At 59.2% G+C, this 54,836-nt stretch carries 56 protein-coding genes and 1 pseudogene (1 of these 57 running past the window's edge); 27 read left to right on the plus strand and 30 right to left on the minus strand.

Annotation, left to right across the window (positions count from 1 at the left end):
• The 3 genes and pseudogenes from TK42_RS20990 to TK42_RS21000 form a co-directional block, all read right to left on the minus strand.
• Nucleotides 1–473: pseudogene (locus TK42_RS20990) on the minus strand (type IV secretion protein Rhs); the annotation flags it as partial.
• Between the two features lie 198 nt (nucleotides 474–671).
• Nucleotides 672–2,153, minus strand: a complete 1,482-nt coding sequence (locus TK42_RS20995; protein ID WP_103735049.1) for a methyl-accepting chemotaxis protein — start codon at nucleotides 2,151–2,153, stop codon at nucleotides 672–674.
• Nucleotides 2,154–2,249: 96 nt separating this feature from the next.
• Nucleotides 2,250–3,056, minus strand: coding sequence for a TatD family hydrolase (locus tag TK42_RS21000; protein WP_032877148.1), 807 nt, complete (start codon nucleotides 3,054–3,056; stop codon nucleotides 2,250–2,252).
• Nucleotides 3,057–3,292: 236 nt separating this feature from the next.
• Between TK42_RS21000 and TK42_RS21005 the strand changes: the two genes are divergently transcribed.
• From TK42_RS21005 to TK42_RS21015, 3 genes are all read left to right on the plus strand, one after another.
• On the plus strand, nucleotides 3,293–4,714 hold the full coding sequence (locus tag TK42_RS21005) for a transglycosylase SLT domain-containing protein (RefSeq protein ID WP_103735050.1): 1,422 nt from the start codon (nucleotides 3,293–3,295) through the stop codon (nucleotides 4,712–4,714).
• A 104-nt stretch (nucleotides 4,715–4,818) separates the two neighbouring features.
• Entirely contained in the window at nucleotides 4,819–5,253 is a 435-nt protein-coding gene (locus tag TK42_RS21010) for a DoxX family protein (RefSeq protein ID WP_032877146.1), read from the plus strand.
• Between the two features lie 259 nt (nucleotides 5,254–5,512).
• A complete protein-coding gene (locus TK42_RS21015) occupies nucleotides 5,513–5,821 on the plus strand; it encodes a hypothetical protein (RefSeq protein ID WP_032877145.1) in 309 nt (102 codons plus the stop codon).
• Between the two features lie 4 nt (nucleotides 5,822–5,825).
• Here TK42_RS21015 and TK42_RS21020 read toward each other — a convergent pair whose 3' ends face one another.
• From TK42_RS21020 to TK42_RS21030, 3 genes are read right to left on the minus strand one after another with little or no spacing between them, the layout of a single operon-like run.
• Nucleotides 5,826–7,568: a Gldg family protein gene (locus tag TK42_RS21020; RefSeq protein ID WP_103735051.1), complete on the minus strand. Its 1,743-nt coding sequence runs from the start codon at nucleotides 7,566–7,568 to the stop codon at nucleotides 5,826–5,828.
• A gap of 15 nt (nucleotides 7,569–7,583) precedes the next feature.
• Nucleotides 7,584–8,309, minus strand: coding sequence for an ABC transporter permease (locus tag TK42_RS21025; protein WP_103735052.1), 726 nt, complete (start codon nucleotides 8,307–8,309; stop codon nucleotides 7,584–7,586).
• Nucleotides 8,306–9,232: an ABC transporter ATP-binding protein gene (locus TK42_RS21030; RefSeq protein WP_032877142.1), complete on the minus strand. Its 927-nt coding sequence runs from the start codon at nucleotides 9,230–9,232 to the stop codon at nucleotides 8,306–8,308. The genes TK42_RS21025 and TK42_RS21030 overlap by 4 nt, the downstream gene beginning before the upstream one ends.
• A gap of 238 nt (nucleotides 9,233–9,470) precedes the next feature.
• Here TK42_RS21030 and TK42_RS21035 point away from each other — a divergent pair, with 238 nt between their 5' ends.
• Both TK42_RS21035 and greB read left to right on the plus strand, forming a co-directional pair.
• Complete coding sequence (locus TK42_RS21035) at nucleotides 9,471–10,469, plus strand: hypothetical protein (RefSeq protein WP_032877141.1); 999 nt, start codon at nucleotides 9,471–9,473, stop codon at nucleotides 10,467–10,469.
• 112 nt (nucleotides 10,470–10,581) lie between these two features.
• Complete coding sequence (gene greB / locus TK42_RS21040) at nucleotides 10,582–11,061, plus strand: transcription elongation factor GreB (RefSeq protein WP_103735053.1); 480 nt, start codon at nucleotides 10,582–10,584, stop codon at nucleotides 11,059–11,061.
• 38 nt (nucleotides 11,062–11,099) lie between these two features.
• On the opposite strand, the gene TK42_RS21045 is transcribed toward greB, so the two are convergent.
• Both TK42_RS21045 and TK42_RS21050 read right to left on the minus strand, forming a co-directional pair.
• Nucleotides 11,100–13,610, minus strand: a complete 2,511-nt coding sequence (locus TK42_RS21045) for an ABC transporter permease (protein WP_032877140.1) — start codon at nucleotides 13,608–13,610, stop codon at nucleotides 11,100–11,102.
• Nucleotides 13,610–14,293: an ABC transporter ATP-binding protein gene (locus TK42_RS21050; protein WP_005786391.1), complete on the minus strand. Its 684-nt coding sequence runs from the start codon at nucleotides 14,291–14,293 to the stop codon at nucleotides 13,610–13,612. The genes TK42_RS21045 and TK42_RS21050 overlap by 1 nt, the downstream gene beginning before the upstream one ends.
• A gap of 10 nt (nucleotides 14,294–14,303) precedes the next feature.
• On the opposite strand from TK42_RS21050, the gene TK42_RS21055 reads away from it, so the two are divergent.
• From TK42_RS21055 to TK42_RS21065, 3 genes are all read left to right on the plus strand, one after another.
• On the plus strand, nucleotides 14,304–14,909 hold the full coding sequence (locus tag TK42_RS21055) for an arylesterase (protein WP_032877139.1): 606 nt from the start codon (nucleotides 14,304–14,306) through the stop codon (nucleotides 14,907–14,909).
• Between the two features lie 58 nt (nucleotides 14,910–14,967).
• Nucleotides 14,968–15,261 (plus strand): hypothetical protein, encoded by a 294-nt coding sequence (locus TK42_RS21060; RefSeq protein WP_003189866.1) that lies wholly within the window; start codon nucleotides 14,968–14,970, stop codon nucleotides 15,259–15,261.
• 78 nt (nucleotides 15,262–15,339) lie between these two features.
• Nucleotides 15,340–16,302 (plus strand): L,D-transpeptidase family protein, encoded by a 963-nt coding sequence (locus tag TK42_RS21065; RefSeq protein ID WP_078820695.1) that lies wholly within the window; start codon nucleotides 15,340–15,342, stop codon nucleotides 16,300–16,302.
• A gap of 71 nt (nucleotides 16,303–16,373) precedes the next feature.
• Here the strand turns inward: TK42_RS21065 and oprI are convergent, their stop codons facing one another.
• Entirely contained in the window at nucleotides 16,374–16,625 is a 252-nt protein-coding gene (oprI, locus tag TK42_RS21070) for an outer membrane lipoprotei OprI (RefSeq protein WP_003172710.1), read from the minus strand.
• A gap of 613 nt (nucleotides 16,626–17,238) precedes the next feature.
• Here oprI and TK42_RS21075 point away from each other — a divergent pair.
• Complete coding sequence (locus tag TK42_RS21075) at nucleotides 17,239–17,520, plus strand: GNAT family N-acetyltransferase (RefSeq protein WP_003189869.1); 282 nt, start codon at nucleotides 17,239–17,241, stop codon at nucleotides 17,518–17,520.
• A 75-nt stretch (nucleotides 17,521–17,595) separates the two neighbouring features.
• On the opposite strand, the gene TK42_RS21080 is transcribed toward TK42_RS21075, so the two are convergent.
• Entirely contained in the window at nucleotides 17,596–18,672 is a 1,077-nt protein-coding gene (locus TK42_RS21080) for a 3-deoxy-7-phosphoheptulonate synthase (RefSeq protein ID WP_032877137.1), read from the minus strand.
• 130 nt (nucleotides 18,673–18,802) lie between these two features.
• Entirely contained in the window at nucleotides 18,803–19,237 is a 435-nt protein-coding gene (locus TK42_RS21085; protein WP_005786415.1) for a PilZ domain-containing protein, read from the minus strand.
• On the opposite strand from TK42_RS21085, the gene TK42_RS21090 reads away from it, so the two are divergent.
• The 5 genes from TK42_RS21090 (at nucleotide 19,236) to cysB (ending at nucleotide 23,141) form a co-directional block, all read left to right on the plus strand.
• Complete coding sequence (locus TK42_RS21090; RefSeq protein WP_103735054.1) at nucleotides 19,236–19,622, plus strand: thioredoxin; 387 nt, start codon at nucleotides 19,236–19,238, stop codon at nucleotides 19,620–19,622. The two genes, TK42_RS21085 and TK42_RS21090, sit on opposite strands and share 2 nt — an antisense overlap.
• Nucleotides 19,619–20,581 (plus strand): putative 2-dehydropantoate 2-reductase, encoded by a 963-nt coding sequence (locus tag TK42_RS21095; RefSeq protein ID WP_103735055.1) that lies wholly within the window; start codon nucleotides 19,619–19,621, stop codon nucleotides 20,579–20,581. The genes TK42_RS21090 and TK42_RS21095 overlap by 4 nt, the downstream gene beginning before the upstream one ends.
• Before the next feature lie 15 nt (nucleotides 20,582–20,596).
• Nucleotides 20,597–21,514 (plus strand): 5'-nucleotidase, encoded by a 918-nt coding sequence (locus TK42_RS21100; protein ID WP_005786420.1) that lies wholly within the window; start codon nucleotides 20,597–20,599, stop codon nucleotides 21,512–21,514.
• A gap of 48 nt (nucleotides 21,515–21,562) precedes the next feature.
• Nucleotides 21,563–22,063 (plus strand): universal stress protein, encoded by a 501-nt coding sequence (locus tag TK42_RS21105; RefSeq protein ID WP_032877135.1) that lies wholly within the window; start codon nucleotides 21,563–21,565, stop codon nucleotides 22,061–22,063.
• Between the two features lie 103 nt (nucleotides 22,064–22,166).
• Nucleotides 22,167–23,141 (plus strand): HTH-type transcriptional regulator CysB, encoded by a 975-nt coding sequence (gene cysB, locus TK42_RS21110; RefSeq protein WP_005786423.1) that lies wholly within the window; start codon nucleotides 22,167–22,169, stop codon nucleotides 23,139–23,141.
• Between the two features lie 5 nt (nucleotides 23,142–23,146).
• Here the strand turns inward: cysB and TK42_RS21115 are convergent, their stop codons facing one another.
• Both TK42_RS21115 and TK42_RS21120 read right to left on the minus strand, forming a co-directional pair.
• Nucleotides 23,147–23,629 (minus strand): GreA/GreB family elongation factor, encoded by a 483-nt coding sequence (locus tag TK42_RS21115; protein WP_078820699.1) that lies wholly within the window; start codon nucleotides 23,627–23,629, stop codon nucleotides 23,147–23,149.
• A gap of 5 nt (nucleotides 23,630–23,634) precedes the next feature.
• Nucleotides 23,635–24,003, minus strand: a complete 369-nt coding sequence (locus tag TK42_RS21120; protein ID WP_005786426.1) for a hypothetical protein — start codon at nucleotides 24,001–24,003, stop codon at nucleotides 23,635–23,637.
• A 132-nt stretch (nucleotides 24,004–24,135) separates the two neighbouring features.
• Between TK42_RS21120 and earP the strand changes: the two genes are divergently transcribed.
• Complete coding sequence (earP, locus tag TK42_RS21125; RefSeq protein WP_103735056.1) at nucleotides 24,136–25,269, plus strand: elongation factor P maturation arginine rhamnosyltransferase EarP; 1,134 nt, start codon at nucleotides 24,136–24,138, stop codon at nucleotides 25,267–25,269.
• Between the two features lie 49 nt (nucleotides 25,270–25,318).
• Nucleotides 25,319–25,891, plus strand: a complete 573-nt coding sequence (locus TK42_RS21130; protein ID WP_003172723.1) for an elongation factor P — start codon at nucleotides 25,319–25,321, stop codon at nucleotides 25,889–25,891.
• 65 nt (nucleotides 25,892–25,956) lie between these two features.
• Here TK42_RS21130 and TK42_RS21135 read toward each other — a convergent pair whose 3' ends face one another.
• From TK42_RS21135 to TK42_RS21145, 3 genes are all read right to left on the minus strand, one after another.
• The gene (locus TK42_RS21135) at nucleotides 25,957–26,376 is read right to left on the minus strand and encodes an organic hydroperoxide resistance protein (RefSeq protein ID WP_005786430.1); all 420 of its coding nucleotides are present in this window, start codon (nucleotides 26,374–26,376) and stop codon (nucleotides 25,957–25,959) included.
• A gap of 167 nt (nucleotides 26,377–26,543) precedes the next feature.
• On the minus strand, nucleotides 26,544–26,996 hold the full coding sequence (locus TK42_RS21140; protein WP_005786431.1) for a MarR family winged helix-turn-helix transcriptional regulator: 453 nt from the start codon (nucleotides 26,994–26,996) through the stop codon (nucleotides 26,544–26,546).
• A gap of 80 nt (nucleotides 26,997–27,076) precedes the next feature.
• Complete coding sequence (locus TK42_RS21145) at nucleotides 27,077–28,027, minus strand: LysR family transcriptional regulator (protein WP_005786433.1); 951 nt, start codon at nucleotides 28,025–28,027, stop codon at nucleotides 27,077–27,079.
• A 106-nt stretch (nucleotides 28,028–28,133) separates the two neighbouring features.
• Here TK42_RS21145 and TK42_RS21150 point away from each other — a divergent pair, with 106 nt between their 5' ends.
• Complete coding sequence (locus tag TK42_RS21150; RefSeq protein WP_103735057.1) at nucleotides 28,134–28,883, plus strand: sulfite exporter TauE/SafE family protein; 750 nt, start codon at nucleotides 28,134–28,136, stop codon at nucleotides 28,881–28,883.
• On the opposite strand, the gene TK42_RS21155 is transcribed toward TK42_RS21150, so the two are convergent.
• On the minus strand, nucleotides 28,873–29,754 hold the full coding sequence (locus TK42_RS21155) for a LysR family transcriptional regulator (protein WP_005786436.1): 882 nt from the start codon (nucleotides 29,752–29,754) through the stop codon (nucleotides 28,873–28,875). The two genes, TK42_RS21150 and TK42_RS21155, sit on opposite strands and share 11 nt — an antisense overlap.
• Before the next feature lie 70 nt (nucleotides 29,755–29,824).
• Between TK42_RS21155 and TK42_RS21160 the strand changes: the two genes are divergently transcribed.
• Together TK42_RS21160 and TK42_RS21165 are read left to right on the plus strand one after the other, a co-directional pair.
• Nucleotides 29,825–30,031 (plus strand): DUF1127 domain-containing protein, encoded by a 207-nt coding sequence (locus TK42_RS21160; protein ID WP_032877129.1) that lies wholly within the window; start codon nucleotides 29,825–29,827, stop codon nucleotides 30,029–30,031.
• A gap of 45 nt (nucleotides 30,032–30,076) precedes the next feature.
• The gene (locus TK42_RS21165) at nucleotides 30,077–31,297 is read left to right on the plus strand and encodes a winged helix-turn-helix domain-containing protein (RefSeq protein WP_103735120.1); all 1,221 of its coding nucleotides are present in this window, start codon (nucleotides 30,077–30,079) and stop codon (nucleotides 31,295–31,297) included.
• Here TK42_RS21165 and TK42_RS21170 read toward each other — a convergent pair.
• Nucleotides 31,287–32,633: a class II 3-deoxy-7-phosphoheptulonate synthase gene (locus tag TK42_RS21170; RefSeq protein WP_103735058.1), complete on the minus strand. Its 1,347-nt coding sequence runs from the start codon at nucleotides 32,631–32,633 to the stop codon at nucleotides 31,287–31,289. The two genes, TK42_RS21165 and TK42_RS21170, sit on opposite strands and share 11 nt — an antisense overlap.
• A 122-nt stretch (nucleotides 32,634–32,755) precedes the next feature.
• On the opposite strand from TK42_RS21170, the gene TK42_RS21175 reads away from it, so the two are divergent.
• Entirely contained in the window at nucleotides 32,756–33,511 is a 756-nt protein-coding gene (locus tag TK42_RS21175; protein ID WP_005786442.1) for a spermidine synthase, read from the plus strand.
• Between the two features lie 118 nt (nucleotides 33,512–33,629).
• On the opposite strand, the gene TK42_RS21180 is transcribed toward TK42_RS21175, so the two are convergent.
• Nucleotides 33,630–34,421 (minus strand): crotonase/enoyl-CoA hydratase family protein, encoded by a 792-nt coding sequence (locus TK42_RS21180; protein WP_005786443.1) that lies wholly within the window; start codon nucleotides 34,419–34,421, stop codon nucleotides 33,630–33,632.
• A 422-nt stretch (nucleotides 34,422–34,843) separates the two neighbouring features.
• Here TK42_RS21180 and TK42_RS21185 point away from each other — a divergent pair, with 422 nt between their 5' ends.
• A complete protein-coding gene (locus TK42_RS21185; protein ID WP_005786445.1) occupies nucleotides 34,844–36,517 on the plus strand; it encodes a DEAD/DEAH box helicase in 1,674 nt (557 codons plus the stop codon).
• Between the two features lie 89 nt (nucleotides 36,518–36,606).
• Here TK42_RS21185 and TK42_RS21190 read toward each other — a convergent pair whose 3' ends face one another.
• Nucleotides 36,607–37,374 carry a class III extradiol ring-cleavage dioxygenase gene (locus tag TK42_RS21190; RefSeq protein ID WP_103735059.1) on the minus strand — a complete coding sequence of 256 codons (768 nt, stop codon included), beginning with the start codon at nucleotides 37,372–37,374 and terminating at the stop codon, nucleotides 36,607–36,609.
• 104 nt (nucleotides 37,375–37,478) lie between these two features.
• Between TK42_RS21190 and TK42_RS21195 the strand changes: the two genes are divergently transcribed.
• Entirely contained in the window at nucleotides 37,479–38,135 is a 657-nt protein-coding gene (locus TK42_RS21195) for a thiopurine S-methyltransferase (RefSeq protein WP_103735060.1), read from the plus strand.
• 57 nt (nucleotides 38,136–38,192) lie between these two features.
• Here the strand turns inward: TK42_RS21195 and htpX are convergent, their stop codons facing one another.
• Nucleotides 38,193–39,080 carry a protease HtpX gene (gene htpX / locus TK42_RS21200; RefSeq protein WP_005786451.1) on the minus strand — a complete coding sequence of 296 codons (888 nt, stop codon included), beginning with the start codon at nucleotides 39,078–39,080 and terminating at the stop codon, nucleotides 38,193–38,195.
• 304 nt (nucleotides 39,081–39,384) lie between these two features.
• On the minus strand, nucleotides 39,385–40,596 hold the full coding sequence (locus TK42_RS21205; protein WP_003189906.1) for a pyridoxal phosphate-dependent aminotransferase: 1,212 nt from the start codon (nucleotides 40,594–40,596) through the stop codon (nucleotides 39,385–39,387).
• 202 nt (nucleotides 40,597–40,798) lie between these two features.
• Here TK42_RS21205 and msrB point away from each other — a divergent pair, with 202 nt between their 5' ends.
• Both msrB and TK42_RS21215 read left to right on the plus strand, forming a co-directional pair.
• Entirely contained in the window at nucleotides 40,799–41,197 is a 399-nt protein-coding gene (gene msrB / locus TK42_RS21210; RefSeq protein ID WP_103735061.1) for a peptide-methionine (R)-S-oxide reductase MsrB, read from the plus strand.
• 74 nt (nucleotides 41,198–41,271) lie between these two features.
• Nucleotides 41,272–41,757, plus strand: coding sequence for a glutathione peroxidase (locus TK42_RS21215; RefSeq protein WP_005786456.1), 486 nt, complete (start codon nucleotides 41,272–41,274; stop codon nucleotides 41,755–41,757).
• Nucleotides 41,758–41,779: 22 nt separating this feature from the next.
• Here the strand turns inward: TK42_RS21215 and TK42_RS21220 are convergent, their stop codons facing one another.
• A complete protein-coding gene (locus TK42_RS21220) occupies nucleotides 41,780–44,089 on the minus strand; it encodes a response regulator (protein ID WP_032877124.1) in 2,310 nt (769 codons plus the stop codon).
• A 164-nt stretch (nucleotides 44,090–44,253) separates the two neighbouring features.
• On the opposite strand from TK42_RS21220, the gene TK42_RS21225 reads away from it, so the two are divergent.
• On the plus strand, nucleotides 44,254–45,144 hold the full coding sequence (locus TK42_RS21225; protein ID WP_032877123.1) for an ATP-binding protein: 891 nt from the start codon (nucleotides 44,254–44,256) through the stop codon (nucleotides 45,142–45,144).
• Nucleotides 45,141–45,623, plus strand: a complete 483-nt coding sequence (locus TK42_RS21230; RefSeq protein WP_032877122.1) for a GAF domain-containing protein — start codon at nucleotides 45,141–45,143, stop codon at nucleotides 45,621–45,623. Before TK42_RS21225 ends, TK42_RS21230 begins: the two co-directional genes overlap by 4 nt.
• A gap of 67 nt (nucleotides 45,624–45,690) precedes the next feature.
• Here the strand turns inward: TK42_RS21230 and TK42_RS21235 are convergent, their stop codons facing one another.
• The 7 genes from TK42_RS21235 to TK42_RS21265 all read right to left on the minus strand — a co-directional run bounded on the left by TK42_RS21235 (nucleotide 45,691) and on the right by TK42_RS21265 (nucleotide 53,332).
• Nucleotides 45,691–49,326, minus strand: coding sequence for a transporter substrate-binding domain-containing protein (locus TK42_RS21235; RefSeq protein WP_103735062.1), 3,636 nt, complete (start codon nucleotides 49,324–49,326; stop codon nucleotides 45,691–45,693).
• 8 nt (nucleotides 49,327–49,334) lie between these two features.
• Nucleotides 49,335–49,961 carry a response regulator transcription factor gene (locus tag TK42_RS21240; RefSeq protein WP_005786466.1) on the minus strand — a complete coding sequence of 209 codons (627 nt, stop codon included), beginning with the start codon at nucleotides 49,959–49,961 and terminating at the stop codon, nucleotides 49,335–49,337.
• A gap of 269 nt (nucleotides 49,962–50,230) precedes the next feature.
• Entirely contained in the window at nucleotides 50,231–50,611 is a 381-nt protein-coding gene (locus TK42_RS21245) for a response regulator (RefSeq protein ID WP_032877121.1), read from the minus strand.
• Nucleotides 50,612–50,780: 169 nt separating this feature from the next.
• Nucleotides 50,781–52,112, minus strand: coding sequence for a deoxyguanosinetriphosphate triphosphohydrolase (locus tag TK42_RS21250; RefSeq protein WP_005786469.1), 1,332 nt, complete (start codon nucleotides 52,110–52,112; stop codon nucleotides 50,781–50,783).
• Nucleotides 52,113–52,275: 163 nt separating this feature from the next.
• On the minus strand, nucleotides 52,276–52,614 hold the full coding sequence (locus TK42_RS21255; protein ID WP_032877120.1) for a hypothetical protein: 339 nt from the start codon (nucleotides 52,612–52,614) through the stop codon (nucleotides 52,276–52,278).
• Nucleotides 52,611–53,015 carry a phage holin family protein gene (locus tag TK42_RS21260; RefSeq protein WP_005786473.1) on the minus strand — a complete coding sequence of 135 codons (405 nt, stop codon included), beginning with the start codon at nucleotides 53,013–53,015 and terminating at the stop codon, nucleotides 52,611–52,613. Before TK42_RS21260 ends, TK42_RS21255 begins: the two co-directional genes overlap by 4 nt.
• A gap of 2 nt (nucleotides 53,016–53,017) precedes the next feature.
• Entirely contained in the window at nucleotides 53,018–53,332 is a 315-nt protein-coding gene (locus TK42_RS21265) for a YqjD family protein (RefSeq protein ID WP_005786475.1), read from the minus strand.
• A 345-nt stretch (nucleotides 53,333–53,677) separates the two neighbouring features.
• Between TK42_RS21265 and TK42_RS21270 the strand changes: the two genes are divergently transcribed.
• Nucleotides 53,678–54,836, plus strand: the 5' portion of a protein-coding gene (locus tag TK42_RS21270) for an ammonium transporter (protein WP_032877119.1). Its footprint extends 50 nt past the window's final position; only the first 1,159 of its 1,209 coding nucleotides appear in the window; its start codon is at nucleotides 53,678–53,680; the stop codon falls past the right edge of the window.

Below are 54,836 nucleotides of genomic sequence, written 5' to 3' on the forward strand. Positions count from 1 at the left end.
GAGGCATACAGCGCCTTGACGTGATCCCTGGAGACATTGGGGTAAAAGGTGATTTGGTACTGCTGATCGCGGGTACAGTCGTTGACTTCGAGAATGCCGCTGGGGCCGATGGTCCGATGAAGCGGCGCGCCGACTGGGCTGCCATCCCGAGCCAGGGCTTGCAGTGCCACCTGGGTGTTGCCGATGGGTACAAACCGGGTACTTTCAAACAGATGCACCAGAGTCAACCCACCCTGGGCTTTGCATTGAGCGACGGTACGGCTGGGTTTATCGGAAGAAGCCGGCGCGACCAGTGCGACGTCTTCCCCAACCTTGAACACCTGCTCCACGGCAAGTGCCGAACCACCCAACAGGCTGTCGGCCCACGCGTCGAACGTGTTCAGGCAGGTACGAAAATCCGCTAAAACGCGAGTGACATCCGGCGCCTTGGGATCCATGGGGGCCAACACAAAGCCAGCGATCACCGGAATCAAGAGCCAGCCCCGTCAACCAGGGCTCTAACGAAAACAACCATCTGCAATCCCTCGCACTGTTTGATCAGGCGAGGGACTTTGCAGAGGTTCTTGGGTAAAAGAAGTCGGCGTTATTCGCGGAGATGGCGAGGAAGTTTCGCCTAAACTTCAGGTAAACCGAGGCTTGGTGGTAGGAATCGGATTACAGGTGGAACAGTCTTACAGCTTCAACTGCCCAATCGCCTTGCTCAACTCACCCGCCAACGTCGCCAGTTCATTGCTGGTGGTCGCCGACGACACGGTCTGCTGTACAGTGTTTTCGGTGACATCGCGAATACTCACCACGGCGCGGTTCATCTCTTCGGCCACATGGCTTTGCTGTTCGGCGGCGACGGCGATCTGAGTATTGCTTTCGCGCATCTGCGCCACGGCACCGGTGATTTGCGCCAGTGCGGCGCCAGCTTCCTGGGCTTGTTGTACGCAGTCGTCGGCCTTGAATGAGCTTTCCTGCATAAAGTCCACCGCATCGCGAGTACCGGCTTGCAATGCCGAGACCATGCGGGTGATTTCGTCGGTAGAGCTTTGCACGCGCTTGGCCAGGTTGCGAACTTCGTCGGCAACCACCGCGAAACCTCGGCCCATTTCCCCGGCGCGGGCGGCTTCGATGGCGGCGTTGAGGGCGAGCAGGTTGGTCTGTTCGGCGATGCTGTGGATCACCCCGACCACGCCGTTGATCTGTTGGCTGTCCTGGGCCAGTTTCTGGATCATTTCGGCGGTCTGTTGTACGCCGTTGGACAGCCCGGCGATTGAACGCTGTACGCGGATGACCACCTCCTGGCCGCTGCCGGCGAGGGTGTCGGCGGTCTGGGACAGGTCGCGGGTAGCGCCGGCGTGCTGGGCGATATGGTTGACGGTGGCGGTCATCTCATTGATGGCGGTGGCGGCCTGGTCGGTTTCGCTCTGCTGGCCGAGCATACCGTGCTGCACCTCGTTCATGCTGCTGGCCAGGCGTGCGGCGCCGTCATCCAGTTGCCGGGCGGTGCGTGCCACGGTGTTGACCACGCGCTGGTAGCCGGCCTGCATGGCGTTGAATGCACTGGCCATCTGGCCGACTTCGTCCTTGCAGGCCAAGGGCACGCGTGCCGACAGGTCGCCGGTTTTCTCGACGTGCAGCATCACGTCCTTGAGGGTGTTGAGTTGGCTGAGCAGGAAGCGGATCAACAGTTGTGAGGCGCCGAGCATGGCCAGCATCAGGATTGCCACGGCGACGGCATAGTTGGCGAAGCGCTCGCTGAACACTTGGCCAAGGCTGGGTGCGTAGGCGAGGACGGCGACGTGTTGACCGTCAACGCGATCGATCACCTCGGCGCCTATCAGTGGGTTTTTGCCCAACAGCGGTATGTGATTGAGTTCGACCCAGCCGCTGGCAGTACTCAAGGCTGGAAGAGGCTGGTCGCCCAATTGTGGGATTTGCCCCTGGGCATAGGCCAGCCATTGCTCGCCGGTGGGCAGGGCTTTGTCGGCTGGCCAGGCGCTGAGCAACCGCCCCTGAGCCTGGGCCGAAGCCTGGGATGCCTGGCTGCGTGCCTGTTGCTCAAGCTGTACCGCGTACAGCACCAGCAGCAGGGTGGTAATGAAGGCGACCGCATTGACGGCCCAGAATTTGTACTTAAGCGAGATATTGCTAAGCCAGGCACCCATGGAAGGTTTTCTCTGATAGCGGAAACAGTATTGGCAAGGTGCCATTATTGTGCCGCTACTCAGAAAAGCGTTTTTGACATGCGTCAATGCACGGCATCAATCCACATCAGGTAAGCCGAAAAAACGGCGGGCGCAGGCGGTGCTGTGCAATGCCAGGTCTTCGAGGGTTTCATGACGGTGCAAGGCCACTTCGCGCAGGACTTCGGGCAAGTACGCCGGTTCATTGCGACCGTTTTTTGGCTTGGGGCGCAGGGTGCGCGGCAGCAGGTACGGCGCGTCGCTTTCCAGCATCAGGCGGCCCCTGGGAATTTCCCTGACCAGCGGATGCAGGTGCGTCCCACGGCGTTCATCGCAGATCCAGCCGGTGATGCCGATATGCAAGTCCAGGTCCAGGTAGCTGAACAGCGCCGCTTGTTCACCGGTGAAGCAGTGCACCACGGCGGCGGGCAGGTGGTCGCGGTAGTCTTTGAGGATCTCCAGCAGGCGCTGGTTGGCGTCGCGCTCGTGGAGAAACACCGGCAGTTTCAGCTCGACGGCCAGGGCCAGGTGGTGTTCGAGGACTTTTTCCTGCTGGGGGCGAGGGGAGAAGTCGCGGTTGAAATCCAGCCCGCACTCGCCCACGGCACGCACCCGACTTTCTCCCAACAGGCTACGCAGGCGCTGTGCACTGTCGCCGTTCCAGTCGCTGGCGGAGTGAGGGTGGATGCCAGCGGTACTGAACAAGCGCTGGCCGCTTTCATCAAGTTTTGCACACAGCTCCAGGGCCTGTTCACTGCCCTCGATGCTGGTGCCGGTGAGCACCAATTGCTGCACGCCAGCGGCGTAGGCGCGTTCGAGGACAGCCTGGTGCCTCTCGTCGAAACTGGGGTTGGTCAGGTTGACGCCGATATCAATGAGTTGCATGGTGCTATCTCCGCCTGCGGCCGGAAAGCATATCAGAGCTGTAGATTTATAAGAAAAACCAAGAACTACAACGCGTTATCGCTGTCTTTGAACGTCGCAAGCGACATTGTGGTTGGCCAGTTGCCTGTCACTGTGTCGCCGTTGCGCGCCTTGCCAGCGCATAGAGCGCTCTGTTTCTGACCTCCAGCACTTTGTTATTCGCGAAGGCGCTGGCCAGTATTCTTTCCGGAGAGCGGATGATCCGACCCTCGGCGATGCTTGTGTTGTGCCTGACGTTACTGCTGCCCATGGCGGCGGTCGCACGTCTGGACGGGCCGTTGGAAGTCACCAAGCCTGGCAAGGTGCGTGACCTGGCGCAAATTCGTTCCAGTCGCACCCTGCGCGTACTGGTCAACCAGAGCCGCAACAGCTCCGGTGAAGTGCAGGGCCAGGCCATCGGCGTCGAATACCATCGGTTGCGTGCCTTCGAACAGTACCTCAACGGTCACGCCCGCGATGGCCAGGAAATCAACCTCAAGATCATCCCCAAGGCCAAGGACCAGTTACTCGGCGCGTTGGCCCGTGGCGAAGGCGACCTGGTGGCGCCCGGCGAGTTGCTGGATGTGAAGGCCATACACAAAATCAGCGCCAGCGAGCCGATTGTCAGCGATGTGCCGTTGTGGCTGGTCGGCGTCAAGGGAGAGCGACGATTTACCAAGTTGGAGCAATTATCTGGTCGCACGTTGACGCTGACCACCGGCAGTGCGGCGGCGGATGCCATCAGTCAGGTCAATCAGAAACTGGCGCTGCACAAACGAGCACCGGTGAAGGTGGAGTGGGTTGACCCTAGCCTGGCGGTAGAGGATGTACTGGAGATGGTGCAGGCCGGGATTTTTCACCTGACGATCGTTGAAAAACCGATTGCCGAGCGCTGGTCGAAAATCCTGCCCAAGCTGCGCTTTGACAAGCAGGTGGTAATCAGCGAACCGGGTGACGAGTTCTGGTTCGTGCGCCAGGACGCTTCGATGCTGCGCGCCAGCATTGACCGATTTCTCAAGACCTATCGAACCCCTGCCGATCAGGATGTGGCGTTCCAGCGTATCTACCGACGCCTCTATCAGGTGCGCAACCCGCTGGCGCGCGCCGACCGCCAGCGTCTGGAAAAACTGCGCCCGGTCTTGCAAAAACATGCGCGCGAGCAAGGGATGGACTGGCTGAACCTGGCGGCGTTGGCGTTCAAGGAGTCCTCCCTGGACCCAGGCGCACGCAATAGCGGCGGCCCGACCGGCCTGATGCAAATCACGCCTTCGGCGGCGCAGCGGGTAGGGGTCAACAACATCGAGAGTCTCGATAGCAATGTGCAAGCTGGCGCACGTTACCTGGCGTTGATCCGGCGTAAATTTTTCTCCAGCCCCAAGCTCAACGAGCGCGAGCGCATGGCTTTTGTGCTGGCGGCCTACAACATGGGCCCGGAGCGGGTCCAGGGGATGCGCACCGAGGCCAGGCGCCGCGGGCTGAACCCCAATCAATGGTTCTTCCAGGTTGAACGCATCGCCATGGAGCAGGTGGGGATGGGCGGCGTCAGCTATGTTAATAGCGTCAACAAGTATTACTTGGCGTTCGACCGGGAGCGAGAGTCCCTGGAGCCGCCTGCAGCAAAAATGGCCTTACGCAAATAATCAAATTTATCGATATTAATTAGGCAATATTTGCGCTTTTGTCATTGCTTAAACTGATTAATATAGCGGCCAACCAACCCCTACCTGGAAAAGGATTTACTTAAATGAGCCCAATGATTACACGCGTCCTGTCCACCCGCGCCGGTTACGGCCTGACTATCCTGCGCATCTTCGTCGGCATCATCTTTGCCGCTCACGGTTCGCAAAAACTGTTCGGCTGGTTTGGCGGCGGCGGCCTGGCGGGTACTGCCCAATTCATGGAAAGCCTCGGCCTGACGCCGGGTACCCTGATGGCAGTGTTGTCGGGCGGTACCGAGTTTTTCGCCGGCCTGGCCCTGATCATTGGTTTGCTCGCTCGCCCGGCAGCATTGGGCCTGACCTTCCTCACGCTGGTTGCGATCTTCTCGGTGCATATCCATAACGGCTTGTTCATGGCCAACAACGGGTATGAATTTGCTTTGGCTTTGCTCGGCGGGGCGCTGGCGGTATTGCTCGAAGGTGCGGGCAAACTGTCGGTTGATCGCGCCATCACTGACTGATCTGTTTGCATGTCCCGGAAAAGGCCCGCATCTGCGGGCCTTTTCGTTGCTCGGGATTCTTGACACTGCCCCACCGGCTTCTCTAGGATGCTGTTCATGCGCCGATTTAAACAGCTAATTGCGGGGCGCCACTGGGACTCAATGCAGCCCGATAGAAGTCCGTATCCTCACCCAGGGCGCTCTTCGAAATACCGCTAAAGCGCTGGTTCGGTGTTGCCTCTCACCTGCCCGCAGACTTTTGAGGCAGAGACACGACACGATGAATGCACCACGCCCTCTCATACGCCTGGCCCCGATTACCGCGGACCTGACTCAACGCAATCCGAAAATCCTCCTGGGTGGTAAACACCAGCCGACGCTCCTGCGTTATCTGGACGGCTGGCCACGCCGTAGCGGTCGGCCCTCGGCGTTCCTGATCCAGTTTGTCGAGGACGGCGAATCCCTGGCTCGTTTTGCCAGCAATAGTTTCGACCTTGCAGTGATCCAGGCGCCCAATGCCGGCGACGCCCATGAAGTGATTCACCAACTGACGCGTATTGCCCGCCAGGGGTTGATTGCGCGGCGTTGAGCCGTCAGTCATAGGCCGCTGGCGCGGCTGATCGGCGTCGACGTTGGTGGAGGGAAAGTCCCCAGGCAATCAGGCATAACAGTAACGGCATCGTGGCGATCATCAGCCCTTTAAGGTATCGCTCGAAACGCTGCAAGGGCGCGTATGCCTGGGCTTTGAGTGCATGCAACTCGATGGGCAATTGCAGGCGTTCCTTGTTGAGTGCCTGCAACTGGGTGTTGGTATCCACGGCCTGTGTGACCAGGCTTGCGTGCCCTGGATTCAGCCTTTGCCATGCTTGCTCTGTGAGCTCTTGTCGTCGCTCCAGTTCAACCGCACTTTTGCGATAAGCCTGTGCGGCTTCTTCGCGCATGTGTTCGAGCCTGTGCAGTGGCTGGGTGATGACGCGCGGTCGGATGCGCCTGAGTATCTCCGGAACTGCCAGGTTATCCAGGGTATTCAATACAAATTGCGCATTACCGTTGGGCTGAGCGTTGCTGACAGCGTCCGCGAGCACGTCAGTGTCGGCCACGACCACCACCTGGATCTGCTCGGCGTGTTGCATCCCCGGTGGCTGGCCCTTGAGGCCGTCGGGAAATACCGAATAAGCGGGGCCCTCGACACGGGCGGCAATCACGTGGCGCTCTCCTGTCGTGGCGGTTTCATCGATGAGTGAGTCGAACGTGGTCGCAGAAGCAAAGCGCCCTGCATCCAGCAGTGCGGACTGCCGGGAGCTCTGTAGCAAGGGGGTCAGCAGCGTACGATTTTTGTTGGACAGGGAGAGGGCGCCGCTGCTGGACACGGTCACGGCATCCAGGTTCCAGGTGCTCAGGTCTGTCGGGTTCATTGCCTGCCGTGGAAGTTCCAGCCTGGCTGGGTGCAGTACCTTTGGCATTCCGGGGCCGGGCGTAGCCGATGAGGCGTAAATATTATCGACCAACAGCTTGTCCGCAGGCATTTGTATACCCCATGCAGTGAGCAGCGCATCCAGCCTGGCGTTGGTCGTTATGGCTTGCGCAGCTATCTCGCTCACCGGGTCGATAAAGGCCATCAGCGTTGCGCCTCTCATTACCGCTTGCTCAATGGCATACAGAGCCTGCTCGGGCAGGGCACCGGGCTGTACGACCATCAATGTACTTATCGATGACGGCACTTGAGCGATGGTCGATGCCAGTTCCACCACGTTGAATTGTTCGCGCATCTGTTCCAGTAGTTCGCCGGCAGGTTCATGTAGCGCCAGTCCCGACAGCAGGCCGATAGTGGGACGTTCAGGGTGCATGAGTTTGTGGAGCAGGTGGCTGATTTCATGTTCAAGCAATGACTCATGCTCGGGATTGAACAGGTCAATGCGTTGCGCGCTATGTCCGGCACGGGTGCCAATAAGGCCTAGGAATCCTTGCGTGTCATCCAGGCCAAACAAACCGGCTTTGTAAGCGTCTTCTGAAAAAGGCGTTGGGTTGATGACATGTAGATTGATCATGCCGTTGGCCGCTTTTTCGACTTCCTTGAGCATGTCTTCAACGCGACGGCCGTAACGACTCACTGCCTGGCTCCGTTGAGGGGCATTGATAGCATTGAAGTAATACAGGTCCAGTGGGGTTTCAAATGTTGTCAGCAGTTGGCGCGTTGATGACGATAAGGTATGGATTTGTGTGTGTGAAAAGTCCCAGCGGATATTGGGTAGTTTCGGTACCCAGACCAGATTGAAGGCCAGAAACAGTAGCGATATGACAAGTAAGGTCATACCCGCACGAAGAGCGGATCCCATCAGTGGCTTTCCTTCTCAGCTGTTCTTGTAGTTGAGTGTGATGGTCGTCGCAAAGAGAAAAGCCAGGATCATACTTATAAAGTAAAAGCCGTCATGCAGTGTCAGTTTGCCGTTATCCATCGTGCTAAAGCGAGCAATAGGGTCAAGGGACATCAGGCTGTCGATAATCCAAATGGGTGTCTGGCTATCAAGTGCATCCAGCATTGAGGAAAGCGCGCTGGCAATCAGCAATAAGCCCAGTGTGAGCAGGAAAATAATGATGCGTTGCTTGGCAAGTACACAGATGAAGCAGCCCACCGAGAGATAACTTCCGGCCAACAACCAACTGGCCAGGAATTGTGACGCGATAACGGCATTATCCGGTGTGCCCAAATAGTTGACCGCGATCACCAAAGGGAAATTAAACATTAAGGCAATGGCGCAGACGGTCCAGGCTGCCATGAATTTTCCGACCACCTGTTCAGTGGCGGTGACAGGCAAGGATTTCAGCGTGTCGCAAAAGCTGCTGTTGTATTCATCCGACCACAACTGCGTCGATAAAATGGGGACCAACAATAGATAAAGCCAGGGGTGCAGTTCGAAGAAAGCCTGCAAATCGCTGCTGTTTCGCTCCATCCATTGCTGGGTGTCCAATCCCAATGTCGCACACAGCACGAGGAAAACCGCCACACTCAGGTAAGTGCTTGGTGAGCAGGCATAACTGGCGAGTTGACGCTTGAAAATAACAGGTAGCAGTCTCAAGCAGGTATCTCCTGGCTCAGATGGTGAACGACATCGCCCAGGCGACCCGGCTCCAGGCTCAAAGACGTTATGTTCCAGCCGCGATGTGCGATAAGCGCGTTAATCGAGGGGAAGATGGAGTGCCCGGGCATGGCCAGGACAGTCACCTTGCCCTGTGCATGTCGGTCCTCCTCGATGCCCGCGACACCGGGTAATACGGCAAGTGCGAGTAAATCCAAGGGGCTGTCTGATGCCAGGGTCACCGCCTGGAAATGCCGGGAACTGCGCTGCAGATCCGCAAGCGAAGCATCGGCGGCCAGGCGGCCACCGGCGATGACCAGGGCACGGGTGCACATGTCCGTCAGTTCGTGGTAGTGGCGGGAGGCGATAATGACCGTCATGTCCTCGGTCAGGGACTTGATGAGTGCGCTGAACTTGAGCCGTTGATCAGGGCATAGCCCTTGCGTGGGTTCATCGAGCAGGAGCAGGCTTGGGGAGTGGACTAAAGCCTGGGCCAATGCAACCCTGCGCTTCAAATCAGGGGGCAGTATGTCGGCGGGGCAGTCGAGCACGGGCATCAGGTCCAGCCGTGCGGCTACCTGCTCTACCTGGCTGCGCTTTTCCAGGCCCCTCAAACCACGAATGGCCGCAATAAAATTAAGCATGTTTTTGACGGACATTCTATGGTGGGTGAGTCCGCCTTGAAGTTGATAGCCAATGGCTTTTTTGGCTTGAAGTGAATGAGTTTGGGTATTGAACCCCAGAATATTGATTTGCCCAGAAGTCGGTTTGATCGTACCGGCGATCAAGTTCAATAAGGTCGTTTTCCCTGCGCCACTTTCTCCCAGCAGGCCCACGCATTCCTGATGCTGCGCACTGAAGGAGATGTTGGTAATTGCGCTTGTTCTGCCCAGCTGTTTTGTTAAGTTGCTTATCTCGATCATGTCGTTACCGAATAAGTGTTCGGGGCGTGTGCGAAGCGGCGCTGTATAGGGAAGGGCCTTAAAAAGAGTACGTTCATTAGTTGTGGTTGGGAACGCACGGCGCGACTTATAAGAAGAATCCTACGTTCGGCTCGATAATTCGCTGAAACAATTGTTTTGTTTGGAGGGCTTATTAATGTTCGGATGTTTATCTGATGTTTATATAAGGTTTTCTCTTTTGTAACGAGGCCTGATCGCCATGATGCTTCTACGTACTCTTGTTCTTGAGCGCAGCGATGCGCAGGCACCTGTAAACGGTGCGTTGCTCTGTGGGTTTGCTGTCGCCCAAACGGCGTCGAACTTTCTTGTGTATAGCCTCGATGAAGAAGCCGAACCTGGTCATTCCAGGGTCTACATCGCGGTTCTGCGTAAAAAGCTTGAACGCTACTTCCTGGGCGGCGTTGATTCGAAGGAGGATTTGCAGGTGGCGATGCAGGTCTTCAAGCAGGTTCTGACGCAGGCGGCTGCACCTGGCTCCAAGGCGATTCCGGCTGCCGAGCCCCAGGTTCCGTTCCATTTCATTGACCTGAAGGGGTGCAGGTTGCCGCCTGCCCGACCCGAGGATCACCACTCGGTGATCATCAAGAAAGCATTGGTGATGAAGGTGATTACCTTGGGCATGTCAGCCCCTGCGTTGCCTGCCATCGAAAGTAGTACGGTGATCGTGCCGTCGATCCGCTTCTCATCGCAAATGGTTGCACCGCCACGCAACCCAACCCCACCCAGGATTGCGCCACAGCCTGTGGTTGAAGATATCGTGGAAGAACCGGTGCCATCGTTTGTGCAGATGCCGCAGGCGCCCGCTGAGGCAGTTAAGGTGCCTTTTCAGGTTGAACAGCCTGAAGTCCCACCGTTTGAGGAGCCTGCGCCGCTGGAGCAAGAGTCTTTGCTTGAGATGGATAGCACCCTGAGCAATCTCGCCAAGGTCGCTCAGGAGCTGACGCAAAAAAAACGCGCTGTCCTCGAAAAGGAAGAGCAACTTGAGCAGTGGCAGATGCGGCTGCAAGAGCAGCAAAGCCTATTGGACGAAAAACACCGAGAGCTGGAGCAGCGTCATACTCAATTGCAGGATCAGCAATCAGAGGTCAACCAAAAGGCGGAAAAGCTGGCGATGATGATGTCGCAGCTGTCAGGAGTGCGCCAGCATCTGCACGGGACGCTCTTTGGCCTGGATCAGGTCCTGGATGGCCAGGGATAAGCCGATGGGCTCGCCGCCCAGGTTCATTTATCATCACCCCCAGCCAGCCAACGCCTGGGCATGATGCCTGGCGTATTTGGCACCATTGGACACTGCCTGGGGATGCAAGCGTTTGAGTACCAAGCTGATTACCAAAGAAGGCCATGAAGCGCTTAAAAAAGAGTTGGACTACCTGTGGCGGGAAAAGCGTCCGGACACCACGCGCAAAGTGACTTGGGCGGCCTCCCTGGGCGATCGCAGTGAAAACGCGGACTACCAGTACAACAAGAAACTGTTGCGGGAGATTGACCGGCGGGTGCGCTACCTGCGTAAACGCCTGGAAGATATGCGCGTGGTGGAATACATGCCCGAGCAGGAGGGCAAGGTGTTTTTCGGCGCATGGGTCGAAATCGAAAACGAACAGGGTGACACCAAGCGTTTTCGTATCGTGGGTTATGACGAGATTTATGACCGAATGGATTACATCTCCATCGACTCGCCCATGGCACGGGCTCTGCTGCGCAAGGAGGTGGACGATGAGGCAATCGTGCACACCCCAGGCGGCGAGGTGTGCTGGTGGATCACCAGGATTGAATATGTGAAGCAGGCATAATGGCCCGTGCTCTGAACCGAGCACGGGCCAGCCAGGTCTCAGCCTTCGCGCAATACGGTCAGCGGGCTGGCATTCAGTGCGCGACGCGTGCCGAATACCCCGGCAGCGCCGATCAGCACGGCCCCGATCACGGGTAGCAGTAGCAGCCACGGGTGGGGGTGCCACGCCAGGTCAAAGGCGTAGCGGTACAGCACCCACGTCACCAGTTCGGTGCCCAATGCCGCCAGCAGGCCACTGACGGCACCCAGCAGGCCGAACTCAATGCGTCGCGCCTTGATCAGCAATTTGCGCTCGGCACCCAGGGCTCGCAGCAAGGCTCCCTGGCGGATGCGTTCGTCCAGAGTGGCCTGCAAGCCGGAGAACAACACCGCCATGCCCGCCGCCAACACAAACAACAGCACGTACTCCACCGCCAGTGTCACTTGGGCAAGGATGCTGCGCAACTGCTCCAGCAACGCTTCGACCTGCAGGATAGTGACAGCCGGGAAGGCCCGTGCAAGATCGACGATCTGTTGGTCGTGACCGGGTGCCAGGTAGAAACTGGTCAGGTAGGTCGCGGGTAAGTCTTTCAAGGTGCCGGGCTGGAAGATCATGAAGAAGTTGGGTTGGAAATTATCCCAGTTGATGGTCCGCAGGCTGGTGACCCGTGCCTCGCGGTTTTCCCCGCCGATGGTGAACAGCAAATGGTCGTTGAGCTTGAGTTTCAGGCTCTCGGCCACCTTGGCTTCCACCGACACGCCAGGAATCTCATCGCTTGGTTGCGCCGACCACCAGGCGCCCGCCGTCAGGGCGTTACCCGGAGGTAAATCGGCAGCCCAGGTCAGGCTCAGATCGCGTTGAATCGCACGGTCGCCACTGGAGTCCTTGCTGACAATCTCTTGCACGGGTTCGCCGTTGATGCTGATCAATCGCCCCGGCACTACCGGATACAACGGTGCCGCTTGCGCCTGTACTTCCAGCAGGCGGGCGCCAAAGGTGTCCTTGTCGGCCGGCAGGATATTCAATGCGAAGTAGTTGGGCGCGTCTTTGGGCAGTTGATTTTGCCAGGTGTCGAGCAATTCGCCCCGCAACAGTGCGATCAATCCCATGGACAGCAGAATCAGGCCAAAGGCCAGGGATTGGCCTGCCGCCGCCAGCGGGTGGCGCAGCAATTGGCCCAGGCCCAGGCGCCAGGGCAAGGAGGCGCGAGCCAATAGGCGTCGCAGGCTTTGCAACATCAGCAGCAACAAGCCGCCAAGGATCAATGCCGCGACCACGCCGCCGCCCAGCAGAGCGAAGGTCAATACCAGGTCCAGGCTCAGGCGCCACATGATCAGGCCCAAGGCAAACAGCGCCGCGCCGTAGACCATCCAGGTGCTTGAGGGGATGGGCAGCAAATCGCGGCGCAATACCCGCAGCGGCGGTACGCGCCCCAGTGCCGCCAGTGGTGGGAGGGCGAAGCCTGCGAGGGCGACCAGCCCGGTGCCGATCCCCGCGACGGCCGGCAGCAATCCGCCCGGCGGCACATCGGCGGGCAGCAGGTCGTGGAGGAAATAGAACAAACCAAATTGCGCCAGCCAGCCGAGCAGGGCGCCGACCAGGCTTGCCAGCAAGCCCAGTACGCTCAGTTGCAGGCTGAACAGCAACATGGCTTCACGTCGTGACAATCCCAGGCAGCGCAACAACGCGCTGGCATCGAAACGACGACTGGCGAATCGGTTGGCCGACAGTGCCACGGCTACGCCGGCCAGCAGCACGGCCACCAGGCTGGCCATGTTCAGGTAGCGCTCGGCCTTGCCCAGGGCGCCGCCGATCTGCTGGTTGCCATCGCGCGAGTCCTGCAGTCGCTGGTTGGCGGCAAGGCCAGGCTTGATCAAGTCGCGATAGGTTTGCAGCGCCGTGCTGCCTTGCGGGGCGCGCCACAGTTCGCGGTAACTCACACGGCTACCTGGCTGGACTACTCCGGTGGCGTCCAAGTCGGTCAGGTTGATCATCACCCTGGGCGTGAGGCTGTAGAAGTTGCCGGCCCGGTCGGGCTCATACGTCAGGATACGCGCCAGGCGCAGGGTCTTCATGCCGACATCGATGCTGTCGCCGACTTTCAGGTCCAGCGCGGTCAGCAGCCTTGCTTCCACCCAGGCTTCACCGGGTTTGGGGCCGCCGCCCTGCGTTTGCGTACCGAAGGGCTCGGCGCTGCTTTTCAACTCGCCGCGCAAGGGGTACTGCTCGTTGACGGCCTTGATACTGGAAAGCTGAATGCCATTGTCCGTGGCGATAACGCTGGAGAACTCCACGATGCGGGCGTGATCCAGGCCCAGTTCGGCCCCGGACCTGATTTGCTCGGGGCGGGCAGGTGAGCTGCCTTCGAGCACCAGGTCGGCGCCGAGGAACTCGGTGGCACGCAACAGCATGGCGCCGTTGAGGCGCGCGCCGAAGTAGCCGATGGCGGTGCTGGCCGCCACGGCCACCAGCAGGGCAAAGAACAGCACGCGCAGTTCACCTGCGCGGGCGTCGCGCAGTAACTGGCGCATGGCAAGGCTGAACAGGCGCAACAGCGGCAAACGTGCCATCAAGGCTCCAGGGGCGCGACCATCAGGCCGGCTTCAAGGCGGATCAGGCGTCGGCAACGGTGGGCCAGGCGCTCGTCATGGGTGACCAGTACCAGGGTCGTGCCGCTCTCTTTATTGAGCTCGAACAGCAGGTCGCTGATGCGCTCGCCGGTATGGCTGTCGAGGTTGCCGGTGGGTTCGTCGGCAAACAGCACGTCCGGTTCGGCGGCAAACGCGCGGGCAATGGCGACCCGTTGCTGCTCGCCACCGGACAGTTGGCGCGGCGAGTGGGTCAGGCGCTGGCCCAGACCCACACGTTCCAACAGATGCCGGGCACGCTCGCGGGCGTCCTTGCGGCCGTCCAGCTCCAGCGGCAGCATCACGTTTTCCAGTGCGTTGAGGCTGTCGAGCAGTTGGAAGGATTGAAAGACGAAACCCACATGTTCGGCACGGATGCGTGCACGCTGGTCTTCGTCAAGCGTGCTCAAGGCTTGCCCCGCCAGAGTGACTTCGCCGCTGCTGGGCAGGTCGAGGCCGGCCAGCAGGCCCAGCAGGGTGGATTTACCGGAACCGGAGCTGCCGACGATAGCCAGGCTATCGCCCTTGTTCAGTTCCAGGCTCAGTTCGTGCAGGATAGTCAGTTCACCTTCCGCGCTGGGAACCACTTTGCTAAGGTTTCGCGCGGTGAGAATGCTTGCGCCCATGGAGAATCCGATGCGAATGTGGTTTTTGAGTGCTGGCCTGGCCTTGATGTGCATGGCCCAGAACGCAGCGGCGGGTACAGTCCTGATCGTTGGCGATAGTATCAGTGCCGGTTTCGGCCTGGATACCCGCAAAGGGTGGGTTGCGCTGCTGGAGCAACGGCTCAAGCAGGAGGGTTTTGACGACAAAGTGGTCAACGCATCCCTCAGTGGCGACACCAGTGCGGGTGGCCTCGCACGCCTGCCTGCGGCGCTTGCAGAGCATAAGCCTGACGTAGTGGTTATCGAACTTGGGGGCAATGATGGCTTGCGCGGGCAGCCGCCGGCGCAATTGAAACAAAATCTTGCGTCGATGATTGACCAGTCCAAGGCTGGCGGTGCCAAGGTGCTGCTGCTGGGTATGCAGTTGCCACCCAATTACGGGCCTCGATACACCACCGCATTTGCACAAGTCTATGGTGAGTTGGCCAAGGAAAATGACATTCCCCTGGTGCCGTTTTTCCTTGAGGGGGTGGGCGGTCATCCAGAGCTGATGCAGGCTGATCAATTGCACCCGGCGGTCGCGGCCCAAGGCAAGTTGCTGGAAAATGTCTGGCCGGCGCTAAAACCGCTGTTATGACGCTTTTCTACCGGCAGGCTTTCGGCTAAGGTGGCGCCCCCCTGATTTGGAGCCCTCGATGTCGCGCCCTGCCTGGTCCCTGTTTAACTACCAACTGATCGAGCCGGACGAGCAGCTGGATCTGTTCGCCTGTCAGGAAGTTCGGGTGCATCTGGTGGCGCGTCAACTGGAGTTGGGTGGCTCGATCGACCGCACGCTCTGTGGCACTTTATTGCCGGCGCAGCCACGCTGGTCGTCGGTGAATCGCTCGATCTTCCAGGATCAGCGCCTGTGCCCGTTGTGCCGGGCGATTCTGGAATCGCAAAAGCGCGGCACGCCGCCGATCTGGCCGGAGCTGCGTTTCGAGCTATAAAACAGCTTGAAGCCTGGCGCTGCGAAGCCGTATACAATCAATTTTTCCCTACCCGTCGTCTTGCGAAGGATTTTCCGGATGTTGTCGCGCCTTTCCGTCGTCACCTGCTGCCTGTCTCTCGCTGCGCTTTGTGCGGCCGGTTCGGCGGCAGCCTTGCAGTTGCCCCTGCCGCCGCCAGGCGAGGACATTGTCGGTCAGGTCCAGGTCATCAAGGCCAAGTACGAAGATACCTTTGCCGACCTGGGCACCACCTACGACCTGGGTTACTCGGAAATGGTCGCGGCCAACCCCGGCGTCGATGCCTGGCTGCCGGGCGCGGGCACCGATATTGTGCTGCCGACACGTTTTATCCTGCCGCCGGGGCCACGGGAAGGCATTGTGATCAATTTGGCCGAGTACCGGCTCTACTACTATCCAAAGGGCCAGGACGTCGTCTACACCTTCCCGCTGGGCATCGGCCGTGAAGGCTGGGGCTCGCCGATCGCCCACACCAGTATCATCGCCAAGACGCCGAACCCGACCTGGACGCCACCGGCCTCGATCAAGGCCGAGCACGCCGCCAACGGTGACCCGCTGCCCAACGTGGTGCCTGCCGGTCCGGATAACCCGCTGGGGCCGTTCAAGTTCACGCTGGGCACGCCGGGTTACCTGATCCATGGCTCCAACATGAAATTTGGTATCGGCACGCGTACCAGCCACGGCTGTTTCCGCATGTTCAATAACAACGTACTGGAAATGGCCGGCATGGTGCCGGTGGGCACCTCGGTGCGCATTATCAACGATGCCTACAAGTTCGGCAGCAGTGGTGGCAAGGTCTACCTTGAAGCTCATACCCCGTTGAACGATGACGGCACGCCTTCGGTGGTCGACAAGCACACGGCGGTCATCAACGCGTTGCTCAAGCGTGAAGACCTGTCCAACAACCTGCGCGTGAACTGGGACCAGGTGCGTGATGTGGTCGCGGCCGAGGATGGTTTGCCGACCGAGATTGGCGTGCCGGGCGCGGCGCCGGTGGCCTCCAGCACGCCGGCCGACCTGTAGGCGCGTCAAGCGCGAGGCAAAAAAAAGCCGACCCATAAATGGATCGGCTTGATAACAACCCCGAAGGATTATTACTTGCGGCTTGCTTTCTCAAGCATGCGCAGAGCGCGCTCGTTAGCTTCGTCAGCAGTCTGTTGTGCTTTTTGAGCAGCAGCCAGAGCTTCATCAGCTTTACGGTAGGCTTCGTCTGCACGAGCCTGGGAGCGAGCTGCTGCGTCTTCAGTTGCAGTCAGACGAGCTTCGGTTTCTTTGGAGACGCTGCTGCAACCGGTAGCCAGAACTGCGGCCAGAGCCAGAGCAGAGAATTTCAGAACGTTGTTCATCGTGTTCCCCTTCAAGGACTTTCAATTAGATGGCTACTTGCTCAGAGTGAGCTAATAGCCGGCGTACATACTACCCATTACTTGTAGTAAGTAAACTGACGTTGCGCAAGAAGCAAAAAAAATTCCTGTGCCGAATCTATTTTGGCTAACCTTTTGAAGGTTTGTATGAAAACTGTCCAATTTTTTTCATCTCGATCGACATTGGATCCAGGCTGAAAGGGCCGGCCCGCATGTGTTAAGCCTTGTAAACAGATGAAAATTTATATATCGAAGCGGGCACTTTCGTTGCCATCGGCTTTACTCCGGCTGGCATCTTTTGCGCATCTAGAGGTGACTTTAAGAGCGGCAGTTCGTCTCAAGCTTCAACTGCCGGCAATGTTCAGGCTATCGGTCAACGGTTGATCGAGGCCCTTTCTATATATCCAGCCGGGGCAGGGAATGATGAGTGCGCCTTGAGCAATTGCAGGATTGGTGCCTACTATTCCCTACGTGCTGGCTGTGAGCGCTCAGGGTTTTCTCGTTGTCGAAACCGGCACGGGGTGGCGTAGATGTTCCTTCGCCGGAAAAACATCGGTAAGGTAGGGTCAATATTCAAGACCCGCGAGGAGTAGTGATGAGCGAGGCGTTGTCCATCCACCATGACCAGGCTGGTCATCAGTTCGAGACCAATGTGGACGGTCATCGTGCCTATCTGACCTATATGGACCTCGGGAAGCAGACGCTGGATATCTATCGCACGTTCGTGCCCAACGCGCTGCGCGGACGAGGCATTGCCGCCGCGTTGACAGAAGAAGCCTTGAAGTTTGCCGAAGAGGCCGGCTACACGGTGATCCCGTCGTGCTCGTATGTCGAACGCTACATGGAGCGCCACCAGCGCCATGCCGCAAAGCTGTAACTGACCAGTTGCCAATAAAAACGCCGGGCTTAGCCCGGCGTTTTTGTGTGCGTCTGATCCAGAAAAATGCGTGGTTCAGCTGCGTTTGCGCTTGGGCAACACGTCCTTGAGCTTGGCGTGCATGCTGCGCAGGGTGTTTTCGGTAGCCGCCCAGTCGATGCAGGCATCGGTAATCGACACGCCGTACTGCAAATCGGCCAGATCCTTTGGAATTGCCTGGCAACCCCAGTTCAAATGGCTTTCGACCATCAAGCCGATGATCGACTGGTTGCCTTCCAGGATCTGGTTGGCGACGTTTTCCATCACCAGTGGCTGCAAGGCCGGGTCCTTGTTGGAGTTGGCGTGGCTGCAGTCAACCATGATGTTTGGCTTGATCTTGGCTTTGTTCAGCGCCTGTTCGCACAGTGCGACACTGACCGAATCGTAGTTGGGCTTGCCGTTGCCACCGCGCAGCACTACGTGACCGTAGGCGTTGCCCTTGGTGGTGACGATGGAGACGCCACCTTCCTGGTTGATACCCAGGAAACGGTGAGGGCTGGAGACCGATTGCAAGGCATTGATCGCCACGGTCAGACCGCCGTCGGTACCATTCTTGAAGCCTACGGCCGAAGACAGGCCGGACGCCATTTCGCGGTGGGTCTGGGATTCGGTGGTGCGTGCGCCAATGGCCGACCAGCTGATCAGGTCCTGCAGATACTGCGGGGAGATCGGGTCCAGCGCTTCGGTGGCAGTGGGCAGGCCCATTTCAGCCAGGTCCAGCAACAGTTTGCGCCCGATGTGCAAGCCGTCCTGGATCTTGAACGAGTCGTCCAGGTACGGGTCGTTGATCAAGCCTTTCCAGCCGACGGTGGTACGCGGTTTCTCGAAATAGACGCGCATCACCAGATACAGGGTGTCGGACACTTCCGCGGCCAGCACCTTGAGACGCTCGGCGTATTCGTGGGCAGCCTTGAGGTCGTGGATCGAGCAAGGCCCGATCACCACGAAAAGACGGTGGTCGGTGCCATCGAGAATGTCACGGATGACTTCGCGACCCTTGGTGACGGTCTGCAGGGCAGCGTCGCTCAGGGGGATTTCGCGCTTGAGCTGATCGGGTGTGATCAGGGTCTCGTTGGATTCGACGTTAAGGTCATTGATCGGTAAATCAGCCATCGTGTTACTCGCCAGGGTCACGGGTGCCGGCCGCCAGCCATCCCCGTGCGGCGGGCACAGCATGATTTGAATACAGGGGGGAGGAACCTTAGCGCGTAACACGGGCCCGCGACAATGGGCAAAGCCCGGTTTAATCCAGCGCCGATTGCACAACGGCCTCATGGGAGAACTCGGCGGCGTGGCGCGACACCCAGTCACGGGCCATGGCTTCCAGTTGCGCAGGTGTTGGCTCGGTGTTTTCGTGCAGGCGACAGTAACGTTCGATCTGGCACACTTGCTCGCCCATTCGGGCACCGAACAAGGCGTGCTCATCGGTAAAGCAAATACCGACGCGATAAGCGTTTTCGCCTTTGCGGCACCAGGCTACATAGCCCGGATAACGGGCGCTGGGCCCCAGGGAGGGGATATGCAGGTCGACCGCCGTGCCTGGGCGCCAGGCTCGCGGCCAATTGCAGGCGACGCCGCCGCGGCCGATAGTGTGCAGGCGTTGACGGGGCAGGGCAGGAGAGGGACGTTGGATCAACTCGACAGCGACATCATCAGGGTGAGGTAAAAAACGACCCATGTACACGGACTCCGAGCGCCGTCCGGTTGACGGCAGTGGCAGCAGTATAGTGAAGGAACTGGAATTGACCGACCTGGATATTGACCAGCAATTGCTGGGATTGCCAGGTATTTCGCTGGTAGTGTTTACCAGTGTCGGCTGCTCCAGTTGCCGTTGGGCACGCCAGCAACTGCCGAGTTGGCTGCTGCCGGTGGACCGCGTGTGCTGGGTTGATGCCGGGCACAATGGCGGTGCAGTCGAACGCTACCAGATCTTTCATTTGCCGGCGTTGTTCCTGGTGTGCGAGGGTCAGTTCCTCGGGCAATTACAGACACGGCTTACGGCATCCGACCTCGCCAAATGTGTAAACCAGGCGCTCACACGCACACCAGAGGATTTGCCATGACAGCCCTTTCATCCCCGTCGCCACGCATTGGCATTATTGGCACGGGTGCCATTGGTGGTTACTACGGCTTGATGCTGGCGCGTGCTGGCTTCGATGTGCATTTCCTGTTGCGCAGCGAATATGCAGCGGTCAGTCAACAGGGCCTGCACGTCAACAGCACGGTGCATGGCCCGTTGCACCTGCATCCGGTTCAGGCCTATGCCTGCGCCGCCGACATGCCTTCATGCGACTGGCTGTTGGTGGGCACCAAATCCACCGGCAACGTGGACCTGGCGCCTACTATCGCCCAGGTCGCGGCGCCGGATGCCAAGGTGGTGCTGCTGCAAAACGGCCTCGATGTGGAGGACAGTCTGCGTGAACATTTGCCAGCGTCGCTGCACCTGCTCGGCGGGCTGTGCTACATCGGCGTGTACCGGTCCGCTCCGGGTGTGGTCGAGCATCAGGCACTGGGCCGGGTCAACCTGGGGTATCACAGCGGTACGGCTGCCAACGATGAGGCGCAGCAAAAGGCAATTGTCGAAGAAGGCGCGGGGCTGTTTCACCGGGCCGGCATCGAGTCCCAGGCCATGGCCAACGTGCATCAGGCGCGCTGGCATAAACTGGTGTGGAACGTGCCGTATAACGGCCTGTCTGTGTTGCTGGGCACGGGAACCAAGGCCATGATGGCGGATGAGTCCAGCCGCGAATTGATCCAGGCCTTGATGGCCGAAGTGGTGCAAGGCGCCCGTGCCTGCGGCCATGAAATTCCCGTCAGCTACGCAGGGCAGATGTTTGCCATGACCGAAACCATGGACGATTACTTGCCCAGCATGTATCACGATCACGTGCATAAGCGCCCATTGGAATTGGCGGCGATCTACGCCCGGCCCCTGGCCGCTGCGAGGGCGGCCGGTTGCGAGCTGCCGCGTATGCAGGCGCTGTTCCAGGCCTTGAGTTTTATTGATCGGCACAATCGCTGATTGGGGGGAGACACCATGGCAAAGGGGTTAGGTGACAAGCTGGTGCTGGCGATTTCTTCGCGGGCGCTGTTCGACCTCAGTGACAGTCACAAGGTCTACCTGGCTGAAGGTGTTGAGGCTTACCGCAAATACCAGATCGAACACGAGGAAGAAACCCTCGAGCCCGGCGATGCCTTCCCGCTGGTCAAAAAACTGCTGAGCCTGAATGCCAGCTTGGGCCGTGCGCGGGTTGAGGTGGTACTGGTGTCGCGCAACAGTGCCGATACCGGGTTGCGGGTGTTCAACTCGATCCAGCATTACGGCCTGGACATTTCGCGCGCCGCTTTTGTCGGCGGGCGTAGTCCTTATCCTTATTTGGCTGCCTTCGGTTGTCATCTGTTTCTCTCCACCCATGCTGAAGATGTGCGCAGCGCCCTGGATGCCGGTTTTGCCGCGGCGACGATTCTGTCGGGCGGTGCGCGTCGGGCTTCGAGCGAAGAACTGCGCATCGCATTCGACGGCGACGCAGTGTTGTTCTCCGACGAGTCCGAGCGTGTCTACCAGGCTGGCGGGCTGGAAGCCTTTCAGGCCAGTGAGCGGGAGTCGGCGCGCCAGCCGTTGCACGGCGGCCCGTTCAAAGGCTTCCTGGCGGCGCTCAACCTGTTGCAGCGCGAGTTTGCCGATGACGCCTGCCCGATCCGCACGGCGCTGGTCACTGCACGTTCGGCGCCGTCCCATGAGCGTGTAATTCGTACGCTGCGTGAGTGGGATATCCGCCTGGACGAGTCGCTGTTTCTCGGGGGGCTGGAAAAATCCGCCTTCCTGGAGGCCTTTGCGGCCGATGTATTTTTTGATGACCAGGCCGGGCATTGCGAGAAAGCCAGGGAGGTGGTGGCCACCGGGCATGTGCCCCATGGCATCAGTAACGAGTTGAGAATCCAGACCGAGAGCTAGCTGCTAAGCTCATTCAATCTCCGCCATCCTGGCAGTCCAGGAGGTTCTATGATTCGTTCGATGTTGTATGCCACGGACCTGGGTTTGTATGCGCCGTACGTGATGCAACATGCGCTGGCGCTGGCGCGAACGTTCAAGGCTGACCTGTATGTGATCCATGTGGTCGAGCCCATCGGGTTGTTCGCCGAATCAGTATTACAGAGCTACCTTGATGAGAAGGCGCTGAGCGAGTGGCAGAGCCAGGGGGTGAGCACGGTCATGGCGACCATCGAACAGCGCGTATTGGACGGCTTTCGCGATGAGTTGGGAGAAGGGGAGCAGGACCTGCAATTGATTCGTTCGGTCAGGGTGATCCAAGGGGATACCTGCGAGGTGATTCTCGACCAACTGCGAAAACTTTCCGTCGACTTGCTGATCGTAGGGAGTCATAGCCAGGCAACCGGCGTGGCCGTGCCCTTGGGGCGCACCGCTGCTCGCGTGTTGCAGCTGTCTCCGGTGCCGGTTTATCTGGTGCCGTCGCTGCAGCGTAGACGCAGCGAAGATAGCTGATCGGTAAAAACGATAAAAAGTTCTAGATTTATCTGTCTAACCTTTAATATAGTTATATATCGTCGCTGATACCCGTGGCGTCTATCTGCTTTGAGGGATTGATATGAAGCTTCAACAACTGCGCTACATCTGGGAAGTGGCGCACCACGACCTCAACGTTTCCGCTACCGCTCAAAGCCTTTACACCTCGCAACCCGGTATCAGCAAGCAGATCCGCCTGCTCGAAGACGAGTTGGGCGTCGAAGTGTTCGCTCGCAGTGGCAAGCACCTGACCCGCGTCACCCCGGCTGGCGAGCGTATCATCACCACCGCTGGCGAGATCTTGCGTAAAGTCGAGAGCATCAAGCAGATCGCCCAGGAATTCTCCAACGAAAAGAAGGGCACCCTGTCGATCGCCACCACCCACACCCAGGCGCGTTATGCATTGCCGCCGGTGATTCGCGATTTCATCAAGCAATACCCAGACGTAGCCCTGCACATGCACCAGGGCTCACCGATGCAGATCGCCGAGATGGCCGCTGATGGCACCGTCGATTTTGCCATCGCCACCGAGGCCCTGGAGCTGTTCGGCGACCTGGTGATGATGCCGTGCTACCGCTGGAACCGCTGCGTGGTCGTGCCCCAGGGGCACCCCTTGGCCAAGCTGCCGAAGCTGACGCTGGAAGCCCTGGCCGAATACCCGATTGTGACTTATGTATTTGGGTTTACCGGTCGTTCGAAGCTCGACGAAGCGTTCAGTCATCGTGGTCTGACGCCAAAAGTGGTGTTCACCGCGGCGGATGCCGACGTGATCAAAACTTATGTTCGCCTGGGCCTGGGCGTCGGGATCGTCGCCAAGATGGCGGTCGACACCAACCTCGACAAAGACCTGGTGGTGCTGGATGCCAGCGAATTGTTCGAGTCGAGCGTGACCAAGATCGGCTTCCGTCGCGGCACCTTCCTGCGGGGGTTCATGTGCGATTTCATCGAGAAATTCGCACCGCACCTGACCCGCGAAGTCATGGCCAAGGCGATCCAGTGCCACAACAAGCAAGAGCTGGAAGATTTGTTCGACGGCGTTGAATTGCCCGTCCACTGAGTGATTTATCGGGCCTCGGTAACCGTAAAGTGTTGCCGGGCGCCTGCCACCAGAATCTCTACCTCATCGCCTTCAAACTTGCCGAGCAGGCTTTTGCCCAGGGGCGAGCGCGGGGTGATGACGGTCACCGGTTGCCCGACCACATCGACTTTCAACCCTGCCGCATCCGGCGCCAAAAATAGCCATTGCTGGCGACCGTTCTCGTCTTCCAGGCCCAGCAGCGCACCGACTTCTATCCCGCGTTGTTCATCGTACCCTCGCAACTGAAGGTTCTGGCACAGCGTCAGCGATTGCTTGATCTCCTCGACTCGCTTGGCCTGCCCGGCCGCCAGGTATGACGCCTCCAACCCCAGGGTGTCGTATTTGTTCTCGGCGATGTTTTCTTCGTGGGTCGCGGTTTCGTAGGCAGTCTGCGCGGCGCGTTGGGCAATATCGAGGTCGGCGGTGAGTTTTTCCAGGATCAACTGGAGGACGGCGTGTTTATTCATGGTCTTCAATCGCAAAATTGCAGGACATTGGCCCGAGTCTTTTCACTGGGGGCGTTCTGGTCCTGTTGCAGCCAGAACTGGCATTTGGGGTTGGACAGGTTGCGCGCATTACTGCGGGCCTGGTCCAGGGCCTGTTGTTGTTCCTGCTTTTGCAGGTTTTGTTGATACTGTTCGAACATGCGGTTCGGTGGCTGCGGCACAACTGCGGCCGGCTCGCCCAACTGCTGAACCGCCTGGGCCACGGGTGCCAGGCTTTGGGGAAACAGATAGCGAGTTGCCAGCCAGGCGGTCAGCGCAATGGCGATAAACCCCAGCCACACGCCTGCGGCAATGGCGATGCACAGCTTGAACAGTGACAGCTGACGGTCGGACATGATGGCCTCCTTGCAGACATTGACGGCGTGGTGCCGATTGTCGCACAGCCGCCGTGCAGAATAATCGCGATCAAGCCTTCTGCATCAGCGCATTTATGCGGACAATCGAGCCTTTGGACGATGGAGCCCGGAATGAAAGCCCGCTGGGATATTTTTTGCAGCGTCGTCGACAACTACGGCGACATCGGCGTGACCTGGCGCCTGGCCCGACAGTTGGTGGCGGAGCATGGTTGTGAGGTGCGCTTGTGGGTCGATGACCTGCGGGCGTTCGAGCGCATGTGCCCGCACATTGATGTGCAGATGGACCAGCAATGGCAAGAGGGCGTAGAGGTGCGGCACTGGCCGGCCGAGTGGCCGGGCGCGCAGTCGGCCGATGTGGTGATTGCTGCATTCGCCTGCCAGCTGCCGCCGCACTACATGGAGCGCATGGCCGAGCGTGAGCGCCCGCCGTTGTGGATGAACCTGGATTACCTCAGCGCAGAAGACTGGGTGGTGGGTTGTCATCGCCTGCCTTCGGTGAAGTTCAAGGGGGTGCAGAAGTACTTTTTCTTCCCCGGCTTTCGTCCTGGTACCGGTGGTTTGCTGCGTGAAGCCGGGTTGGTGGAGCGACGCCAGGCTTTTCAGCAGGATGACGTTGCGCAACGACAATTCCTGCAGAGCCTGGGCGTGTCTCCTGTGGGCGGGGCACGATTGATCTCATTGTTTGCCTATGAGAATCCTGGGCTGGCCGGTTGGCTGGACGTGCTCGCCAAGGATGGGCGTGCCACTCACTTGCTGGTGCCGGAAGGGCGAATTCTGGGGGATGTGCAACGCTGGTTGGGCGTGACCAGCCTGTCGGCGGGAGACATCCAGGTACGCGGGGCGCTGACGGTGCAGGTCATTGCATTCATGCGCCAGGAGCAATATGACCATTTGCTGTGGTGTTGCGAGTTCAACGCCGTGCGCGGTGAGGATTCCTTCGTGCGCGCCCAATGGGCGGGGAGGCCGTTGCTGTGGCATATCTACCGCCAGGATGAAGACATCCACCTGGACAAACTGGATGCCTTCCTTGAGTTGTACACCGCTGCACTCTCGCCTGCCGCCAAAGCGGCTGTCTTTGCGCTTTGGCAAGCCTGGAACGCTGATGGCGACATGGCACAGTCCTGGAAAATGCTGCTGGAACACTGGCCCGAGGTGAATGAGCACGCGCAGAACTGGTGTCTGGAACAAGGCTTGCAGGCCGATCTTGCGACGGCGCTGGTACAGTTTTATGAAAGTTGGATATGATACGCCACCTTGATTTTTGTAAATCCCATCCAAATTTCGGATATATGCAATGAAAACTGGTAAAGAACTGAAACCCGGTACAGTGATCCGTCTCGAAAACGACCCTTGGCTGGTTCAGAAAGCTGAGTTCACCAAGTCTGGTCGTAACAGCGCAATCATGAAGACCAAGCTGAAGAACCTGCTGACCGGTTACAAGACCGAGATCGTCTACAGCGCTGACGACAAACTGGACGACGTGATCCTCGACCGCAAGGAAGCGACCCTGTCCTTCATCAGCGGCGACACCTACACGTTCATGGACACCACCGACTACACCATGTACGAGCTGAACGCTGAAGATATCGAAGCCGTTCTGCCGTTCATCGAAGAAGGCATGGAAGACGTCTGCGAAGCGATTTTCTTCGAAGAGCGCCTGGTGTCCGTAGAGCTGCCGACTACCATCGTGCGTAAGGTTGCCTACACCGAAGGTTCCGCTCGCGGCGACACTTCGGGCAAGGTGATGAAGCCTGCCAAGCTGAGCAACGGTACCGAACTGCAAGTGGCCGATTTCATCGAAATCGACGACCTGATCGAGATCGACACCCGCGAAGGTGGTTCGTACAAAGGTCGCGCCAAGAAGTAATTCTGGCCCCGCCGGTACGCAAAAAGCCCGACCTGGTGTCGGGCTTTTTTGTGGGCGTCTGTTTATCAGACTGTTACATGCAAGCGCACATCCACGTTGCCACGGGTGGCGTTGGAATAAGGGCATACCTGGTGGGCGGCGTCGACCAGGCTTTGCGCATCCTCCTGGGCCAGGCCCGGCAGGCTGACGTGCAGGTCGATGTCCAGGCCGAAACCGCCGGGGATCTGACCGATGCCAACGTGGGCGGTGATAGAGGCGTCATCCGGGATTTTGCGTTTGGTCTGGCTGGCGACAAATTTCAGCGCCCCGATAAAGCAAGCGGAGTAGCCCGCGGCGAACAGTTGCTCCGGGTTGGTAGCCTGGCCACCAGCACCGCCCAGTTCCTTGGGGGTGGAGAGTTTGACGTCGAGGATGTTATCGCTGGAAACAGCGCGACCATCACGGCCGCCAGTGGCGGTGGCTACAGCGGTATAGAGCGTTTGCATGGGGCGTTCCTCTTTGATTGTTAGCGCTAAATATTTGCGCGCCAAGTAGTTGGTGGAGCCAATGTATAGCGCTAATGTTTTGCGCGCAAGATAAATGTTTTTGACTTGCTGAAATTTAATGTGGGAGGGCGCACGGCCCCTCCCACATTCAAGTGATTTGCTGTTTTCTAAATAGCGCTTTGCAGATTGCCGCGCAACGCGATCAGGTCGGCTTGCAGCTTGCGCAATTGCGCAAGCTGCATCCCGCTGGCGCCCAGGATGCATTGGGGCACATCCTTGGCCTTGCCCTGCAAGGCACGCCCGGCGTCGGTCAGCTCTACCACCACCACCCGCTCATCTTCGCGGCTACGGGTGCGGCTAAGCAGGCCCTCGGCTTCCAGGCGTTTGAGTAATGGCGTGAGTGAACCGGGGTCCGTCAGCAGGCGGCTGCTGATTTCGCTGACGGTCAAACCATCCTCTTCCCACAGCACCATCATGGCCAGGTACTGCGGGTAGGTCAGGCCGAGCGCCTGGAGCAAGGGTTTGTACACCTTTGTCATCAGCAACGAGGTGGAATGCAAGGCGAAGCACAGCTGATTGTCCAGCAGCAGCGATTGGCAGGGATCAGGGTTTTTACTCATTGGGGTGCCTCGTAAAAGCGTGTCTGCGCTGGAATCTAGCGGGCAAATCTTTAATGCGCCAGGTAATTTTGCCAGGCGGGTCAGATCAGGCCGCTTTGCAAGGCCAAATCCCAAGGCGGCACTGGGCTGAAGCGCGACTTGAGGTATTCAAGGAGTAATCGGCTACGGGCGTTGGGTTGTTGTTCCAGGCGCAGCGCATAAATGCCGGCGGTCTCCGGGCTGGGCAGGCCGTTTTCACAAAACAGCGGCAGCAGCTCACCCCGTACCAGGTATTCACTGGCAAGCCAGGTAGGCAAATGCGCGATGCCCAGCCCCGCCAGCGCACCGCTGAGCAGGGCCTCAGCGTTGTTGGCGCTCAGGCGGATACGCCGCGGACGATAAGTGGTGCGGCGCCCGTCGTGCTCAAAGCGCCAGGCAAACATCGGCGCCAGGCCATCCCAGTCAAGGCCGTCATGCTCGCTCAGTTCTCGAGGATGGGTCGGTGTGCCGCGGCTCTTCAAGTAGGCCGGGCTGGCACAGGCGATACGCACGATGCTCGCCAGCGGGGTAGCGATCAACCGCGTGTCTACGATATGCCCGGCGCGCAGCACCAGGTCGACCTTGCCCAGGTGTGCGCCCTGCATATCGACAAAGCTGTCGATCAGGTGCAGGTGCACGTCCAGGCCCGGGTACACGTTCAAAAAATCCGCAATCACCGGTGCCAGGTGCCGTCGACCGAATGCCGCAGGTGCATCCACCCGGATCAAGCCTTCCGGCGCGTGGCTCAGGGACACTGCTTCCGCCCGCGCCAGTTGCAACTCACTGACGATCCGCCGGGCCCGTTCGGCAAAGGCCAAACCCGCCGGTGTCGGCAGCACCGCATGGGTGCTGCGCTGGAACAGCTGGCTGCCCACTGAGCTTTCCAGGCTGTCGATACGCCTAGCCACCGCGGAGGGCGTCAGCGGATGGCGCCGTGCGGCGGCGGAAAAGCTGCCGGTTTCCAATACGTCCAGAAACAGGCCCAGTTGTTCGGTGAGGGTATTGGGGTTCATTGGCTAGCGCTTGTGCGAGATTGGCATAGCCATTGTGCGTTGCTGTGCGTTTCCGCGCTAGAGCCGACTGCGTAGCATGCAAGGCTTGGGATGACGGAGTAGTGCGGTGTTGGATTTAGTGATGTACCTGATATTGGGCGCGGCCCTGGGCACGGTGGGTGGGCTGTTTGGCATTGGCGGCGGGCTGATTGCTATCCCGGTGCTGGGCGTGCTGTTCGGCCTGGATCAGCAGATCGCCCAGGGCACCGCCTTGGTCATGGTGGTGCCCAATGTGATGCTTGCCCTGTGGCGCTATCACCAGCGTAATCGCATCGAGTTGCGTCACGCCTTGCCATTGGGCGTGATGGGATTCTGCTTTGCCTGGCTGGGATCTATCTGGGCGGTGGGGCTGGATGCGGGCGCAATGCGTATCGGCTTTATTGCGTTCCTGGTGGCGTTGTCGGCCTACAACCTGCTGCGCATGTTCACCCGCAACGCACCGCCCACGGCGCAGATGCGCTATTCATGGCCGTGGCTTGGGGTATTGGGTGCGGCGTCCGGCTCCATGGGCGGATTATTCGGCGTGGGTGGCGCGGTGGTCGCCACGCCGGTACTCACCAGTGTGTTCGGCACCACCCAAGTGGTTGCCCAAGGCTTATCGTTGGCCTTGGCGCTGCCCAGCACCAGCGTGACCCTGGTCACTTATGCCTGGCACCACGAGGTGGACTGGATGATCGGCCTGCCACTGGCGGTAGGTGGCCTGCTCAGTATCAGTTGGGGTGTGAAAGCCGCGCACGCCATGCCGGAGCGCCTGTTGCGCGGCCTGTTCTGTGGTTTTTTAGTGGTGTGCGCGGTGATGCTGACCTTTAAAGTTTGAAGCCTTCAACGATGTACTCCGCCAGGCATTCCGTGATCGGCGACGTCATCTGCGGGTTGCGCAGCAAGCGCAGATTCATCGACGGCAGCGGGGGAAAGCCTTCTTCGCTGCCAAGCACTCGCAGGTCGTCGGTGATCAGGCTTTCCATGCTGACCATCGCCGCCAGGCCAGCACTGACCACCGCCTGGATCGCCGCGCCGTTGGAGCTGTGATAGGCCAGGCGATAATCCCGTCCGGCCGCATCCAGTGCGGCGCGTGCCCAATGGGTGTACAGGCAGTCATCGCCGGAAATCGCCAGTGGCAGGGCATCGTGCTCATCGACACAGAAGCACGGTGACGCAGCCCACACCATGCGTTCAGTGCGTAACAGCTCACCGATATCATTACCGGGCTCGCGGCTAATGACGGTCAGCGCCAGGTCCCGCCGTTGCATCAATACAGACGACGCCTCGCAGTGCATCTCAAGCTGAATCAGTGGGTAAGCTTTGGAAAACTGCTTCAGGATTCCCGGCAAAAAACGCATGACGTAGTCATCCGGCGTGCCGATGCGTACCAGCCCCACCATATGTGGCTCGCGCAGGGTATTGAACACCTCGCTGTGCAGTTTCAGGATGCGCCGCGCATACCCCAGCAGCACCTGGCCTTCGGGCGTGAGCCGCACTTGTCGGCCGTCACGCTCGAACAGCTTGCGCTGCAACACATCCTCCTCCAGGCGTTTCATCTGCATGCTCACCGCCGATTGAGTGCGGTTGACCAGCTCACCGGCGCGGGTAAAGCCGCCTTGGTCAGCAATGGCCACGAAGGTGCGTAGCACGTCAGTGTCGATACTCGGGTAGCCGGACAATGGATCAATCTCCGAGATGTATTGCATAAGAAACATTCGTTGGATTGATCATAGCGGCAGGCACACACTTTCGTCATCCCTACTGGAGGGCGAGAAGATGAAAGGTCAAAAAGGTTTTGTATTACTGAATAAGTGGTGGTTTGCCGGTCTGTTTAATAGGGTTGCGCGTTGGCAGTTGTTGCATCAAGAGCGCAATATGCTGGCGACGTTGAGCGATGACGCACTCAAGGATATCGGGCTCAACCGCGCCGACGTCGAGCAGGAAAGCCATCGGCATTTCTGGGAAGACCCGCTGCGAAAGTAAGCCAGGATGCAGTAGGGTAGGGAGCGAGCTTTTATGGAGATTGCCATGCCCGCCGACCTGTCCTTTTCACTCAAGCAAGCTCGACGCATGGCGCTGGCCGCCCAGGGTTTCTCGGGGCGCCAGGCGCCTGCCCAGATAAAAGCTGCGCACCTCAACCGGCTGATCGAACGCCTGGGCGTTATACAAATCGACTCGGTCAACGCATTGGTGCGTTCCCACTACCTGCCGTTGTTCTCCCGCCTTGGCCAGTACACTCCGTTGCTCCTTGAGCAAGCAGCCTGGAGCCAGGGGCGGCGGCGTTCATTGTTCGAGTATTGGGGGCATGAGGCGTCGCTGTTGCCGATGGCGATGTACCCGCTGATGCGCTGGCGCATGGAGCGGGCCAGGCAAGGGCAGGGCATCTATGCGCAGATGGCGCGTTTTGGCCGTGAGCAGCAGGCGACTATTCGGCGTGTGTTGCACAGCGTCGAGCAACAGGGCGCCTTGGGTGCGGGCAGTTTGTCGACCCGAGAGGAGCGTGCTGGGCCCTGGTGGGATTGGAGTGATGAGAAGCACGCACTGGAATGGCTGTTCGCCGCCGGTTTGGTCACCGTCGCGGGGCGCCGGGGTTTTGAGCGACTGTATGATTTGCCGGAGCGTGTGATCCCGGGCGAGATTCTTCAAACGTCCATGAGCGAGGCTCAAGCCCAGCGCGGCTTGCTGATGCAAAGCGCAACGGCGCTGGGTATCGCCACCGAAAAGGACCTGCGCGATTATTTCCGCCTCGACCCCGCGGACAGCCGCCCGCGCTTGGCCGAACTGGTCGAGGACGGGCAGTTGCTGACGTGCCAGGTGCAAGGCTTCAAGCAACCAGCGTACTGTCTGCCGGAGCCCAAAGTGCCACGCAAAGTGCCGGCGAGTGCCTTGCTGTCACCGTTCGATTCATTGATATGGGAGCGCAGCCGCACCGAGCGTTTGTTCGATTTCCGCTATCGACTGGAGATCTACACCCCGCAAGACAAGCGGGTGTATGGCTACTACGTGCTGCCGTTTTTGCACAATGAGCGGATCGCTGCGCGCGTCGACCTGCGGGCCGAGCGTGCCCACGGGCGGCTGGCGGTGCATGCAGTGCACGAAGAAGAATCGGGGCTGGATGACGAAGGCATGTTGGCGCTGGCCGTCAACCTGCGGCGAATGGCCGCCTGGCTGGGGCTGGAGCAGGTCCAGCTCAATTGCCAGCGACCCGATGCCGCCCGATTAAGGGCGGCGATGTTGATCAGCGTTTGACCTGTTTCAAGGTCTCGGCAATCAGAAACGCCAGCTCCAGCGACTGATCGGCATTCATCCGTGGGTCGCAATGGGTGTGATAGCGGTCCGACAGCCCGTCTTCGGTAATCGGCCGTGCGCCGCCGATGCATTCGGTGACGTTCTGCCCGGTCATCTCGATATGAATACCGCCGGCGTAGCTGCCTTCGGCGTGGTGCACCTGAAAGAACTCCTTCACTTCGCCGAGGATTTGCGCAAAGTCGCGGGTCTTGTAGCCGCTGCTGGCCTTGATGGTGTTGCCGTGCATCGGATCGGAGCTCCACAGCACCTGCTTGCCCTCGCGCTGTACGGCGCGGATCAGGTTGGGCAAGTGGTCGCCGACTTTGCCTGCGCCCATGCGCGCAATCAGGTTGAGGCGACCAGGGTCATTGTTCGGGTTAAGGATATCAATCAGGCGGATCAGATCGTCCGGGTTCATGCTCGGCCCGACTTTCACGCCGATCGGGTTGTTCACCCCGCGCAGGAATTCGACGTGGGCGCCGTCCAACTGGCGTGTACGGTCGCCGATCCACAGCATATGGGCCGAGCAGTCGTAGTAGTCGTTGGTCAGGCTGTCGCGGCGCACGAAGGCTTGTTCATAGTTGAGCAGCAACGCTTCGTGGGCGGTGAAGAAGCTGGTTTCGCGCAATCGCGGCGAGCTGTCCATGCCACAGGCGCGCATGAAGGCCAGGGTCTCGTCGATGCGGTCGGCCAGTTGGCTGTACTTCTCGGCCAGGGCTGAGTTGGCGATAAAGTCCAGGTTCCACTTGTGCACCTGGTGCAGGTCGGCGAACCCCCCTTGGGCAAACGCGCGTAGCAGGTTGAGGGTGGCGGTGGACTGGTGGTAGGACTGCAACAGGCGGTCCGGGTCCGGCACACGGCTTTTTTCATCGAAGCCGATGCCGTTGACGATGTCGCCACGGTAGGCAGGCAGGGTGATACCGTCGATGGTCTCATCGTTGGACGAGCGCGGTTTGGCAAACTGGCCGGCCATGCGTCCGACTTTCACCACCGGGCAACCGGCAGCGAAGGTCATGACAATCGCCATCTGCAGCAGCACCTTGAAGGTGTCGCGGATTTTTGCCGCGGAGAACTCGGCAAAACTCTCGGCACAATCGCCACCTTGCAGGAGGAAGGCGCGGCCTTGGGTCACTTCGGCAAACTGGCGACGCAACTCACGGGCTTCCCCGGCAAACACCAGCGGCGGGTAGCTGGCCAGGTTCTGCTCCACCTGCAACAGGTGTGCAGCGTCCGGATACTGGGGTTGTTGCTGGATTGGCAGGGCGCGCCAGCTGTCGGGGCTCCAAGGTTGGCTCATCATGAACTCGATTGGGTGATTGACGGATAACGCTGATGTTATCAGCAATTAGTGCGTGACCTGTTGCTGCCGGTTGGCCGACAATCGCGCCTTTGCCAAGCGGTAACCCCTTAGGAGTAGTGATGACCGAGGAGCGTGTCGAGCGCCTGCTGGCCGAAGTCCATGATGATTTCGGCATGATCCGTGTGCTCGAAGTAGCCGATTACCGCTTTCTCGAATTCGGCGACGCCATCGAGCAAAGCTGCGTGTTCACCGCCGACCCTAGCTGGTTGGAGTATGACTACACCCGGGCCATGTTGATCGGTGCGCTGTGCCATGAGCAGCCGGAGAGCGCGTTGTTCCTCGGTTTGGGCGCGGGCACGTTGACCCAGGCATGCCTCAGGTTTCTGCCTTTGGAAGACGTCGAGGCCATTGAACTGCGCCCTGATGTACCGCGCCTGGCCATCGAATACCTGGGGCTCGATGACGACCCGCGCTTGTACATTCGAGTGGGGGACGCCCTGCAATTGCTCGATACCGCTGAATCGGCCGACCTGATCTTCGTCGACCTCTACACCGATGTCGGCCCCGGTGTAGGGCATCTGGCCTGGACCTTTCTGGAAAGCTGCCAGAAGAAACTCAACCCCGGCGGCTGGCTGGTGATCAACCAGTGGGCCACCGATGATGGTAAACCGCTGGGCGCGGCATTGCTGCGTGGGTTGTATCACCGACACTACTGGGAGCTGCCGGTGAAGGAGGGCAATGTGATTCTGCTGGTGCCTTCCGAGCTGGATCAGGAACTGGACCTCGATGCCCTGTCAGCCCGCGCCGAAGCCTTGGCGCCGCGATTGGGGTACTCGTTGCAGCCGTTGATCAAGGCTATTCGGCCGGCGACCTAGTTGTCTGTTCCGGCGCGATCGGGAGCAAGCCCCCTCCCACATTCGACCGCATTTCAGATCCGTTTACACGTACACATGTGGGAGGGGGCTTGCCCCCGATCGCGTCGGTATTGCCAACTCAAATCCCCTTGAACACCCCCGGTCGCTTCTCGATCATCGCCCGCACACCTTCCTTGGCATCCTCGCTGTTGAGCAATTTATCCACCATGGGTGGCAGGGCGGCGGCTGCGACAGCTTCGCCTTCCATGCGCGCCAGACGCGCCGACATCAACGTCGCCTGCACGCCAAGCGGCGCCTGACGAGCAATGCGGTTGGCCAGTTCGATGGCGCGGGGCAACAGGTCTTCACTGGCCATTACTTCCTGTACCAGGCCCAGGCGCAGGGCTTCATGGGCGTCGAACTCGTCTCCGGTAAGCAGCCAGCGCATCGCATTGCCCCAGCCCGCGATCTGGTGCAAGCGCATTGTCGCGCCGCCAAACGGAAAGATCCCACGTTGCACTTCCATCTGTGCAAAGCGTGTATTGCTGGCGCAGAGGTTGATATCCGCCGCCAGCATCAACTCGATACCAATGGTCAGGCAGTAGCCCTGGGCCGCGACGATCACCGGTTTGCTGACCCTGGGCCCTGCGAATACGCCCCAGGGATCGCACCCGCCCAGCGGCGGTTGCCAGCCGCCCGCCATCACGCCGCTGACATTGGCCAAGTCCAGCCCCGCCGTGAAGTGATCGCCGTGGGCAAATACCACGGCCACCCGGGCGTCATCGTTTCGATCAAATTCGCCATAGGCCAGGCTCAGCTCATTGAGTAAATCCAGATCGAAGGCATTGCGTTTGGCCACGCGGTCCAGGCCCAGCAACAGAACATGGCCCTCAAGTGCACGGCTGACGCGGCTACTGCTGGCTTGTTTCATCGGGTGTGCCCTCGGGCGCGGGTAGGGTTTCAGACCGAAGGGCCTGAGTGGGTGGGTGAACCGTTTAAGCTTGATGACCAGCAGGGCCGGGCCTTTGAAAAATAGACCCTGGCGCACAGATCTGCAAAGCCCGCGACGCAGCGCGGTTTATCAGTGCGCTGCGATAAAAAAAGCTCCCTTTTTCAGCTATTTCCGGTATAGTGCGCGCCGGCCTTTAACCGGGCCGCGTTTAGGTAGCGCAATTCCCCGAAGTCAGCTTCGGCTGCACGTCCGCACAGCGGACTCTCCCTTGACGAATCTTTTTCATTCATTCGTTTTCGCAAATCCCCGCCGACAAAGCAGCCAGGGCGACTCTTGAGTCTCAACACGGCATGCGCAGCTTTGGAGCATGGGTCTTTGCGGATGCACTTAGAGGCAGACCCATGACCCAGGAAACCGGCGGCTTCGCCGCTTTTAATCTTAACCCGAACATTCTCGCCGCTGTCATCGCGACTGGCTACGAAGAACCTTCGGCTATTCAGCAGCAATCGATCCCGATCATCATGGCCGGCCAGGACATGATTGGCCAGGCGCAAACCGGTACCGGTAAAACCGCCGCGTTCGCCCTGCCTATTTTGCATTGCATCGATCCTGCCAAGCGCGAGCCGCAAGCCCTGATCCTGGCGCCGACCCGAGAGTTGGCGCTGCAAGTAGCAACCGCTTTTGAAACCTACGCCAAGCAAATGCCAGGCGTAACCGTTGTGGCCGTTTACGGCGGCGCGCCGATGGGCCCACAACTCAAGGCTATCCGTAACGGCGCACAGATCGTTGTCGCCACCCCGGGCCGTCTGTGCGACCACCTGCGTCGTGACGAGAAAGTCCTGTCGACCGTGAACCACCTGGTTCTGGACGAAGCTGACGAAATGTTGAAGCTGGGCTTTATGGATGACCTGGAAGTCATCTTCAAGGCACTGCCACCGACCCGTCAGACCGTATTGTTCTCGGCTACCCTGCCGCAGTCGATCCGTGCCATTGCCGAACGCCACCTGCGCGATCCGCAACACGTGAAGATCCAGACCAAGACCCAGACCGTTACCGCGATCGAACAGGCTCACCTGTTGGTTCACGCTGACCAGAAGACCTCGGCTGTATTGAGCCTGCTGGAAGTCGAAGACTTCGACGCCCTGATCATGTTCGTGCGCACCAAGCAAGCGACCCTGGACCTGGCCAGTGCCCTGGAAGCCAAAGGCTACAAAGCCGCTGCGCTGAACGGTGACATCGCCCAGAACCAACGTGAGCGCGTGATCGACTCCCTCAAGGATGGCCGTCTGGACATCGTTGTGGCGACCGACGTTGCTGCCCGTGGCCTCGACGTTCCACGTATCACCCACGTGTTCAACGTTGACATGCCGTACGATCCAGAGTCCTACGTTCACCGTATCGGCCGTACCGGCCGTGCGGGTCGCGAAGGTCGTGCACTGCTGCTGGTGACTCCGCGCGAGCGCCGCATGCTGCAAGTGATCGAGCGTGTCACCGGTCAGAAAGTTGCCGAAGTACGCCTGCCGGATGCCCAGGCCGTTCTTGATGCTCGCATCAAGAAATTGACCAACAGCCTGGCGCCATTGGTGGCTGACGCTGAATCGACCCACGGCGACCTGCTGGACCGCCTGACCGCCGATATCGGTTGCACCCCGCGTGCCCTGGCTGCAGCCCTGCTGCGCAAAGCGACCAATGGTCAAGCCCTGACCCTGGCTGCCATCGAGAAAGAGCGCCCACTGGTACCGAACAACGCCCCGCGCGGTGATCGTCCAGAGCGTTCCGGCGACCGTCCAGAACGTGGCGATCGTGAGCGTCGTGCTCCGGTTCCATTGGCTGAAGGTCGTGCTCGTTGCCGTACCGCGCTGGGTGCACGTGACGGTATCGCTGCCAAGAACCTGCTGGGCGCTATCCTCAACGAGGGTGGCCTGGCGCGTGAAGCCATCGGTCGCATCCAGGTACGTGACAGCTTCTCCCTGGTGGAGCTGCCGGAGGATGGCCTGGAAAAACTGCTGGCCAAGCTCAAAGACACTCGCGTTGCCGGTAAGCAGCTCAAACTGCGTCGCTACCGCGAAGATTGATCCGCCTCTGGGCTGATTGATCGCACATAAAAAATCCCCGACTGGTTCGGGGATTTTTTTTGCCTGGGATTTCAGGCTGTGCATCTGCGTTAGCCAAAGCGGTAGATGTCCATGCCCAAGGCGCCGAGGGTGAAGCCCTGATGTGCCACGCTGAAATCACCTCCGGCACCCCGCGCAAAGTACAGCGGCAACAAATGCTCGTCGCTGGGGTGGCTGCGCACTGCATGGGGCGCCAGGAGGCGATAGTCATGCAAGGCTGTTTCGTCACCGGCAGCGAGTTTTTCGACCACCCAGTCGCGAAAGGCTAGCGCCCATGGCGTGATGGTTTCCGGCCCGGCGCGCCAGTCCAGCTCACCGAGATTATGGGTGATGCTGCCGGAGCCGATCAGTAGCACACCTTGATCGCGCAGGCTGCAGAGGGCGTGTCCAACCCGGGTTTGAAAAGCCGGGCCCATGCGGCTTGGCAGGGAGACTTGCACCACCGGAATATCCGCCGCCGGGTACATCAGCGACAGGGGCACCCAGGTGCCATGGTCGAAGGGCCGTTGGTTGTCGACGCGTGCAGTCAGGCCGTCAGCCTGCAATAACTCGACAATTTCATTTGCCAGCTGTGGATCACCCGGCGCAGGGTATTGCACCGCAAACAGTTCGCGAGGGAAGCCGCCGAAGTCGTGCCAGGTTTCGGGCGCGGCGCTGCCACTCACCAGTAACTCGTGGCTTTCCCAATGCGCCGATACCACCATAATCGCCTTGGGCCGTGGCAACGCGGCTGCCAGGGCCTGCAGCGCCGGGCCGCTGGCACCGGGTTGCAGGGCCAGCATCGGGGAGCCATGGGAGATAAACAGGCTGGGGAGCATAAGAGGGGTCCTGAAGAATAATATGGCGCTATCTTCATTCAGATCATTAATCGAGATCTAATATAAGATTTAGTGTCTTTTGATCGATTTTTTCAAGGTGATGCATGGACGCAAAAATTTGGCAGGAACGCTGGGCAACCAATCAGATCGGTTTTCATCAGTCCGACGTTAATCCTTACTTGCAGCGGCATTGGTCAATGTTGGGCCTGGCTGATGGTGCCAGGGTTTTCGTGCCTTTGTGTGGCAAGAGCCTGGACATGAAGTGGTTGGCGGATCGCGGGCATCGCGTGATGGGTGTGGAGGTGTCTGATCAAGCCGTTGAGGCGTTCTTCAGCGAGCAGGGGCTTACGCCGCAGATCGATCAGAGAGGCGTGTTCAAGGTGTATCAGGCGGGCCTGATCGAAGTGTGGTGCGGTGACTTCTTCGCCCTTGACTCAAGTGCCGTGGCTGATTGCACGGCGCTGTATGACCGTGCGGCACTGATCGCCTTGCCGCAGCCAATGCGCTCGCGATACACCGAGCATCTCGATACCCTGCTGACCCCCGTCTGTGAGGGGTTGTTGATCACTGTCGACTACGACCAGGCACAAAGGGCTGGCCCGCCTTTCGCCGTCCCGGATGAGGAAGTGCAGTCGTTGCTGGGCCCGCACTGGAATGTGGTCACGCTGCAAGAGCGGGACATTTTGAGTGAAAGTAGCAAATTCAAGGCGGACGGCGTTACTCGGCTTGATGAGCGTGTTTATCGGCTGACCAGGCGGTAAATCACGTCCACGAAAAAGGGGCGATTCAATCGCCCCTTTTTTGTCTTGCCTGGGTTATCAGCCCCGACGACGCAGTGCGTCGATCCGCTCTTCCAGCGGCGGGTGGCTCATGAACAGGCGAGCCATGCCCTGTTTGATGCCACCGTTGATGCCAAAGGCCGTCAGGCTGTCCGGCATATGCACCGGCAGGCCCTGTTCGGAGCGCAAGCGTTGCAGCGCGCCGATCATTGCGCTGGTGCCCGCCAGGCGTGCGCCGGCTTCATCTGCGCGGAACTCGCGTTTGCGCGAGAACCACATGGTGATCGCGCTGGCCAGGAAGCCCAGCACCAACTCGGCGAAGATGGTCGCCACGAAGTAGGCAATGCCGCGACCTTCTTCGTTCTTGAAGATGACCTTGTCGACAAAGTTGCCGATGATCCGCGCAAAGAACATCACGAAGGTGTTCACTACGCCCTGTACCAGCGCGAGGGTGACCATGTCGCCGTTGGCCACGTGACCGATCTCGTGGGCCAGCACCGCCTTGACTTCATCGGGCGAAAAACGCTCCAGCAAGCCCTGGCTTACGGCCACCAGCGCGTCGTTCTTGTTCCAGCCGGTAGCGAAGGCGTTGGCCTCATAGGCAGGGAAAATCCCCACTTCGGGCATTTTGATGCCTGCTTCTTGAGATAGCTGCTCCACGGTTTGCATCAGCCATTGTTCATGGCGAGTGCGAGGTTGAGTGATGACCTGGGTGCTGGTACTCATCTTCGCCATCCACTTGGAGATGAACAGCGAAAACAGCGAGCCGGCAAAACCAAAGACCGCACAGAAAACCAACAGCTGATTGAGGTTCAGGTCAACCCCGTTGGCCGCCATGAACCCGTTGAAGCCGAACAGGCTCAGGGTGATGCTGGCAATCAGCACGACCGCCAGGTTAGTGGCCAAGAACAGCAGGATGCGCATCATGGTTGTAGGGTTCTCCTCATGCTTAATATGTCGCGTACTGCGGGGTATATAAGGTGCCGCATGGGGTGATTCAACCGAGCGACTATTTCAAACTGTGTCCTACAGCGTGAACGTAAGGCCCTGAAGGGATTTTCCGACCTGTATTGTCGGCCATGACCGGCGTAAGTTTGCCTTGCCGCCCCGTGATTATAGGGGGCACGCCTCGGGCAGGGGCTGAGTGAACTACCACCGCGCGTAAGCGAGAAAGAAGTGTTGCCAGATAATCGCTGTACGACCCAATGTGAGTCGTACAGCGTCAATTTCCTTACTGGCGATAGGACTTCAGGAAGTTGCCGATGCGACCGATGGCCATTTCCAGGTCATCCACACGTGGCAAAGTCACCACGCGGAAGTGATCCGGCCATGGCCAGTTGAACGCAGTGCCCTGGACCACCAGCAGCTTTTCCGACAGTAGCAGGTCGAGCACGAACTTCTCGTCGTTGAGAATCGGGCAGACTTTCGGGTCGATCCGCGGGAACGCATACAACGCGCCCATAGGCTTCACACAGCTCACACCGGGGATCGCGTTGAGCAACTCCCAGGTGCGGTTGCGCTGCTCCAGCAGGCGACCCTGGGGCAAGATCAGGTCATTGATGCTCTGGTAGCCGCCGAGGGCGGTCTGGATGGCGTGCTGGCTCGGCACGTTGGCACACAGGCGCATGTTGGCCAGCATGTCGATGCCTTCGATGTAGCTCTGGGCATTATGCTTGGGGCCGGAAATGGCGATCCATCCGGAGCGGAAGCCCGCCACGCGATACGACTTGGACAGGCCATTGAAGGTCAGGCATAGCAGGTCCGGAGCCAGGGAGGCGGTGCATATGTGAACGGCGTCATCGTAGAGGATCTTGTCGTAGATCTCGTCGGAGAACACTACCAGGTTGTGCTGGCGTGCCAGTTCAAGCATGCCCAGCAGCACTTCCTTGGAGTACACGGCGCCGGTAGGGTTGTTCGGATTGATGATCACCAGCGCCTTGGTGTTGGGGGTGATCTTGGCCTTGATGTCGGCCAGGTCCGGAAACCAGTCGGCGCCTTCATCACACAGGTAATGCACCGGATGGCCGCCAGCCAGGGTCACGGCAGCGGTCCAGAGCGGATAGTCCGGTGCCGGCACCAGCACTTCATCGCCATTGTTGAGCAGCGCCTGCATCGACATCACGATCAGCTCGGACACGCCGTTGCCCAGGTAGATGTCCTCGATGCCGACACCTTCGACCTGCTTCTGCTGGTAGTACTGCATTACCGCCTTGCGTGCACTGAACAGGCCCTTGGAGTCGCTGTAGCCTTGGGCGGTCGGCAGGTTGCGGATCACGTCCTGGAGGATTTCGTCCGGCGCTTCGAAACCAAACGGCGCCGGGTTGCCAATGTTCAACTTGAGGATGCGATGGCCTTCCTCTTCCAGGCGCTTGGCGTGCTTGAGCACTGGGCCGCGAATGTCGTAGCAGACGTTGGCGAGCTTGTTCGATTTGCTGACCTGCATGGCGATGTGATCCTGAAAATGAACGATTCAGACGGCGTAGGCACTACCGTAGGGTGAATCCTGCGCGGTTCGCCCCCATAAATACGTTTGAATGCCGATGGCGCGGGTGCCAGACTGGCGTTTTGAAGAGGCGCAATCATACGTGCCGCCTGATCCATGGAAAAGACACAGATCAGGGTTTTTCAGTTGCCGAGGTGTACCGATGGAAAAGTTGCAGAAAACCGTTGATGAGTGGAAGGCCATGCTCGACCCTGAGCAGTACAACGTGTGCCGCCTCAAGGGCACCGAGCGGCCTTTCAGCGGTAAGTACAACGGCACCAGGACCGACGGCGTGTATCACTGCATCTGCTGCAATGAGCCGCTGTTCGATTCCAGGGCCAAGTTTGACTCTGGCTGCGGCTGGCCGAGCTTCTATGAGCCGATTGCCGACAGCGCGATGATCGAAATTCGTGACGTCAGCCACGGCATGATTCGTACCGAAGTCACCTGCGCCAAGTGCGACGCACACCTGGGGCATGTGTTCCCGGACGGGCCGCCGCCGACGGGCCTGCGCTACTGCATCAACTCGGTGTGCCTGGACCTGGTGCCGCGCTTGGCTTGAAGCGATAAACAGGCCCGAATGCCAGTCGGTCAAGCGTACGCGTATCACTTCTTCCCCTGAATTGAGGCATTGCCATGAGCGACTCCCTGCTGAGCATCCCTTGCACCACCATCAAGGGTGAGCAAAAGACCCTGGCCGATTTCGCCGGCAAGGCCATTTTGGTGGTCAACACCGCCAGCAAATGTGGCTTCACCCCCCAGTACAAGGGCCTGGAGCAACTTTGGCAGCGCTACAAGGACCAGGGGCTGGTGGTGCTGGGGTTTCCCTGCAACCAGTTCGGCAAGCAGGAACCGGGTAACGAAGGCGCGATAGCCGAGTTCTGCGAGCTGAACTTCGGTGTCAGTTTTCCGCTGTTCAAGAAGGTCGACGTCAATGGCAGCGATGCCCACCCATTGTTCGTACAGTTGAAAAAGCAGGCCCCGGGGCTGCTGGGCTCCAAGAATATCAAGTGGAACTTCACCAAGTTCCTCATCGGCCCCGACGGCAAGCAGGTCAAGCGATTTGCGCCAACGACCAAGCCACAGGACCTGAGCCAGGAGATCGAAGCCTTGCTCAAATGACCACGATAGTACGGGCGCAGCCTCAGAGGCTTGTCGTCGTCGGTACCCACAACTCCAGCAGCGCATGGAGCTCTTCGCGGCGAAACGGCTTGGCCAGGTAATCGTTCATGCCCGCCGCCCGGCAACGCTCGCGCTCTTCGGACAGGGCATTGGCGGTCAAGGCGACAATGGGCAGGTCTGGCCAGCGCCCGCTACGGCGAATTTGCCGGCTGGCCTCGTAGCCATCCATCACCGGCATGTTGCAGTCCATCAGCACCATATCGAAGCGCTGGTCCTCAAGCAGCTTGAGCGCTTCCCCACCATGGGCAGCCACAATCACCTCACACCCCAGCTTGCTGAGCATCCCCTTGGCCACCAGTTGATTGACCGCGTTGTCCTCCACCAACAAGATGCGCGCGCGGTGAGCCAGCGGCGCGGCTTCCATCTGGATCGGGTCGAGGATCGGTTGCGTGCTGCTGCGCAGGTTGCGTTGCAGGATCTGGTACAGCGCGTTACGGCTCAATGGGCGTGCTTGTTGCTGCAGCGGTGCCAGCGCCGCGACTTCTTCACTGGGCATGAAGTTGCCATAGGCGGTGACCAGCAGAATCGGCGCGCTGATTGCCGGGCGCAAGCGGAACAAGCATTCAGGGCAGTCGGTAATCAACAGGTCAGGGGCCAGTGCGCTCAAATCATCGTCTTGGGAATAGCACCTTGGTGTCAGCCCCCAAGAGGGCAGCAGGGTGGTGAGCAGCTCTGTCAACCCGCCACCGGCATGGGTGATGGCGATTACATCACCTGTGAGCGGTGTATAGCGCGTGGCAGGTAAATGGGTGGGTAGCGGGAGGTCGGCGCAGAACTGGCTGCCAAAGCCCACCTCCGAGCTGATACTCAAGCGGCCTTGCATGGCTTCACACAGATTGTGCGTCAAGGCCAGTCCCAAACCCGTACCGCCAAATTGACGGGTGATGCCCGCACCGGCCTGGGTGAAGGGTTGGAAGATTTTCACCTGGGCTTCCTGGGCGATACCAATGCCGGTATCACAGACTTCAATATTGACCCTGCCTTCCAGGGCACGCAGGCGCACATCGACCCGGCCGAAGCGCGTGAACTTCAAGGCATTGGAAAGCAGATTACTGACGATTTGCCGCACCCGGGTCGGGTCGCCGATGACCTGGGCGGGAAACTGTGGATCAATCAGGCACGTCAGCTCGACACTCGGCGCCGCATTCTGCGACAGCAGGTTGGCAGTGTCTTCCACCAGTGAGCCCAGGTCGAAGGGGATATGTTCCAGTTCCAGTTGGCCGGCATCGAACTTGGACAGATCGAGAATATCGTTGAGCAATTCGACCAGCACTTTGCCCGAGTCATGGGCGATCGACAGTTGCTGGCGCTGCTCGGCATTCAGTGGGCTGTCGAGCGACAGTGCAATCATCCCCAGCAAACCATTGAGCGGCGTACGGATTTCATGGCTCATATTGGCCAGGAACGCGGCCCGTGCCTGTGCCATCCCCAGCGCGGTCATCCTGGCTGCTTCCAGTTCATCATTGGATTGGCTCAAGCGTTGGTTGCTGGCCTTGAGTTCAAGGGTGCGCGCCGAAACGATATTTTCCAATTGGCCCAGGTATTCGGTGAGGCGGTCCTCGGCGTGACGCCGCTGATGGATCTCGGTTTCCATGTTTTCAAATTGCTGGTTGGCGACGTCGACCAATACGCCGATTTCGTCGTGCTCATGCCCCGGCGGGCAATCCAGGCGTGCCTGTTTGCGGGTACTCAACTCTCGGATAATACGTACCAGCGGTTGCGTGAGCATTACGTAGAATAAGCCCAGCAAGATCCCGGTCAGCAGCAGGCTGCGGGTAAATCCGTTGAGCAGGGTGATCTCGGCGCGATGCAGGAAACGGCTGCCAAAGGCATAGGTATCAACGTCGAGGCGCAATACGCCGAGGGATTCGTTGGGCATATGGTTGAGAAACAGTCGGTCCTCGAACTGACGATTGGCGCCAAACAGAAAATCGCTGACCGGACGATAGTTGCTTTCTTTGCGCGGGCGGTTGACGTCGGCCAGCACCGCGCCATTGTTGTCGATCAGCTGCGCACGGGTGATGGCAGGGGAGTGCAGCAGGCCCAGGGTCAGCTCCTGGGCGAGTTCGGCATCGATGTTGTAGGCGATACGCGACGCGGGGTTATGGCTGATTTCAATCAGTGAGCGTATTTCACGGTTGATGGATGCGTCTTCACTGGCATAATCAATGCCGATTTGGATCAGACTGAGCAAGGTTCCCAACACGAAACCGACCAGCACAGTCAATCTGGCTTGTTTATAAGACAAGCGGTGGGCGAACTTGATATCCATCGAGTGTTGAACCACTTCACGTTTCCTTTCGCCCGGCAAGCATAGCTGAACATCCCCAAGCTTCTGCTTGCCGGGCACGAATCGTTTTTTGACGCAGCCTCATGCGGTCTGCCGCAGGGTTGCCAATACGCCATCTTTTACAAGAACTTGCCAGAGGAATAATCATGGATTCTCGATTGAATGCCTTCCTTGAGCGGGCCGACGCCGTACTTGCTCGCCTGGAACCCTTATTGCCGGCCCCGCGCCAAGCCATCGACTGGCGCCAATGCCTGGCCGCTCGTTGGCAGCGTGAAGGTCGCAGTGGCTTCCTGTTGCCGCTGGAAGTGAGCCTGGATATGCGCTTGTCGGACCTGATTGGCGTCGACAAGCAACGTGAACAACTGGCGCGTAATACCCAGCAGTTCCTCGATGGCCTGCCCGCCAACCATGCGCTGCTGTGGGGTTCTCGCGGCACCGGCAAGTCTTCCATGGTGCGCGCCTTGCTGGCTCAGCACGCCACGGCGGGTCTGCGCTTGATCGAAATCGAACGCGACCACCTGGCCGACCTGCCGCGCGTGGTCGAACAGTTGATAAAACTGCCGCAGCGCTTCATTTTGTTTTGCGATGACCTCTCGTTCGAAGCCGGCGAAGGCGATTATCGCGTGCTCAAAAGCGTGCTGGACGGCTCCCTGGAGCAGGCGCCGGAAAACGTGCTGCTGTATGCCACGTCCAACCGCCGTCATCTGGTGCCGGAGAACCAGAGCGACAACGACAACTGGAAACGTGTGGATGGCGAGTTGCACCCGAGCGAGGCGGTAGAGGACAAGATTGCCTTGTCGGACCGTTTTGGCTTGTGGCTGTCGTTCTATCCGTTTTCCCAGGAGCATTTCCTGGATGTGGTGGAACACTGGATTGGCGAGTTGGCCGGCAAGGCCGGCTTGCAGTGGCAGCGCGATGAGCAGCTTGATGTACTCGCGGTGCGCTGGGCCACAGGGCGCGGTAACCGCAATGGCCGTTGTGCCTATCAGTTTGCCCGTTACTGGGTAGGTCTTAAATTGCTGGAACGTCAACCATGATCGATTTGCAACAGGCCGGCAGCGGTCTTGATGGCTACGCCATGCTGTGTGCACAACTGGAGTCATTGCTGGCGGATGAGCGTGACTTTATTGCCAACAGTGCACAGTTTTCTGCGTTTCTGTTCAACCAGCTCGATGACCTGAACTGGGCAGGCTTTTACCTTAATCGCAATGAAGAACTGGTGCTTGGGCCGTTCCAGGGTCAGATAGCCTGCGTACGTATCCCGTTCGGCCGTGGCGTATGTGGCGCTGCTGCGGCTTCACGACAAACCCAGCGAGTAGAGGATGTGCATGCGTTCCCAGGCCATATCGCCTGTGACAGCGCCTCGAACAGTGAGTTGGTGGTGCCATTGGTCAAAGACGGTCAGCTGATTGGCGTGCTTGACCTCGACAGTCCCTCGCTGGCCCGTTTTACACCTCAGGACCAGGCAGGGATTGAACGGCTGGCGGCGATTTTCCTGCGGCTGACCGACTGCTGAACCTGGGAGCCACGGCAGAGGAGTGCAGGAGCGAGTGACTCGCTCCTGCCGTTGCGGGCCCGGGCGTTTATTGGCCTTGCAGCTCGGCCAGTTGAATCTGCAGCATCCTCTCCAGTTCCAGCATGAGATGCTCCAGCGCCTTGATGCCGGTTTCAATGGTTGCCCACTCTTCATTGCGAGCGCAGGTTTGCTCCAGCGCTTCGCATTGCCCAGCCAATGAATGGGCCTGAACGATACGGGCAGCGCCCTTGATTTTGTGGGCTTGTTCAATGATCTCGGGGGGGTGGGCCTGCCGGTTCAACAGCGTGACAAGCGCCTGACGGTCGTCACGGCTGCTGCTCAGCAGCTCCTCCAGCAGGCGTCGACTCAATTGCGGGTCGCCGCCGGTCAACGCTTGCAGGCACTCGAGGTTCAGGCGCTGGTTCGCAGGTTTGGGAGCGATTTGCGCCAGTTGCCGTTCCAGTACGGTCAGGCTGATGGGCTTGAACAGGCAGTCATCCATGCCGGCCTGCACGCAACGTTGTCTTTCCTCTGGCTGGGCGTTGGCAGTAAAGCCCAGCACCACACAAGGTACCAATTGCTCGCGTTGCTCATATTCACGGATTGAACGGCTCAGCTCATAGCCATTCATGATGGGCATGTTGCAATCGGCGATCACCAGGTCGAAATGCTCCTTGCGCCAGGCCTGGAACCCTGCAGCACCGTGCTCGGCGGCAGTGAATTGATGACCCAGGTAGCCCAGTTGCTGGCACATCAGCAGGCGGTTCGCCGGGTGGTCGTCTACCACCAGTACATTCAGCACCCGAGTGGCGGCCGGTGCTTCAGGCTGTTGCTCACCCACCACCGTGATCGTTTGCAGGCGGGGTACGCTCAGGTTGACGTGCACCTGGGTACCTACCATGGGCACGCTGCTCAGGCTCAACTGGCCGCCCATCATGGCGCACAGGCTGCGGCAGATCACCAGCCCCAGCCCCGCGCCGCTCCTGGCCAGTTGACCGGAATTGTCCGCTTGGGCAAAGGGTTCGAACAGACGCAGTTGATCCTCCCTGCTGATGCCGATGCCGGTGTCTTCCACCACCAGCTTCAGCTCGATCTGCTCCGGTGCCTGGGTCGGCTGTACTTCCACTTTGATCTTCACCTGGCCTTGCTCGGTGAACTTGATCGCGTTGCTCACCAGGTTCGACAGTACTTGCTTGAAGCGCAGAGGGTCTATCAGCACTTCGATATCGTTCAGGTCGGGCTTGAATTCCAGCAGCAGGCTGAGGGTTTTCTGGCGTGCCAGACCGTCGAAGACACGCACCACCGACTCAATCACCTCGCGCAGGTTGACGCGCTCCGGCGCCAGGCTGAGACGGCCGGACTCGATACGCGCGATGTCCAGGATGTCACCGATCAACTCCAGCAGATCCTTGGCCGAGTTGTACGCCACTTCGATGGCCGGGCGGTCGAGATGCCCTTGATCGGCGCGCTTGAGCGTCAGTTCGAGCATTCCGATCACGGCGTTCATGGGCGTACGGATCTCGTGGCTCATGGTGGCAAGGAACGTGCTCTTGGCGCGATTGGCCTCATCGGCCCGCTCTTTGGCGGCGCGTAGCTCATCAAACAACTCGCGTCGGTCGCTGATGTCGATCCAGCCGCCGATGATGCCCTGGACTTCGCCTGTGGAGTCGCGGTACGGCAGGATCCAGTGATAGATCGTCAGTTTGCGCTCGTGGATATGCAATGTGCGATCCAGGATCAGCGGAATGCCCTCGGCCACTACGCGCAGATAGTCGGCATGGTATTGCGCCGCCTCCGACTCCAGGGCCATGCTCATCTGGGTGACGCTTTTGCCGATCACGTCTTCGCGTTTGACGTCGAATACCTGCAGGTAGCTGTCGTTGCAGGTTTGCAGCAGGCCGTTGCGGTCACGCACGTAGATCGGATGGGGGGGTTCATTGACCAGCGCACGCATGAATTCGAATTGGTCGTTCAGGGCCCGTTCGGCCATTTTGCGGTGTTTTATCTGGCGCCGCATGTAGGCGTTCCAGGTCAGGGAAATCAGTAGCAACAGCCCGGTACCGATGATGATTCGAGATATCAATTGATGGTAGTTGCGCCAGTAGCTGTCGGACGCGGCGGTGTAACCCCGCCAACGACTGTTGATCACGCCCATTTCATCCGGGGCGATGCTGAGCAGCGCCTTGTCGAGGATTGAGCTCAGTTCCGTGGCGTGGCGCGATGTCGCCAGGGTATAAGTTGCCGGCGTAGTGCCAATGCTGGCGCTGATCTGCAGCTTGTCCTGAAAAGCCTTGGAAGACAGCAGGTAGTTGGCGATCACCAGTGTGCTCACTGCGCCATCCACTTGGCCCTGTGCGAGTAACTCCGATGCCCTGAAAGTATCACTGGTTTCGACCAGGTGAACCTGGGGGAAATCGTTGGTCAAGGTCTCGATCAAGGGGTTGCCCTGGGTTATCGCCAGGCGCTTTCCTGCCATTTGTGCGATGTTCGCGGGCGGCCCTGGCTCCTTGCGTGTCAACAATACGTAGGAGTTTTCCAGGTAGGGTCGGCTGAAATTGAGCTGCGAGTCCCTTGTGTTGCTCGGCACAATGGCCCCGATCATATCGACCTTCTGGCTGGTGACCTGATCGATCATCGCGTTGACATCACGCCCGCGTACAATCGAAAAGCGTAGGCCGGTGCGCAGGCGAATCAGCTCCAGGAGATCGGCGGTAATGCCGCGAAAGTTGCCGTCCGCATCGAAGAACGTGAGAGGCGCGAAGGTTTCATTGACGATCACCTTGACCACCGGATGCTCTTTAAGCCAGCGCTCTTCGCGTTGGGTCAGTTGCAATTTCTTGTCGGTGAGCAGGATATCGCTGCCGGCGCTCCAGCGTTTGGCGATGCTGTCTCGTTCGGTGATGGGGACCGCAGCCAGGACCGCGTCGACAATGCTCAGCAGCACGCGGTTATCTTCACGCATGGCGAAGCTGAAACCATAAGCCTCATGCTTGCCGAAATTGGCCATGCGGATGTTTTTGAGATAACCCTTGTTGATCATGTAGTGGGTGGAAATGGTGTCACCCAGAAACACATCCGCCTGGTCGAAGGCCACCGCATTCAAGGCGTTCTGATAAGACGGATAGGCGCGGATGATGGCCTTGGGGTACAGCTTTTCTACCTCATTGAGCGGCAGGTAATGGTAGACAAGGCTCAAGCGCAGCCCTTCCAGGCCCTCGTTGAGGCTACGGGTTTCTCCCTCGCGGGTGACCAGTACCGGTTGGTCCACGGCGTAGGGTTCAGAGAGGATAAGGTTCGGTGTCGCAGCCTCAAAACCGTTGGATGAGCCCAACAAGTCGATTTCCCCGGTTTCCAAGGCTCGAATGGCAGCATCCCGGGACGGGTAGCGCATTACATTGACCGGCAAGGAGAGTGCTTTGGCCAACAACCCCGCGTAATCGGCGGTCAGCCCTTCATAATCATAGCCGCTGGACGTCAGGTCGAATGGCGGGTAATCGGGCGCGGAGGTGCCCAGCACCAGTTCGCGTTTGTTCTGTAGCCACTGGTGCTGAGCCTTGTCAAAATGAGTGCCGAGTTGAACGGCTCCCGCACGACTCAATAAGGTGAAGCGTTCCGGGTTTGTTTGGTGCTCTGCGAGCACGGCAGTGCTGAAGTACAGACCGGCACTCAATATAATCAGATAGTCCTTTATACGCCTGGGCATCCGCTTTCTCACACTAGCGCGTTTCGTTTTGCCATCTCGATGAGTTCTACCAAGGATTTGGCTTTGAGTTTTTGCATTAACCTCTTTTTATAAGTACTGACAGTCTTGTTGCTCAAAAACATGCCTTTGGCTATTTCCTTGTTAGTGCGGCCTTGTGCAAAAAGTTGCAAGACCATCAGCTCCCGGTCATTGACTGTCTTGAACAGTTCCAGTTCTTGTACATCCAGGCCTTCCGTTCCGGGGCCGTTCAACGCCTGGCTGGGGAAGTAGTTGTAACCGGACAGGACCGCACGGATGGCGCTCAGCAACTCGCTCAAGTCCCCTTCCTTGCACACATAGCCCTCGGCACCCGAGCGCATGCATCGCGTGGCAAACAGCGTAGGGCATTGCGCCGTGAGCACGAGGGTTTTCATCGAGGTGTTCATGGCGTTGAATCGGCAGAGCACCTCAAGGCCGTCGAGTTTCGGGATGCTGATGTCGAGAATCACCAGGTCTGGAAGGCATTCGCGGACCATCTGTATCGCATCGCACCCATTGTCTGTTTCGCCGACGACCTTGTAACCCTCATGCTCCAGTAACATTCGAATGGCAAGCCGGATTACCGGGTGGTCATCAATAATAAAAACTGAGTTCATAATCACATTCCATGCTGGTGCAAATAAAGCGGGCACATTAGCTCAGAAGATGAGGGCTCAGCATGAAGCTCACAGGGAGTAAATGCAAAACAGGAAAGTTCCTACGTTTAATAAGGCAAAAGCCTACAAGTTGTTAGGGGGGCGTTACAGGGTATATCAACAATTTGAAGGTGGTTGCGCCAATAAACGGGGCCTTGGATTTTACGACGGGCCTTATAGTGTTTTTCATTGAAAATGATGTTTAAGTTCCTACATGAGAGAGTTAAAAATTAACCTATTAGCCTTTCCAGCTCATCTTTGTTCAAGGGCTTGGACAAATAGCCAAGCAGTGGAAGACGTCGTTGCAAGGCTTGCCTGCTCAGGTTGATCAATTCCTGTGTGGGTAAGCCGCTTAACAGAATGGCGCCAGTGATGAAGCGCTGGCGGTTGGCGATTTCGATCAGTTCAAGCCCCGGCAGGTCAGGCAGGCATTGGTCACACAGCATCAGGTCGAAGGGGTGTTCGGACCGACTCATCGTGTGTATGGCCTGCTCGGCATTTTCCACAGGTGTCAGTTGCTCGAAGCCGAAGCTTTTGAGCAGGCACTGGGTGGCCAGAAGTTGAAAAGGGTGATCCTCCACCAAAAGAATACGAAGAGAGTGTCTGGGCATAAAAGTGCACACAGTGATGCAAGCGTCGATGGGGGCAGTAGGAATTGCGCGGCTGGCCCGTTAGGAGCGTGCGTGATTATTCTTCGGGTGCCTGTACGAATTCGATCAGGCCGCTCTGTTCCCATCGTAGGGCGATTCGTTTCAGGGAACGGGCGGCTTGATCGGATCGTTATTGAGGGCTGGAGCGCCCGGTCATCTCCCGTGCCATTTCAGTGGCGTAGCTGTCGGTCATACCGGCGATGAAGTCGATCATCCGCAGGAATGAGGCGTGCAGCGGCCAGGCCGGATCCGGCGCGCTATTGCCGAGCAAGTCCAGAATGCGCCGATTCTTGAATGACGGCGTGCGCCCGCCATGTTGTTCAAGGGCCGCGCCGCAGAAGGCGTTCAGCAGGATTTCCAGGGTGGTGTAGGCGCCGATTTCGTGCAGTGTCTTGCGCTTGTCCTGGAAGATCTTCTTGCGCGCCATGTCCTTGGCATCCAGCACACAGCGCTTCGCCGGCCCGTGCATATGCTCGACCAGATCGCCAGGCAGCGTGCCGGCGAGCAGGGCGTCCTGCTGTTCGACAAAGGCCTGCGCCGCTGCATTGGTCAGGTGCTCAATCGCTTTGCCGCGCAAGATCGCCAGCTTGCGGCGCCGAGAGTCAAGCGGGCCCAATTGGCGGTACGTCTGCGGCAAGTCATCGCCCACCAGATCAAGCAACAGCGACTCGACTTCGGCGTACTGCAGCAGCTCCATTTCCAGGCCGTCTTCCAGGTCGATCAGCGCATAGCAGATGTCGTCGGCCGCTTCCATCAGGTATACGAGCGGGTGACGGGCCCAGCGTTGCTCTTCAAGCTGGGGAAGGCCGAGCTTATGGGCGATTTGCTCCAGAATCGGCAGCTCGCTCTGGTAACAGCCGAACTTGTGCTTCTTGTAGCCCAGCGAGTCGGCGTGGCGGGCGGTCCAGGGGTACTTGAGGTACGTCCCCAAGGTGGCGTAGGTCAGCCGCGTGCCGCCGTCGAACTGATGGTATTCAAGTTGGGTCAGTACCCGAAAGCCCTGGGCATTGCCTTCGAAGTTGAGAAAGTCATTGCGTTCGGCGCTGCTCATGTCGTCCAACCAGCCGCGCCCGGCGGCCTGTTGGAACCAGTGGCGAATGGCATCCTCGCCGGAGTGCCCGAACGGCGGGTTACCGATATCGTGGGCAAGGCAAGCCGATTGCACCACCATGCCCAGGTCGCTCGGGTCGCACCAGTCGGGCAGGGCGCCGCGCAACGTTTCACCCACGCGCATACCCAGGGAGCGGCCGACGCAACTGACTTCCAGCGAATGGGTCAGGCGCGTGTGGATATGGTCGTTGCTCGATACCGGATGCACCTGGGTCTTGCGGCCCAGGCGCCGGAACGCGCCGGAGAAAATAATGCGGTCGTGGTCTTTGTGAAAGGGGCTGCGGCCCAGTTCTTCAGGGCTGTGCAGAGGTTTTCCCAGGCGTTCGCGGTTCAGCAGGGTGGGCCAATCCAAGGCAACTACTCTCCGTTCGGTGAATGACATCCGCCAGCTTCCCGTTTCCGGCGTGGCGGAGCAAGCAAAAATCTACAGGTCGGCGGTGCGGGCGAAAAAAGGCCCGGCACCCGTTGACGAGGGCCGGGCCACTGGTATCGGCACGCTAAACGCCGGCAAAGGTTTAACTTTTGCGCGAGCCTTGCATGGCCAATTTGATCAATGGGATCAACCCTGCACCCAGCCGCACCAGACGTGTCACGCTGCTGATACTGCCGCCCTTGGCGCCCTTGCCGGTGAAAAAGCCCATCAGCGTCACCGCCGCCACGCCCCACAGTGGCGCGTGCTTGATGCCCAGGCTGTCCTGCCAGTTGTGGCGCATGTTGCGCATTTTCTGCAGAGGGGCCATCAGTTGCTGGGACTCATGACGGATTTCCTGGCGGTGCATTTCCATGCGCAGGCGGATCAGCGTCTTGCGCATTTCCCGGCGGGAGGTATTTTTCGGGATCTCGGTCATGCTCATGGCAGCAGGCGCTCCCGGTCGTTGGCCAGCTCTTCGAGCGTGGCGTGGAAGGGCGTGGATTCATCGAACACCGCCGCTTTCAGGCGCACACCGCAGAAGGCCGCGGCCAGGCTATAGAACACGCAAAGGCAGATGATCCCCGTCAGGCGGTAGCCGGTATCCCACACCAGTATCATCACCAGCGTCGACAACCCTACCAGCAACAGCAGGGCGAACACCAACGCCAGACCGGCAAACAACAACAGGCTGACAGTGCGGGCCTTTTGCTCCTGCAATTCGATGCCAAACAACTCGACATGGCTGTGCAGCAAGCCCAGCACAGCGGCGCCCAGGCGTCGGGAGGTGGAACCGCTTGCCGAAGAATGTGCGCTCGTTGATGAGCTGGATTCGCCGATAGACATGATTAGCGCCTTGTAGCCAGCAGACCGATCAAAAAGCCCACGCCGGCAGCGATGCCGACTGACTGCCATGGGTTGGCTTGCACGTAGTCTTCGGTGGCGGTGATGGCCGCCTGACCGCGCTCGCGCAGGGAGTCTTCGGTCAGTTGCAAGGTCTCGCGGGCCTTGAGCAGGCTCTCGTGGATCTTGGTGCGCAGTTCGTCGGCCTGATCGCCGGCCAGCACTGCGGTGTCGTCCAGCAACCTTTCGGTATCACTGACCAGGGTTTGAAAATCCGCCATCAGTATCTCTTGAGCAGTCTTTGCTGTTTTACCGGCCATGGTTGTCTCCGTGTGTGGCTGATCTGTACGTGTGGTTTCGAGTCGCGGCGTTCGCTGAAGGTTCACTGCAATTGTGTGGTACAGCTTTTGCTTTGCATTGGTGCGCAGGCTCAGAGGCCCGCGCCGAATATGGGCGGTCGGGGCGCAAGCCTTGAAAAACCTTACCCTAAATAACTAAAACCCGCGGAAAAACCCTGTCGGCAACGGTCAGTTGTGTTGATCGCTGCGCTAAAGCGGTTCGTGCCCTCCCAAGAGGGACGAAGCCGGTGGTACCCATTTAGTGCGCCAACCCTCAGCTTGAACCGATTTGGTGCTTTTTGCCTTGATGCAGGCCTGCCAACCTCCATGGAAAATCTGCAAAGTGCGGTGGATACACTCGTCCACAGTTCCAATACCCTGTTTATCCTGATTGGCGCGGTCATGGTCCTGGCCATGCACGCCGGCTTTGCCTTCCTTGAAGTCGGCACGGTGCGCCAGAAGAATCAGGTCAACGCCCTGTCGAAAATCCTCAGCGATTTCGCCATCTCCACCCTGGCCTATTTCTTTATAGGCTATTGGATCTCATACGGTGTGAGCTTCATGCAACCGGCAGCCGTCATCAGCGCCGATCATGGCTATGGCCTGGTGAAGTTTTTCTTCCTGCTGACCTTCGCCGCGGCGATCCCTGCGATCATTTCCGGTGGCATAGCCGAACGTGCGAAGTTTGCGCCGCAGTTGTGCGCCACTGCACTGATCGTGGCGTTTATCTACCCGTTCTTCGAGGGCATGGTGTGGAACGGCAATTTCGGTCTGCAAGCCTGGCTGCTTGCAAGCTTTGGCGCCAGTTTTCACGATTTTGCCGGTTCCGTGGTGGTGCACGCCATGGGCGGCTGGCTGGCGCTGGCGGCGGTGTTGCTGCTGGGGCCGCGCAATGGACGTTATCGCGAAGGGCGCCTGGTGGCGTTTGCACCGTCGAGCATCCCGTTCCTGGCGCTGGGGTCGTGGATCCTGATCGTGGGATGGTTCGGCTTTAACGTGATGAGTGCGCAGACCCTCAACGGGGTCAGCGGCCTGGTGGCCGTCAATTCGTTGATGGCCATGGTTGGCGGTACCGTGGCCGCGCTGGTGATCGGCCGTAACGACCCAGGATTCCTGCACAACGGCCCCTTGGCCGGGCTGGTGGCGATCTGCGCAGGTTCCGACCTGATGCATCCGGTGGGCGCGCTGGTCACCGGAGTAGTCGCAGGCGGCTTGTTTGTGTGGTGCTTTATCGCCGCCCAGGCACGCTGGAAGATCGACGATGTGCTGGGCGTATGGCCGTTGCACGGCTTGTGTGGCGTGTGGGGCGGCATCGCCTGCGGCATCTTCGGGCAGGCCACCCTGGGTGGGCTTGGCGGCGTCAGCTTGATCAGCCAGTTGATCGGCACCGGCCTGGGCGTGTCGGTGGCGTTTGGTGGCGGCTTGCTGGTGTACGGCGTGATCAAGCGCGTGCAAGGGCTGCGCTTGAGTCAGGAAGAGGAGTATT

The sequence above is a fragment of the Pseudomonas sp. GZJR-8 genome (assembly GCF_002916705.1).
Lineage (GTDB): Bacteria > Pseudomonadota > Gammaproteobacteria > Pseudomonadales > Pseudomonadaceae > Aquipseudomonas > Aquipseudomonas synxantha_A.

Excerpts from the sequence above, each read along its gene's own strand:
- TK42_RS21010 (WP_032877146.1), top strand. The coding sequence starts at position 4,819 with ATGAGCCCAATGATTACACGCGTCCTGTCCACCCGCGCCGGTTACGGC.
- oprI (WP_003172710.1), bottom strand. The coding sequence starts at position 16,625 with ATGAACAACGTTCTGAAATTCTCTGCTCTGGCTCTGGCCGCAGTTCTG.
- TK42_RS21180 (WP_005786443.1), bottom strand. The coding sequence starts at position 34,421 with ATGAAACAAGCCAGCAGTAGCCGCGTCAGCCGTGCACTTGAGGGCCAT.
- cysB (WP_005786423.1), top strand. The coding sequence starts at position 22,167 with ATGAAGCTTCAACAACTGCGCTACATCTGGGAAGTGGCGCACCACGAC.
- TK42_RS21140 (WP_005786431.1), bottom strand. The coding sequence starts at position 26,996 with ATGAGTAAAAACCCTGATCCCTGCCAATCGCTGCTGCTGGACAATCAG.
- TK42_RS21175 (WP_005786442.1), top strand. The coding sequence starts at position 32,756 with ATGACCGAGGAGCGTGTCGAGCGCCTGCTGGCCGAAGTCCATGATGAT.
- htpX (WP_005786451.1), bottom strand. The coding sequence starts at position 39,080 with ATGATGCGCATCCTGCTGTTCTTGGCCACTAACCTGGCGGTCGTGCTG.
- TK42_RS21035 (WP_032877141.1), top strand. The coding sequence starts at position 9,471 with ATGATGCTTCTACGTACTCTTGTTCTTGAGCGCAGCGATGCGCAGGCA.
- TK42_RS21045 (WP_032877140.1), bottom strand. The coding sequence starts at position 13,610 with ATGGCACGTTTGCCGCTGTTGCGCCTGTTCAGCCTTGCCATGCGCCAG.
- TK42_RS21265 (WP_005786475.1), bottom strand. The coding sequence starts at position 53,332 with ATGGCCGGTAAAACAGCAAAGACTGCTCAAGAGATACTGATGGCGGAT.
- msrB (WP_103735061.1), top strand. The coding sequence starts at position 40,799 with ATGGAAAAGTTGCAGAAAACCGTTGATGAGTGGAAGGCCATGCTCGAC.
- TK42_RS21240 (WP_005786466.1), bottom strand. The coding sequence starts at position 49,961 with ATGAACTCAGTTTTTATTATTGATGACCACCCGGTAATCCGGCTTGCC.
- TK42_RS21120 (WP_005786426.1), bottom strand. The coding sequence starts at position 24,003 with ATGTCCGACCGTCAGCTGTCACTGTTCAAGCTGTGCATCGCCATTGCC.
- TK42_RS21020 (WP_103735051.1), bottom strand. The coding sequence starts at position 7,568 with ATGGGATCCGCTCTTCGTGCGGGTATGACCTTACTTGTCATATCGCTA.
- TK42_RS21220 (WP_032877124.1), bottom strand. The coding sequence starts at position 44,089 with ATGGATATCAAGTTCGCCCACCGCTTGTCTTATAAACAAGCCAGATTG.
- TK42_RS21000 (WP_032877148.1), bottom strand. The coding sequence starts at position 3,056 with ATGCAACTCATTGATATCGGCGTCAACCTGACCAACCCCAGTTTCGAC.
- earP (WP_103735056.1), top strand. The coding sequence starts at position 24,136 with ATGAAAGCCCGCTGGGATATTTTTTGCAGCGTCGTCGACAACTACGGC.
- TK42_RS21105 (WP_032877135.1), top strand. The coding sequence starts at position 21,563 with ATGATTCGTTCGATGTTGTATGCCACGGACCTGGGTTTGTATGCGCCG.
- TK42_RS21255 (WP_032877120.1), bottom strand. The coding sequence starts at position 52,614 with ATGAGCATGACCGAGATCCCGAAAAATACCTCCCGCCGGGAAATGCGC.
- TK42_RS21075 (WP_003189869.1), top strand. The coding sequence starts at position 17,239 with ATGAGCGAGGCGTTGTCCATCCACCATGACCAGGCTGGTCATCAGTTC.
- TK42_RS21170 (WP_103735058.1), bottom strand. The coding sequence starts at position 32,633 with ATGAGCCAACCTTGGAGCCCCGACAGCTGGCGCGCCCTGCCAATCCAG.
- TK42_RS21155 (WP_005786436.1), bottom strand. The coding sequence starts at position 29,754 with ATGCAATACATCTCGGAGATTGATCCATTGTCCGGCTACCCGAGTATC.
- TK42_RS21185 (WP_005786445.1), top strand. The coding sequence starts at position 34,844 with ATGACCCAGGAAACCGGCGGCTTCGCCGCTTTTAATCTTAACCCGAAC.
- TK42_RS21245 (WP_032877121.1), bottom strand. The coding sequence starts at position 50,611 with ATGCCCAGACACTCTCTTCGTATTCTTTTGGTGGAGGATCACCCTTTT.
- TK42_RS21135 (WP_005786430.1), bottom strand. The coding sequence starts at position 26,376 with ATGCAAACGCTCTATACCGCTGTAGCCACCGCCACTGGCGGCCGTGAT.
- TK42_RS21260 (WP_005786473.1), bottom strand. The coding sequence starts at position 53,015 with ATGTCTATCGGCGAATCCAGCTCATCAACGAGCGCACATTCTTCGGCA.
- TK42_RS21050 (WP_005786391.1), bottom strand. The coding sequence starts at position 14,293 with ATGGGCGCAAGCATTCTCACCGCGCGAAACCTTAGCAAAGTGGTTCCC.
- TK42_RS21235 (WP_103735062.1), bottom strand. The coding sequence starts at position 49,326 with ATGCCCAGGCGTATAAAGGACTATCTGATTATATTGAGTGCCGGTCTG.
- TK42_RS21130 (WP_003172723.1), top strand. The coding sequence starts at position 25,319 with ATGAAAACTGGTAAAGAACTGAAACCCGGTACAGTGATCCGTCTCGAA.
- TK42_RS21055 (WP_032877139.1), top strand. The coding sequence starts at position 14,304 with ATGCGAATGTGGTTTTTGAGTGCTGGCCTGGCCTTGATGTGCATGGCC.
- TK42_RS21215 (WP_005786456.1), top strand. The coding sequence starts at position 41,272 with ATGAGCGACTCCCTGCTGAGCATCCCTTGCACCACCATCAAGGGTGAG.
- TK42_RS21015 (WP_032877145.1), top strand. The coding sequence starts at position 5,513 with ATGAATGCACCACGCCCTCTCATACGCCTGGCCCCGATTACCGCGGAC.
- TK42_RS21190 (WP_103735059.1), bottom strand. The coding sequence starts at position 37,374 with ATGCTCCCCAGCCTGTTTATCTCCCATGGCTCCCCGATGCTGGCCCTG.
- TK42_RS21160 (WP_032877129.1), top strand. The coding sequence starts at position 29,825 with ATGAAAGGTCAAAAAGGTTTTGTATTACTGAATAAGTGGTGGTTTGCC.
- TK42_RS21090 (WP_103735054.1), top strand. The coding sequence starts at position 19,236 with ATGTACACGGACTCCGAGCGCCGTCCGGTTGACGGCAGTGGCAGCAGT.
- TK42_RS21205 (WP_003189906.1), bottom strand. The coding sequence starts at position 40,596 with ATGCAGGTCAGCAAATCGAACAAGCTCGCCAACGTCTGCTACGACATT.
- TK42_RS21115 (WP_078820699.1), bottom strand. The coding sequence starts at position 23,629 with ATGAATAAACACGCCGTCCTCCAGTTGATCCTGGAAAAACTCACCGCC.
- TK42_RS21095 (WP_103735055.1), top strand. The coding sequence starts at position 19,619 with ATGACAGCCCTTTCATCCCCGTCGCCACGCATTGGCATTATTGGCACG.
- TK42_RS21060 (WP_003189866.1), top strand. The coding sequence starts at position 14,968 with ATGTCGCGCCCTGCCTGGTCCCTGTTTAACTACCAACTGATCGAGCCG.
- TK42_RS21195 (WP_103735060.1), top strand. The coding sequence starts at position 37,479 with ATGGACGCAAAAATTTGGCAGGAACGCTGGGCAACCAATCAGATCGGT.
- TK42_RS21030 (WP_032877142.1), bottom strand. The coding sequence starts at position 9,232 with ATGATCGAGATAAGCAACTTAACAAAACAGCTGGGCAGAACAAGCGCA.
- TK42_RS20995 (WP_103735049.1), bottom strand. The coding sequence starts at position 2,153 with ATGGGTGCCTGGCTTAGCAATATCTCGCTTAAGTACAAATTCTGGGCC.
- TK42_RS21145 (WP_005786433.1), bottom strand. The coding sequence starts at position 28,027 with ATGAACCCCAATACCCTCACCGAACAACTGGGCCTGTTTCTGGACGTA.
- TK42_RS21085 (WP_005786415.1), bottom strand. The coding sequence starts at position 19,237 with ATGGGTCGTTTTTTACCTCACCCTGATGATGTCGCTGTCGAGTTGATC.
- TK42_RS21225 (WP_032877123.1), top strand. The coding sequence starts at position 44,254 with ATGGATTCTCGATTGAATGCCTTCCTTGAGCGGGCCGACGCCGTACTT.
- TK42_RS21230 (WP_032877122.1), top strand. The coding sequence starts at position 45,141 with ATGATCGATTTGCAACAGGCCGGCAGCGGTCTTGATGGCTACGCCATG.
- TK42_RS21165 (WP_103735120.1), top strand. The coding sequence starts at position 30,077 with ATGCCCGCCGACCTGTCCTTTTCACTCAAGCAAGCTCGACGCATGGCG.
- TK42_RS21100 (WP_005786420.1), top strand. The coding sequence starts at position 20,597 with ATGGCAAAGGGGTTAGGTGACAAGCTGGTGCTGGCGATTTCTTCGCGG.
- TK42_RS21005 (WP_103735050.1), top strand. The coding sequence starts at position 3,293 with ATGATCCGACCCTCGGCGATGCTTGTGTTGTGCCTGACGTTACTGCTG.
- TK42_RS21065 (WP_078820695.1), top strand. The coding sequence starts at position 15,340 with ATGTTGTCGCGCCTTTCCGTCGTCACCTGCTGCCTGTCTCTCGCTGCG.
- TK42_RS21080 (WP_032877137.1), bottom strand. The coding sequence starts at position 18,672 with ATGGCTGATTTACCGATCAATGACCTTAACGTCGAATCCAACGAGACC.